Source organism: Rhodoferax sp. BAB1, from assembly GCF_013334205.1.
Classification (GTDB): domain Bacteria; phylum Pseudomonadota; class Gammaproteobacteria; order Burkholderiales; family Burkholderiaceae_C; genus Hylemonella.
This window is the reverse complement of sequence record NZ_CP054424.1, coordinates 1,646,479-1,704,149: the sequence shown is the minus strand read 5'-3', so window position 1 is coordinate 1,704,149 and position 57,671 is coordinate 1,646,479. Positions and strand designations below refer to the sequence as shown.

At 64.5% G+C, this 57,671-nt stretch carries 44 protein-coding genes, 1 pseudogene and 1 riboswitch (1 of these 46 running past the window's edge); of the genes and pseudogenes, 27 read left to right on the top strand and 18 right to left on the bottom strand.

Annotated features, from left to right (window positions below; all coding sequences use genetic code 11):
- Positions 1-11 precede the first annotated feature (11 nt).
- The 5 genes from HTY51_RS08120 to thiO form a co-directional block, all read right to left on the bottom strand.
- Positions 12-1,703 (bottom strand): COG3014 family protein, encoded by a 1,692-nt coding sequence (locus tag HTY51_RS08120; protein ID WP_174252271.1) that lies wholly within the window; start codon positions 1,701-1,703, stop codon positions 12-14.
- Between the two features lie 430 nt (positions 1,704-2,133).
- Entirely contained in the window at positions 2,134-3,021 is an 888-nt protein-coding gene (gene thiE, locus HTY51_RS08115; RefSeq protein WP_174252270.1) for a thiamine phosphate synthase, read from the bottom strand.
- Positions 3,022-3,024: 3 nt separating this feature from the next.
- Positions 3,025-3,822 (bottom strand): thiazole synthase, encoded by a 798-nt coding sequence (locus HTY51_RS08110; protein ID WP_174252269.1) that lies wholly within the window; start codon positions 3,820-3,822, stop codon positions 3,025-3,027.
- 3 nt (positions 3,823-3,825) lie between these two features.
- Positions 3,826-4,023 carry a sulfur carrier protein ThiS gene (gene thiS / locus HTY51_RS08105; protein ID WP_174252268.1) on the bottom strand — a complete coding sequence of 66 codons (198 nt, stop codon included), beginning with the start codon at positions 4,021-4,023 and terminating at the stop codon, positions 3,826-3,828.
- Positions 4,020-5,120 (bottom strand): glycine oxidase ThiO, encoded by a 1,101-nt coding sequence (thiO, locus tag HTY51_RS08100; protein WP_174252267.1) that lies wholly within the window; start codon positions 5,118-5,120, stop codon positions 4,020-4,022. The genes thiS and thiO overlap by 4 nt, the downstream gene beginning before the upstream one ends.
- Before the next feature lie 24 nt (positions 5,121-5,144).
- On the opposite strand from thiO, the gene thiD reads away from it, so the two are divergent.
- Entirely contained in the window at positions 5,145-5,996 is an 852-nt protein-coding gene (gene thiD, locus HTY51_RS08095) for a bifunctional hydroxymethylpyrimidine kinase/phosphomethylpyrimidine kinase (protein WP_174252266.1), read from the top strand.
- A gap of 61 nt (positions 5,997-6,057) precedes the next feature.
- A riboswitch (TPP riboswitch) is annotated at positions 6,058-6,162 on the bottom strand.
- 96 nt (positions 6,163-6,258) lie between these two features.
- Here the strand turns inward: thiD and HTY51_RS08090 are convergent.
- The 12 genes and pseudogenes from HTY51_RS08090 to HTY51_RS08035 all read right to left on the bottom strand — a co-directional run bounded on the left by HTY51_RS08090 (position 6,259) and on the right by HTY51_RS08035 (position 18,036).
- A complete protein-coding gene (locus HTY51_RS08090) occupies positions 6,259-7,359 on the bottom strand; it encodes an NAD(P)/FAD-dependent oxidoreductase (protein WP_174252265.1) in 1,101 nt (366 codons plus the stop codon).
- 14 nt (positions 7,360-7,373) lie between these two features.
- Positions 7,374-7,703, bottom strand: a complete 330-nt coding sequence (gene fdxA / locus HTY51_RS08085) for a ferredoxin FdxA (RefSeq protein WP_174252264.1) — start codon at positions 7,701-7,703, stop codon at positions 7,374-7,376.
- Between the two features lie 113 nt (positions 7,704-7,816).
- Positions 7,817-9,070, bottom strand: a complete 1,254-nt coding sequence (locus tag HTY51_RS08080; RefSeq protein WP_174252263.1) for a sulfate adenylyltransferase subunit 1 — start codon at positions 9,068-9,070, stop codon at positions 7,817-7,819.
- The gene (gene cysD / locus HTY51_RS08075) at positions 9,070-10,035 is read right to left on the bottom strand and encodes a sulfate adenylyltransferase subunit CysD (protein ID WP_174252262.1); all 966 of its coding nucleotides are present in this window, start codon (positions 10,033-10,035) and stop codon (positions 9,070-9,072) included. Before cysD ends, HTY51_RS08080 begins: the two co-directional genes overlap by 1 nt.
- Positions 10,036-10,220: 185 nt before the next feature.
- Positions 10,221-10,949, bottom strand: a pseudogene (locus tag HTY51_RS08070) (phosphoadenylyl-sulfate reductase); the annotation flags it as partial.
- A gap of 15 nt (positions 10,950-10,964) precedes the next feature.
- The gene (locus HTY51_RS08065) at positions 10,965-11,345 is read right to left on the bottom strand and encodes a DUF934 domain-containing protein (RefSeq protein ID WP_174252260.1); all 381 of its coding nucleotides are present in this window, start codon (positions 11,343-11,345) and stop codon (positions 10,965-10,967) included.
- 13 nt (positions 11,346-11,358) lie between these two features.
- Entirely contained in the window at positions 11,359-13,179 is a 1,821-nt protein-coding gene (locus HTY51_RS08060; RefSeq protein ID WP_174252259.1) for a nitrite/sulfite reductase, read from the bottom strand.
- Positions 13,180-13,181: 2 nt separating this feature from the next.
- On the bottom strand, positions 13,182-13,973 hold the full coding sequence (locus HTY51_RS08055; protein ID WP_174252258.1) for a sulfite exporter TauE/SafE family protein: 792 nt from the start codon (positions 13,971-13,973) through the stop codon (positions 13,182-13,184).
- A gap of 104 nt (positions 13,974-14,077) precedes the next feature.
- Positions 14,078-15,067 carry a nucleoside hydrolase gene (locus tag HTY51_RS08050; protein WP_174252257.1) on the bottom strand — a complete coding sequence of 330 codons (990 nt, stop codon included), beginning with the start codon at positions 15,065-15,067 and terminating at the stop codon, positions 14,078-14,080.
- Positions 15,064-15,996 (bottom strand): ribokinase, encoded by a 933-nt coding sequence (locus HTY51_RS08045; RefSeq protein ID WP_174252256.1) that lies wholly within the window; start codon positions 15,994-15,996, stop codon positions 15,064-15,066. The genes HTY51_RS08050 and HTY51_RS08045 overlap by 4 nt, the downstream gene beginning before the upstream one ends.
- A 15-nt stretch (positions 15,997-16,011) precedes the next feature.
- Positions 16,012-17,745, bottom strand: a complete 1,734-nt coding sequence (mnmC, locus tag HTY51_RS08040; protein WP_174252255.1) for an FAD-dependent 5-carboxymethylaminomethyl-2-thiouridine(34) oxidoreductase MnmC — start codon at positions 17,743-17,745, stop codon at positions 16,012-16,014.
- An 18-nt stretch (positions 17,746-17,763) separates the two neighbouring features.
- A complete protein-coding gene (locus tag HTY51_RS08035; protein ID WP_057676056.1) occupies positions 17,764-18,036 on the bottom strand; it encodes an oxidative damage protection protein in 273 nt (90 codons plus the stop codon).
- Positions 18,037-18,147: 111 nt separating this feature from the next.
- On the opposite strand from HTY51_RS08035, the gene HTY51_RS08030 reads away from it, so the two are divergent.
- The 7 genes from HTY51_RS08030 to HTY51_RS08000 all read left to right on the top strand — a co-directional run bounded on the left by HTY51_RS08030 (position 18,148) and on the right by HTY51_RS08000 (position 28,731).
- A complete protein-coding gene (locus tag HTY51_RS08030) occupies positions 18,148-18,642 on the top strand; it encodes a disulfide bond formation protein B (protein WP_174252254.1) in 495 nt (164 codons plus the stop codon).
- Positions 18,643-18,760: 118 nt separating this feature from the next.
- Positions 18,761-20,881, top strand: coding sequence for a methyl-accepting chemotaxis protein (locus HTY51_RS08025; RefSeq protein ID WP_174252253.1), 2,121 nt, complete (start codon positions 18,761-18,763; stop codon positions 20,879-20,881).
- A 106-nt stretch (positions 20,882-20,987) separates the two neighbouring features.
- A complete protein-coding gene (locus HTY51_RS08020) occupies positions 20,988-21,926 on the top strand; it encodes a dihydrodipicolinate synthase family protein (protein ID WP_254607022.1) in 939 nt (312 codons plus the stop codon).
- 12 nt (positions 21,927-21,938) lie between these two features.
- A complete protein-coding gene (locus HTY51_RS08015) occupies positions 21,939-22,442 on the top strand; it encodes a GNAT family N-acetyltransferase (RefSeq protein ID WP_174252251.1) in 504 nt (167 codons plus the stop codon).
- A 182-nt stretch (positions 22,443-22,624) separates the two neighbouring features.
- On the top strand, positions 22,625-24,862 hold the full coding sequence (locus tag HTY51_RS08010; protein ID WP_174252250.1) for an EAL domain-containing protein: 2,238 nt from the start codon (positions 22,625-22,627) through the stop codon (positions 24,860-24,862).
- Between the two features lie 2 nt (positions 24,863-24,864).
- On the top strand, positions 24,865-25,974 hold the full coding sequence (locus HTY51_RS08005; RefSeq protein WP_174252249.1) for an ABC transporter substrate-binding protein: 1,110 nt from the start codon (positions 24,865-24,867) through the stop codon (positions 25,972-25,974).
- 9 nt (positions 25,975-25,983) lie between these two features.
- Positions 25,984-28,731, top strand: coding sequence for a PAS domain S-box protein (locus HTY51_RS08000; RefSeq protein WP_174252248.1), 2,748 nt, complete (start codon positions 25,984-25,986; stop codon positions 28,729-28,731).
- Here HTY51_RS08000 and HTY51_RS18740 read toward each other — a convergent pair.
- Complete coding sequence (locus tag HTY51_RS18740; protein ID WP_256407379.1) at positions 28,728-28,862, bottom strand: hypothetical protein; 135 nt, start codon at positions 28,860-28,862, stop codon at positions 28,728-28,730. The genes HTY51_RS08000 and HTY51_RS18740 overlap by 4 nt on opposite strands.
- A gap of 417 nt (positions 28,863-29,279) precedes the next feature.
- Between HTY51_RS18740 and HTY51_RS07995 the strand changes: the two genes are divergently transcribed.
- From HTY51_RS07995 to HTY51_RS07905, 19 genes are all read left to right on the top strand, one after another.
- Entirely contained in the window at positions 29,280-31,667 is a 2,388-nt protein-coding gene (locus HTY51_RS07995) for a phage tail sheath subtilisin-like domain-containing protein (RefSeq protein ID WP_254607021.1), read from the top strand.
- A gap of 19 nt (positions 31,668-31,686) precedes the next feature.
- Positions 31,687-32,208 carry a phage tail protein gene (locus HTY51_RS07990; RefSeq protein WP_174252247.1) on the top strand — a complete coding sequence of 174 codons (522 nt, stop codon included), beginning with the start codon at positions 31,687-31,689 and terminating at the stop codon, positions 32,206-32,208.
- 16 nt (positions 32,209-32,224) lie between these two features.
- Positions 32,225-33,055 carry a hypothetical protein gene (locus HTY51_RS07985; protein WP_174252246.1) on the top strand — a complete coding sequence of 277 codons (831 nt, stop codon included), beginning with the start codon at positions 32,225-32,227 and terminating at the stop codon, positions 33,053-33,055.
- A 429-nt stretch (positions 33,056-33,484) separates the two neighbouring features.
- Positions 33,485-34,015, top strand: coding sequence for a hypothetical protein (locus HTY51_RS07980; RefSeq protein WP_174252245.1), 531 nt, complete (start codon positions 33,485-33,487; stop codon positions 34,013-34,015).
- A gap of 6 nt (positions 34,016-34,021) precedes the next feature.
- Positions 34,022-35,245, top strand: coding sequence for a DUF4255 domain-containing protein (locus HTY51_RS07975; RefSeq protein WP_174252244.1), 1,224 nt, complete (start codon positions 34,022-34,024; stop codon positions 35,243-35,245).
- Positions 35,242-37,401, top strand: a complete 2,160-nt coding sequence (locus HTY51_RS07970; RefSeq protein ID WP_174252243.1) for an ATP-binding protein — start codon at positions 35,242-35,244, stop codon at positions 37,399-37,401. Before HTY51_RS07975 ends, HTY51_RS07970 begins: the two co-directional genes overlap by 4 nt.
- Before the next feature lie 6 nt (positions 37,402-37,407).
- Positions 37,408-37,668 (top strand): hypothetical protein, encoded by a 261-nt coding sequence (locus tag HTY51_RS07965; protein ID WP_174252242.1) that lies wholly within the window; start codon positions 37,408-37,410, stop codon positions 37,666-37,668.
- An 18-nt stretch (positions 37,669-37,686) separates the two neighbouring features.
- On the top strand, positions 37,687-38,349 hold the full coding sequence (locus HTY51_RS07960) for a hypothetical protein (protein ID WP_174252241.1): 663 nt from the start codon (positions 37,687-37,689) through the stop codon (positions 38,347-38,349).
- 13 nt (positions 38,350-38,362) lie between these two features.
- Positions 38,363-38,668 (top strand): hypothetical protein, encoded by a 306-nt coding sequence (locus HTY51_RS07955; protein ID WP_174252240.1) that lies wholly within the window; start codon positions 38,363-38,365, stop codon positions 38,666-38,668.
- Between the two features lie 3 nt (positions 38,669-38,671).
- Positions 38,672-39,835, top strand: a complete 1,164-nt coding sequence (locus tag HTY51_RS07950) for a hypothetical protein (RefSeq protein WP_174252239.1) — start codon at positions 38,672-38,674, stop codon at positions 39,833-39,835.
- The gene (locus HTY51_RS07945; RefSeq protein WP_174252238.1) at positions 39,835-40,479 is read left to right on the top strand and encodes a phage baseplate assembly protein V; all 645 of its coding nucleotides are present in this window, start codon (positions 39,835-39,837) and stop codon (positions 40,477-40,479) included. The genes HTY51_RS07950 and HTY51_RS07945 overlap by 1 nt, the downstream gene beginning before the upstream one ends.
- 76 nt (positions 40,480-40,555) lie before the next feature.
- Positions 40,556-40,819 carry a hypothetical protein gene (locus HTY51_RS07940; RefSeq protein ID WP_217448256.1) on the top strand — a complete coding sequence of 88 codons (264 nt, stop codon included), beginning with the start codon at positions 40,556-40,558 and terminating at the stop codon, positions 40,817-40,819.
- A 4-nt stretch (positions 40,820-40,823) separates the two neighbouring features.
- Positions 40,824-41,204 carry a GPW/gp25 family protein gene (locus HTY51_RS07935; protein ID WP_174252236.1) on the top strand — a complete coding sequence of 127 codons (381 nt, stop codon included), beginning with the start codon at positions 40,824-40,826 and terminating at the stop codon, positions 41,202-41,204.
- Between the two features lie 14 nt (positions 41,205-41,218).
- Entirely contained in the window at positions 41,219-43,927 is a 2,709-nt protein-coding gene (locus HTY51_RS07930; protein WP_217448255.1) for a baseplate J/gp47 family protein, read from the top strand.
- Entirely contained in the window at positions 43,924-47,925 is a 4,002-nt protein-coding gene (locus tag HTY51_RS07925) for a hypothetical protein (protein ID WP_174252235.1), read from the top strand. The genes HTY51_RS07930 and HTY51_RS07925 overlap by 4 nt, the downstream gene beginning before the upstream one ends.
- A 1-nt stretch (position 47,926) precedes the next feature.
- Positions 47,927-50,563, top strand: coding sequence for a hypothetical protein (locus tag HTY51_RS07920; protein WP_174252234.1), 2,637 nt, complete (start codon positions 47,927-47,929; stop codon positions 50,561-50,563).
- Between the two features lie 12 nt (positions 50,564-50,575).
- Positions 50,576-53,908: a DUF6519 domain-containing protein gene (locus HTY51_RS07915; protein ID WP_174252233.1), complete on the top strand. Its 3,333-nt coding sequence runs from the start codon at positions 50,576-50,578 to the stop codon at positions 53,906-53,908.
- 96 nt (positions 53,909-54,004) lie between these two features.
- A complete protein-coding gene (locus HTY51_RS07910; protein ID WP_174252232.1) occupies positions 54,005-54,901 on the top strand; it encodes a hypothetical protein in 897 nt (298 codons plus the stop codon).
- Positions 54,902-55,292: 391 nt separating this feature from the next.
- Positions 55,293-57,671, top strand: the 5' portion of a protein-coding gene (locus HTY51_RS07905; RefSeq protein ID WP_217448254.1) for a DUF4157 domain-containing protein. 627 nt of this gene lie beyond the right edge of the window; the window shows 2,379 of its 3,006 coding nt (coding positions 1-2,379); its start codon is at positions 55,293-55,295; its stop codon lies off the right edge, out of view.

Here is a 57,671-nt window from a genome sequence, read left to right as displayed (position 1 = left end):
CTTCAAAGGCTTTACTTTAAGGCTTCCAGGCCGGTACGGGCCACGGCCGTCACCCCGCTCTGGCCGATCCCCGCCCCGCTGGACGTCACGGTGGTGGCAGGGCTCAGGGCATAGAGCTGATTGCCGGTCACCCGCATGGAGGTTACAGCATACTTGCCCGCGACCGTGAACTCATACTGCCGGGTGATGCCGCCCAGGTTGACGGACATCGTGTGCTTGCCGGGGGGCAGCATGGCACGGGCAATGTAGTAGGAATCCGGCAGGGTGCGCCAGGTGCGCTCATCGGCCACTTCCGTGGCCGCCACGGCCACCTTGGTCGCGATGGAGATCAGGCTGCCGAAGGGCCCCAGGGCGGCGCCGGCACGGCTGGTGCTTTCATCGACCGCCTGTTGCGCCACGACCTTGGTGATGGCACGGATGGACGTCCGGGCCACGATGGCCGGCATTTCGTCGTAGATGGCGCGACGCGACATGGCGTTGATGCTGGTCATGAAGGTCAGGGGCACATCCTGGGCATTGATCTTGACGCTGGTGGGATAGGCCGGCGTGACCGGGCGCACCACGGGCCAGGACAGGGCGATCATCTGCGGGCACAGGCCGTTGCGGCAGGGAATCGGCAGCAAGAGGGCGATCTTCTGGGTTTCCACCGCCGGTGCCAGTCCCATCTCGGCAATGATCAGGGTGTCCACCAGCAGCGAGTTGTTGTCGACGGGCGCGGCGGGCGCGCTCACCTCGACCGCAGGAGCGACGGGCGCGGGCGGCTGCTGGACCTGGTTGCGCCTGGCGCGGTCGTTGCGCAGGGGCGGACGTTTGCCCGCCTGGGCCTTGGGCGGCGTCACGACAGGGGCCTGGGGGGCCACACGGGGCGCCGTGCGGCGGTCCAGGTCACGCAGGGCGGCCTCGATCAGCGGGACATTGGGCATCATCTCTGCGGCTTTGCGGTAGCCCGCAGCCGCCAGCGAAGTGTCGCCCAGGCTCTCGTACACATAACCGGCCAGATAGTGGCCGAAGGAGGACTCGTAGGAGTTCGCGAGTTTCTGCACCTCCGGGTCTTCCAGCGTCTCGATGGGATAACCGCCCAGCTCCTTGAAGGAAGTGACCTTGAGTTTCTTGCCTTCGGCATCTTCCTTGGCTTTTTCGATCACCTTGGCCTGGTAGTCGGCAATCAGGGCCTGACGCTCGTGCATCTTGCGGATTTCGACGCGGGCCTTGTCCCAGTCGTTCTGCGCAATATGGTTGAGTGCCAATCCGACGTTGAGCATGACCTTCTCATAGTCACGCCCCTCGTAGGTTCGCATGGTGTCGTTCAGTGTCAGGGAGGCAATATCACCCAGCAGCTTGCTGGGGTCGCGCTTCAGGTCGTCTTCCCAGGTCTTGATGAAACCGTCGGCCAGCAGCCAGGAGTCCGTACTGCCAGCCGTGTTGCCAGCCAGACGCTTGAGCTGGCCTGCCTCCATATGGAAGAGCAGGTCCTTGCGGGAGTCGGCCTTGGGCTTGTCGGTGTTTTTTTCTTCCTTGTCGGAGGGGGCCGCCACCTTGTCCGGGCCCCCCGCGCTCTCTTCCAGCATATCGAGGCTGGCCTTGACATTGCCGGTCAGAATCCCGGTCGAGATATTGGTCAGCTTGCTGTTGTAGTTCATGTTCGCGCAGCCGGAAACGGCCAGCCCGATCACTGCGAGCACGAGCACCTTGAGGTTGTTCATTGATTCTCCGTTATTGATCTTGTGGTTAGGGATTCAGGAAGACAGGCGTAGCGCCATGGGGGCTTGGGATGCGGGTACAGATGTGGTCTTGTGGCCGAAACCACGCCAGAGCACAGGCGCTTCGGTGCTGTCACGACCCGGGGGGACGTCATCGCTGAACCGGCTGGTGCGGCGCACTAGCCACCGTGGCAAGCCCATGCTGCCCGGTTCAGGACCAAGCCTGAAATGAATGCTGGTTTTTTTCATGGCCTCCCTGTCTCACACCCGTCTCTGAAATACTTGTGTAGATGTCACCAGAATCTAACCGCAAAAAGCGGCTGATCTGTGTGACCGAATTCACGAAATCGGAAATTTCACCCGTTTCGCTTCCAGACCACGGACAGGGCTTGGGCGACGACCGTGGCGACGTTGAAGAAGGCGAGCAGCGAGCTCAGGCCCATTGTTTCATCAGGCTGTCAGCCGCCCGGGCCAGATCCGGCGCGTGGGTGATGGCACGGACCACGGCCACCGAGCCGACCCCGCTGGCCTTGACCTCCGCCAGCCGGCTTGCGTCGATGCCGCCGATGGCCACACCCGGGACATCACGCATCAGCCGTACATATGCAGCGAGCCGGCCCGGCCCCTGCGGCGCGGTGGCCATGCGCTTGAGCGTGGTGGGGTAGACCGCGCCCATGGCGATGTAGCTGGGGCTCAAGCGGTCGGCGCGCACCATCTCGGCATAACCGTGGCTGGACAGGCCCAGTCGCAGGCCGGCGTTACGGATGGCCGCGAAGTCGGCGATCTCCATGTCTTCCTGGCCCAGATGCACGCCGTAGGCGCCGGCCGCGATGGCCTGGCGCCAGTGGTCGTTGATGAAGAGCAGAGCCTGCGTGCCGCGCACGGCCTCCACCGCCGCCTCGACTTCGCGCTGCACGGCCGTGGCATCGTCGGACTTGAAACGCAGCTGCACCGTGGGCACGCCGGCGCGCGCCACGCGGCCCACCCACTGGGCGTCGGGCAGCACGGCATACAGGCCCAAAGCTTTGGGGCAGGAAGGGAAGGCATCGGTGCGTGGCCAGGGGCGCAGGCCGAAGTCGGCCGGCGCATCGGGCCAGGCGCTGGCATCAAAGCGGCCGGTGCGCTGTGTCATGGCCAGCCAGGCCTGCGCCAGGCACTCGGCGTCGATCTCGATGAAACCCAGGGCCAGGCAGGCCTGTTTGGCGTGGCGGTAGACCGCGTCTTCGCGGCTGTAGTTCAGGGCAGGCTCGCCGACGAGGGGCAGGGCCAGGTTCTGGTGCGCGGCGACGATGGCCTGCGCTTCGGGAGTCAAAGGCGTCATAGATCAGGCGTGGTGCCAAAAGGGTGTGCCCAGCACGGGCGTGGAGGGCTGGGCGGCATCCTGCTCGCTCATGGCGCCCGAGCGCCAGGCGTCACGCCCGGCCTGGGTGGCGGCGGCAAAGGCACCGGCCATGGCCACCGGATCCTGCGCCAGGGCGACGGCGGTGTTCAGCAGCACACCGTCGTAACCCCATTCCATCACGGTGCAGGCGTGGGATGGCTTGCCCAGGCCTGCATCGACGATCATGGGCACGTTGAGGCGCTCGCGCAGCATGCGCATGGCGTAGGGGTTCACCGGGCCCTTGCCCGTGCCTATGGGCGCGGCCCAGGGCATGACGGCCTGGCAGCCCACGTCCACCAGGCGCTGGCACAGCACCAGGTCTTCGGTGGTGTAGGGCAGCACCTTGAAGCCGTCCTTGATGAGCCGGTCGGCCGCGTCCACCAGGTTCAGGGTGTCGGGCTGCAGGGTGTAGTCGTCACCGATCAGCTCCAGCTTGATCCAGGGCGTCTCGAAGACCTCGCGTGCCATCTGCGCGGTGGTGATGACTTCCTGCACGCTGTGGCAGCCGGCGGTGTTGGGCAGCACCGGCACCTGGAGTGCCTTGAGCAGCTCCCAGAATTGGTTGCCGCTCTCGTGCGGCACGGCGCCCTGGCGGCGCAGCGAGGCCGTCAGCATGGCAGGCTTGGCGAGCTTGACGGCAGCTTCGAGCACGGCCGGCGAGGGGTAACGCGAGGTGCCCAGCAGCAGGCGGCTGTGGAAAGTCTCGCCGTAGAGGATCAGGGGATCAGAGGTATTGGACATGGCTTATCCGCCGGTGACGGGAGAGATGATTTCGACGCGGTCGCCGTCTTGCAGCGGCTGTTGCGAGTACTGGGTCTTGGGCACGAACTGGGTGTTGACGGCGGCCGCAAAGGGCGGTTTCGCCTCGATGGCCGTGATGGCGTCGAGCAGCGTGGCGCCAGCCGGCAGCTCGTGTTCGTGCTTGTTGATGATGACTTTCATGGGGCTGCTTCTTCGACGCGCAGGTTCAGCGAAGCGGCGAGTGTAGTGGTCTGCGCCTGCACGTACTCCAGCACCACGTCCAGCAGGGCCGGCGAGATCATGAAACCGTGGCGGTACAGGCCGTTGATCTGCAGGCAACGGGGGCCGAGCTGGCGGATGGCCGGCAGGTTGTCGGGCAGGGTGGGGCGGCACTGGGTGGCGATCTCCAGGATGCGCGCCTCGGCAAAGCCCGGGTGCACGGCGTAGGCGGCGCTCAGCAGCTCCAGCGTGGAGCGCACGCTGGGCGGCGAGAGGTCGTTGCTCTCGATCTCGGTGGCGCCGATCACGAAAAGGTGGTCTTGTTTGGGCGCGATGTAGATCGGGTAACGCGGGTGGATCAGGCGCGTGGGGCGGCTCAGGGACACCTCAGGGGCATGGATGCGCGCCACCTCACCGCGCACGCCGCGCAGCTGGCCCCACTGCGCGTTGGCGCCCAGGCCGCGGCAGTCGAACAGCCAGTCGGCTTGGCCGCTCGTGCCGGGCTGGAAGTCCTGCGGTGCGCGCGGGCTGTTCCAGTGCAGCTCCACCTGCAAGGCCTGCAGCTCGTGCAGCAGCGCGGCCAGCAGCTGGCGGTTGTCCAACTGGCCTTCGCCCGGCAGGTAGAGGCCCTGGGCGAAACGATTTTCCAGGCTGGGTTCGAGTTGTTTGACGCCGGTCGCGTCCAGCGCCTGGACCTTGGGCAGGGCCGGAACTTTCTCGTTCGTGACCTGCAGCTGGCCGGCAAAACGGCGCGCCTCGGCCGCGTCCTGACGGTGCCAGAGGATCAGCGTGCCCTCCTGCTGGAAGAACACCGGCTGCGACAGCTGAGCCAGCAATTGCGGCCAGCGCGTCAGCGCATGGCGGCCCATCTCGACCACGCTGGGCTCGGTGATGGCCGATTCGGCCAGCGGGGCCAGCATGGCGGCGGCGATGCGTGCGGGCGAGGTCTGCGCGTCGGCGCCGCCCGCCTCGTAGACCGTGACGCGATGCCCGGCACGCGCCAGCTGCCAGGCCAGCAGCCGGCCCATGAGGCCGGCGCCCAGCACGACAGAAACAGGTCCTGATGTCTTGGTGTTCATTCAAAAGGCCTGATAATTTTCGACATGACGAATCTCACGACGAACGAAAAACATTACCCGCGCGTGCTCTCCATCGCGGGCTCCGACAGTGGCGGCGGCGCTGGCATCCAGGCCGACCTCAAGACCTTCAGTGCCCTGGGCTGCTATGGCATGACGGCCATCACCGCCCTGACGGCGCAGAACACGCAGGGCGTGCGCGGCATCCATGGCGTGCCGCCCGAGTTCCTGGCCGCGCAGATCGATGCGGTGATCGAGGATATCGGCGCCGACGCCGTGAAGATCGGCATGTTGCACGCGCCCGGGATCGTGCGCGTGGTGGCCCAGGCCATCCGAAAGCACAAGCTCAAGCACGTGGTGCTGGACCCGGTGATGGTGGCCACCAGCGGTGACCGCCTGATCGCCGAGGAGACCGTGGCCGTGCTGGTGCAGGAACTCTTTCCCCTGGCCACCGTGATCACGCCCAATCTCGATGAGGCCGAATTGCTGCTGGGGCACAAGATCGCCGGCATCGCGGGCCTCGAACCTGCCGCAAAAGAACTGCTGGCCCTGGGCGCGCCCAATGTGCTGCTCAAGGGCGGGCACCTGCAGGGCGACGAGGTGGTGGACCTGCTCCTGCAACCGGGGCGCGAGCCCGTGCGTCTGAGTTCGCCGCGTATCGCCAGCCAGAACGTGCACGGCACGGGCTGCACCCTGTCCTCGGCCATCGCCGCGCAGCTGGCCCTGGGCCATCCGCTGGAAGAGGCCGTGCGCCTGGCGCGCGCCTACATCCTGGGCGCTATCGCCGCAGGGGCGGACGTGCGCACCGGGCAGGGCCATGGCCCGCTCAACCACGGCCATGCGCCGGTGGCGATGCGGGTCCTGGCGGGGACACGCTGAGATTTTCACGCGTTTCATATCAAAGCAGCAGGGGGAGGGGCCGGTGCCGGTGGTCGTGGACCTGGTCTCTGGCCTGCTTCCCTGCGTGAGCATTACCTCAATCAGGTTCAAAGGGACTTTCTCAGTCGACGCGGTAAGCACCGCGGCAACACCCCTAGCGGATGTGCTCGAAGGAACACAGGCCCTATTTTAGTCCCGGGCGGGCAAAGAAAAAGCCCGCCGGGTGGCGGGCCTGATCTCTTTTCCGGTTTCTTGACGCGGGTCAGTCGAAAACCGGGGTCTCCACGCCCAGCACCTTGTGCAGCTTGGGACTGGTGGTGGTGTACTGCAGGTGCACTTTCTTCTCGGGGAAGATGATGGGCATGGCACCGAAGGCGGCCAGTGCGCATTCATGGAAGCCCGAGAGGATGAGCTTCTTCTTGCCGGGGTAGGTGTTGATGTCGCCGACGGCAAAGATGCCGGGCACGCTGGTGGAGAACTTCTCGGTGTCCACCACGAGCTGCTTGCGTTCGATCTGCAGGCCCCATTCGGCGATCGGGCCGAGCTTGGGCGAGAGGCCGAAGAAGACCAGCAACACGTCCAGCGGCACCACACGGGTCACACCGTCGCCGCCCGTCACCTTGATGGCGCTGAGCTTGCCGTCCTTCTCGTCGAAGCCGGTGACCTGGCCGACGATGAACTGCATCTCGTAGGCCTCGCACAGCTCGCGCATCTTGGCCACGCTGGCCGGAGCGGCCTTGAAGCCGTCGCGACGGTGCAGCAGGATCACACTCTCGGCCTTGTTCAGGCCTTCATTGGTGAAGTTCAGCGTCCAGTCCAGGGCGGAGTCGCCGCCGCCCACGATGACCAGGTTCTTGCCGGCGAAATCGGCCGGGTTCTTCACGCGGTAGTGCAGCTGCGTGCCTTCGAACTTGTCCAGGCCGTCCACCTTGAGTGTGCGCGGCTGGAAGGCCCCCACGCCGGCGGCGATGAAGATGGTCTTGGTCAGGAACTGCGTGCCCTTGCTGGTCTGGACGAAGAAACGGCCGTCGTCCTGCTTTTGCACGACGGTCACTTCCTGACCCAGGTGGAAGGTCGCGCCGAAGGGCTCGATCTGCTTGAGCAGGGAGTCCGTCAGTTCCTTGCCCGTGCACACGGGAACGGCCGGGATGTCGTAGATCGGCTTGTCGGGGTAGAGCTCCATGGGCTGGCCGCCGGGGTAGGCGAGCGAGTCGATCACATGGGCCTTGATTTCAAGCAGGCCAAGTTCGAAAACCTGGAACAGGCCGACTGGGCCGGCACCGACGATCAGGGCATCTGTTTCGATCGGGCCGTCATGGGCCTGGGCGGTCTGGATCACGGCGGAGCTGAGTTTGAAGTCCATTCTTTGCGGGCAGTTTAGCGCGCAAGCTCCTTGAGCTTGCCGGTTTTGTCTTTCCACTCGTCTGCGTCAGGCAGGGCGGGCTTGCGTTTGGTGATGCTCTTCCAGGTCGGCAGCTTGGCCAGATCGGCGTTGAGCTTGGTCATGTGCTGCTGGTCGGCCGGCACGTCCTCTTCGGCGTAGATGGCATTGACCGGGCACTCGGGGATGCAGACGGCACAGTCGATGCATTCGTCCGGATCGATGGTCAGAAAGTTCGGACCTTCGCGGAAGCAGTCGACGGGGCAGACGTCAACACAGTCGGTGTATTTGCAGCGGATGCAGGATTCGGTGACGACGTGGGTCATGTTGTAGTTCTGGCCAAGACTAAAAGTCCTTGATTTTATTGGCTTTTGAAGATCAATGGGATTCTCGCCCTTGTCGGACAGAGGGTTGTTGAGATGGATCAATCCCCGGGAGGTCAATTCACCAGCACCGCCCCCGAGGTCTTGTGGCTGGCCGTGTCCACCAGGATCAGCGAACCCAGGCTGCGGGAGCGGCCAAAAGACAGGGCCGGAATCGCCTCCTGCAGGGCCAGTTCCACGTGGCCGATGGCATTGGGCTCCAGCTGGGTGGCGTCCTCCTCGGCCAGGGTGTTGATGTCCAGGCGGTGCACGATGCGCTTGATGCGGGCCTTGACCCAGCGGTGCCCGTGCAGGGCCCAGTAGACCCGGCCGGCCACCAGGGGCTCGTCGTCCATCCAGGCCACGGTGGCCAGCAGCTCGCGCGAGGTCTGGTCCTGGCCGGCGGCCAGCAGCCAGTCGCCGCGGGAAACGTCCACTTCGCGGTCCAGCACGATGCCGGCGCTGTGCCCGGCACTCACGCTGCCGCCCTGGCGTACGTGGTTCAGCACCTGGGCCACGGTGGCGCTCTGCCCGCTGGGGAAGATGCGCACGGTGTCGCCCGCCTTCACGCCGCCGGCAGCCACCCGGCCCCAGAAGACACGGCGGCCCTGGCTGGTGTCGCTGGAGGAAGAGAATTTTTCCACCCACTGCACCGGAAAGGCCAGGGGCAGGGCCGTGTCGGCGGCCGTCACCGGCAACTGCTCCAGGATGTCCAGCAGGGTCGGCCCGTGGTAGCCGCACCAGCCGTCCTGCTCAGGCGCATCGACCACGTTCCAGCCCTGCAGGGCCGAGACCGGCACGGTGGCACGCACGGCCAGGCCGGCGCTGAGCGCGAAGGCCTGCAGGGCGTCATGGATGTGGCGGAAGGCCAGCGCGGCGTCGTCCACCGCGTCGAGCTTGTTGACGGCGAAGACGATGGAGGGTACACGCAGCAGCTGTAGCAGCAGGCTGTGGCGGCGCGTCTGCGGCAGCAGGGCCAGGGCCGGCTTGCGCCAGTCCAGCTTGGTGGCGTCGACCAGCACCACGGCGGCGTCAGCACTCGATGCTGCCGTGACCATGTTGCGGGTGTACTGCTCGTGGCCCGGCGCGTCGCCGATGATGAACTTGCGCGTCTCGGTGCTGAAGTAGCGATAGGCCACGTCGATGGTGATGCCCTGCTCGCGCTCGGCCGAGAGGCCGTCGGTCAGCAGGGCCAGGTCGGTCTGGCCCTGGCGCTGCACGCCGGCCAGGTGGTCCTGCAGCACGGCGCGGGTGTCGACCAACAGGCGGCCGATCAGCGTGCTCTTGCCGTCGTCCACCGAGCCGCAGGTGATGAATTTGAGTGCGTTCATCAGAAATAACCGTCTTTCTTGCGTTTTTCCATCGAGGCGTCCGAAGTCTGGTCGTCCATGCGCGTGGCGCCGCGTTCGCTGACCTCGGCCGCCAGGGTTTCGATCACGATGTCAGCGGCCGTGGCGGCCGTGCTGGCCACGGGGCAGGTGCAGGTGATATCGCCCACGGTGCGAAAGCGCACGTCGCGCACCACGACCTGCTCGCCCTCGCGCGGTGGGGTCAGCGGCGTGACCGGCACCAGCATGCCGCGGCGGTCCACGACCTCGCGCTGGTGCGTGTAATAGATCGAGGGCAGCTCGATCTGTTCGCGCTCGATGTACTGCCAGACGTCCAGCTCGGTCCAGTTGGAGATCGGGAAGACGCGGAAATGCTCACCCGGGACCAGGCGGGTGTTGAACAGGGTCCAGAGTTCGGGGCGCTGGGCCTTCGGAGCCCACTGGCCGAAGCTGTCGCGGTGGGAGAAGATGCGCTCCTTGGCGCGGGCCTTTTCCTCGTCGCGGCGGGCGCCACCGATCAGCGCGTCGAAGCGGAGTTCCTCGATGGCCTCCAGCAGCGTGACCGACTGGTGCACGTTGCGGCTTTCGCCCGGGTGGGCCAGGCGCACGGTGCCGCGTTGCATGGAGTCTTCCACCTTGCGCACGATGAGTTCGGCGCCCAGCTCTGTCGCGCGCTGGTCGCGGAAGGCCGTCACCTCGGGGAAGTTGTGGCCGGTGTCGATCATCAGCAGCGGGTAGGGCAGGCGGCCGCTACCGCAGGGGCCTGCCTTGCCCCCGAAAGCCTTCTCGGCGCACTTGAGCAGCACCAGCGAGTCCTTGCCGCCCGAGAACAGCAGGGTCGGGCGCTCGAAAGTGGCGGCCACCTCGCGCAGGATGAAGATGGTTTCTTCCTCGAGCGCGTCGAGGTGGGCGTTGCTCAGCTGGTGCACGGTGGCGTTCAGTAATTCGTGTTCGGTGCGGGCGTTCATGCTTGCGCTCCTTGTTTCAGGGGTTCCTGCTGGACGTGCAAGCCGCACTCCTTGGCGGCCTCGTTTTGGCTACGGCCGGGCTCTGGCGAGCTCTTGACTTCAGCTGCGCTGAAGTCAGCCTGCGCCGAAACGAAAGCGCCATGCGTGTCGCTTTGCGACACGGCCACTTCGTGGCTGGAATGCGGTTTGACGTGCAAACCGCATTCCTTGGCGCTTTCGTTTTCCCACCACCAGCGCCCTGCGCGGAAGTCCTCGCCCAGCGAAATCGCGCGGGTGCAGGGCTCGCAGCCGATGCTGGGGTAGAACTGGTCGTGCAAGGGGTTGTAGGCCACCTTGTTCTGCTGGATGTAGAACCAGACGTCGCCCCAGGTCCACTCGGCCAGGGGGTTGAACTTGAGGCGGTGGGCATTGCTGTCGTCGACGAAGGGCACTTCGGCGCGCGCGCCGGACTGCTCGCGGCGCATGCCGGTGACCCAGGCGCGTTTGTCGGCCAGGGCGCGTTCCAGCGGCTCCATCTTGCGGATATGGCAGCAGGCCTTGCGCAACTCGATGCTGCGGTACATGGCGTCCTTGCCCTCGCGCTGCACGAAAACCACCACGGCCTCGGTCTGCGGCTGGAAGATTTCCACCGGTGCGCGGGACGTGGCCTTGAGCTGGTGCATCAGCTCCAGGGTCTGCGTGTGCAGGCGGCCGGTGTCGAGCACGAAGATGCCGATGTTCAACTGCAAGGTGTTGATCAGGTGGGCCAGCACCATGTCCTCGGCGCCCAGGCTGCAGGCCAGGCTGACCAGGGAGGGGCCGCCGGGCATCACGGGGGCGTATTCGCGCGCGGCCTGCTGCAGCAGTGCCTGCGTGCGGGCCAGCTTGGCGGTGTAGTCGCTGCTGGCGCGGGCGTTGAGTTCGGTGGCTTTCATGTGATGGCTTTCGGCTCAGGCGGCCTGCACGAAGCGTGGACGTGGTACGACGGCGTCGCCCTGGTAATGGCTCTTGAAGCGCGCCAGCTGGCGCTCGGCCACGGCCGGGTCCTGGTCGGCGCGCAGCACGGCAGCATCGAAGCCGTTGCGTGCCAGCAGGGGCAGCTGGTCGACCAGCACGTCGCCGGTGGCGCGGATCTCGCCCTGGTAGCCCAGGCGGCGGCGCAAGAGGTGCGCCTGGCTGTGCGCACGCCCGTCGGTGAAACTGGGAAAGTGCAGGTCGATGCGGGTCACGCCGTCCAGTGACAGGGCGCGCGGGTCGGCGTCGTTGGCCACAACCAGCACCCGCAGGTCCTGGGGCTCGGTCGTCGCGGTGTCAGCGTGCATCAGTTTCATCTTGGGTCTTTCTTCAGGCCGTGGCGGCGGCTTCATGGCCGGTTTCGTGGCGGGCCTGCTGGCCGGCCTGCTTGAACGGTTCGCTGCCGACACGGCGCAGCGTGTCGATGAAGGCCTCGCCGTCCTGGCGCTGCTCGCGGTAGGTGTCCAGCAGGGCCTCGATCACGTCCGGCACCTCATGGGCGGAGAAGGAGGGGCCGATGACCTTGCCCGGCACCGGCTCGCCCGACAGCAGCTTGCCGTCGGAGCCGCCCACGGTGACCTGGTACCACTCCTTGCCGTCCTTGTCCACGCCCAGGATGCCGATGTGGCCGCTGTGGTGGTGGCCGCAGGAGTTGATGCAGCCGCTGATGTGCAGGTCGATCTCGCCCAGGTCGTGCAGTTCGTCCAGGTCCTGGTAGCGTGCCGTGATGGCCTCGGCCAGGGGCAGCGAGCGGGCGTTGGCCAGGTCGCAGAAGTCGCCGCCGGGGCAGGCGATCATGTCGCTCAGCAGGCCGATGTTCGGCTTGGCCAGGCCCAGGTGGCGGGCCTCGCGCCAGAGCTCGGCGAGCTGGTCGCAGCGCACCCAGGGCAGCAGCAGGTTCTGTTCGTGGGTCACCCGCACCTCACCACCGCTGTAGCGCTCGGCCAGGTCGGCCACGGCGTCGAGCTGGGTCGCGGTGGCGTCGCCCGGGGCCTGGCCCAGGCGCTTGAAGGACAGGGTGACGGCGCGCAGGTCGGGGTTCTTGTGTGCGCTGACGTTGCGCTGCAGCCAGCGGCCGAACTCGATGTCGTCCTCGGCGGCCGCGCGCAGGATCTGGGCGATCTTGGCGTCGGCGCTCTTGCGGTCGCAGGTCAATGTGGGCGGCACGAAGGAGGTACCGACGCGCTCGAACTCGGCGGCGGTGATGGTGTGCGGGGCGCCATCGACGTTGACGATCTGGCGGTATTCCTCTTCCACCTCGTCGATGTAACGCTGGCCCTCGGCCTTCACCAGGATCTTGATGCGTGCCTTGTACTTGTTGTCGCGGCGGCCCCAGCGGTTGTAGACGCGGACCACGGCTTCCAGGTAGTTGAGGACCTGGTCGCAGGGCAGGAAGTCGCGGATGGTGGTGGCGATCACCGGGGTGCGGCCCATGCCGCCGCCCACCAGCACCTTGAAGCCCAGGGTGCCGGCCTCGTTGCGCAACAGCTGCAGGCCCACGTCGTGCCAGGCTGTTGCCGCGCGGTCTTCGCGCGCACCGGTGATGGCGACCTTGAACTTGCGGGGGAGAAACGCGAACTCGGGGTGCAGCGTGCTCCACTGGCGCAGGATCTCGGCAAAGGGGCGCGGATCGGCCACCTCGTCCACGGCAATGCCCGCCAGCGCGTCGCTGGTGATGTTCCGGATGCAGTTGCCGCTGGTCTGGATGCCGTGCATGCCCACCGAGGCCAGCAGGTCCATGACGTCGGCGCTTTTGTCCAGCGGGATCCAGTTGTACTGCACGTTCTGCCGGGTCGTGAAGTGGGCATAGCCGGTCGAGAGCCGGCTGCCGATGGCCTTGCCGTCGCGCAGCTGGATGTCGCCCAGCTTGTTCTGTGCCGCCACGGCGCCCTGGAAGATCTCGTTGCCGGGCTGGTCGAATTCGCGGGCGATGCGGGCCAGCACGCGGACCTGGGCGCTGGAGAGTTCGCCATAGGGCACGGCCACGCGCAGCATGGGTGCATGGCGCTGCACGTACCAGCCGTTCTGCAGGCGCAGGGGGCGGAACTCCTCGGCGCCGAGCTGGCCCGAGAGGTGGCGTTCCAGCTGGTCGCGGTACTGTTCGGCGCGCAGGCGCACGAACTGGCGGTCGAAGTCGGTGTATTGGTACATGGTCAGATCGCAATCAATTTGAGGCCGGCCCAGGCCAGCAGCACGGACAGGGCGGAGCGCACCACGCGCTCGTTGATGCGGTGCATCAGGTGGGTGCCCAGCCAGATGCCCGGCAGGGAACCGGCCAGCAGCAGGGTCAGCAGGCTCCAGTCCACCGACCCCAGCGAGGCGTGGCCCAGGCCGGCCACCAGGGTCAGGGGCACGGCGTAGGCGATATCGGCGGCCACGATGCGCGGCAGCGGCAGCAGGGGGTAGACGATCAGCAGCACGCTGACGCCGATGGCGCCGGCGCCCACCGAGGTCAGCGTCACCAGCGTGCCCACCAGGGCGCCCAGCAGCAGGGGCAGGCTCCAGTGGCGCGGCGTGGCGGCGGCGGCTTCCTGGCCGGCGGCGAGGCTGGCCGGCAGGGCCTTGCCGCGCACGGCCTTGTAGAGCGTGGCGGCGGCGGTCAGCAGCAGGGCTGCGCCCAGGGTGCTGGTCATCAGGCCCTGCACGGTCGGGTTGGCCGGGCCGACCCGGTGCAGGACGTAGAGGGTGATCAGGGCGGCCGGGATGCTGCCCGCCGACAGGCTGCCCACGATGCGCCAGTCGATCACACGCTGGCGGGCCAGACGCACGGTGCCGCCCAGCTTGGTGAAGGCGGCGAACAGCAGGTCCGTGCCGATGGCCAGGTGCGGTTTGACACCAAAGAAGAAGATCAGGATGGGCGTCATGAGCGAACCGCCGCCCACGCCCGTCAGGCCGACGATCAGCCCGACCAGGAACCCCGCAAAAATGAACGCCACGTCATGCATGGACGCGACTGTAGAAGCGGGGCTTCAGATTCCAAACTACATTTTTCTTGGATTCCTATAACCAGCAGTAATAAAGGATGACTCGGACCGGGCTGAAGGTCCGGTCAGCGTGAGAGCCAGTTGCTCGCCAGCGTGCTTTCGGCCAGGGCCAGGCAGGCCGGCGCATCGACCTGCAGGCAGGCCTGGATGCGGGGGATCTGCTCTTCCCAGCCCGGCTGGGGGTAGGGGATGTGCTCGCGCCGGTCCATGATGGTCTGGCCCTCGGCCAAGCCTTCGGTGACCACGCGCACCCGGCCAGCCTGGGTGCTGAACAGTTCCGGTTGCACCAGGTACATCATGGCCAGCAGGTCGTGGCCGTAGCAGCCCGGCAGCGCCGCCAGTTCCGGCTCGATGCGGCCGTAGAAACCGGCATAAAAACGCACGGCGTGCAGCAGGGCGTCGGTGGCGGGGTGCTGGTGCCGGGCTGCCAGGCGCTCAAACAGGGCCAGCGGCATGCGTACGCGGTGTGTCACGTCCAGCCCGACCAGGGTGAGTGGGAAGCCGGCCGTGAGGACGATGTCGGCCGCATGCGGGTCGTGCCAGATATTGGACTCGGCCACCGGCGACACATTGCCGGGTTCGCTGATGCTGCCACCCATCACGATGACCTGCTTGAGCAAGGCGGGCAAGTGCGGCTCCAGCCGCAGGGCCTGCGCCAGGTTGCCCAGCGGGCCGACGGCCACCACGCTGACTTCGCCGGGGTGGGCCCGGGCCTGCTCGACGATGTAGCGGGCGGCCGAGCGCTCATCCGGCCCGCGGGGCAGGGCGGCACGCAGCGGCAGGTTGCCCAGGCCGTCGGCGCCGTGGATCTCCGCGTCGGGCTGCAGGGGCGCCTTGCGCAGGGGCGTGGCCACGCCGGAGCAGACCGGCAGCTCGCGGCCGGCCAGGGCGCACAGGTACAGCGCGTTGTGCGTGGCCTGCGCCACGGTGACGTTGCCGAAGGTCGTGGTGATGCCCAGCAGCTCGACGTCCGGGTGCGCCAGCGCGAAATACAGCGCCATGGCGTCGTCGACGCCGGGGTCGCAGTCGAGGATGAGCGGGTGGCGGGCGTTCATGCGATGCCGCAATAAGCGCGCAGGGCGGCGTCTGCTTCGGACGCCGTGTGCGGCTGGCGCGCCAGGAACAGTTCCACCTCCACCGCCGTGGGAATGCCGCTTTGCGCGCCCGGCTTCAGGCACTTCAGGGCGCCGGCCGCACTGGCATGGCGCAGCGCATCGCCCATGGCATGGCCCTGGGCCAGACGCGCCACCAGGACGCCGCAGAAGGTGTCGCCTGCGCCCGTGCTGTCCACCGGTGTGATGGGGAAGGCCGCCTGCGTGCTCAGCGCCCCGTTGACCTTGGCGCAGCAACCGCGGGAGCCCAGCGTGACGACCACGCAAGGCACGGCCAGGCGCTGCAATTGTTGGGCAATGCTGCCCTGCGTGCCCGCCAATGTGGCCAGCTCGCCTTCGTTGACCAGCAGGATGTCCACCAGCTGCAGCAACTCGGGCGGGAGCGGGTGCGCTGGCGCCACATTGAGGACGACCTTGACACCATGGGCATGGGCGGCACGCGCATAGGCCAGCACCGTGTCCATGGGGATTTCCAGCTGCAGCATCAGGTGGCTGTAGCCGTCCAGCGCGGGCAGGTGTTCCGCTCGCAGATGGCTGTTGGCGCCGGGCGCGACCGTGATGGCGTTTTCGCCATGCTCGTCCACGCAGATGAAAGCGGTGCCGGTGGCCGCATCCGTCACCAGCACGCGGTGCAGGTGCACGCCGGCTTCGCTCAAGGAGTTTTCGATCGTCAGGGCCTGGGCGTCATGGCCCAGGGCCAGCAGCATGTGGGTGGTGTGGCCGCCGGCCTTGCGGCAGGCCGCGGCCTGGTTGGCGCCCTTGCCGCCGGGCCAGGTCCTGAAGTCATGGCCCAGCACCGTTTCACCGGGAGCGGGGATGTGCGGTGCACGCACCACGTAATCGAGATTGGCGGAGCCAGCGACAAGAATCATGGCCGCATTGTCGGGCTAAATTTCCTCGTGGTGTGAGGCTGCCCGTCGTGCGTGCAGGAAACGCGCCAAGCTGGTTTCCACGGGCCAGGGTTCGGCGCCCAGGCGGGCGGCCAGCAGTTCCGCGCAGAGCATGGCGAAGCTCAGGCCGCGTGAGCCCATGGCGGCGCTGATCCACAGCGTGGGCTGAGTGCCCTCTTGCAGCGGGCCGACCAGGGGCAGGCGGTCGGCGCTGACGCAGCGTGTGCCACCCCAGCCGCGAGCGGCTCCGGGAGCGAAGGACGGTGCCAGCCGTTGCGCGGCGGCGGGCAGCAGGGTGGACAGCTTGTCGAGATTGGTGCGGTGGTGTTCGCTGGCAAGGGCCGCTGGCTGTGCCGCGTCTTCGTAGGTGGCACCGGCATACCAGGCCAGCCCGTCCGCAGTGGGCACAGCCGGGATCAGGCTCCCCAGGCCGTTGACGGGGTAGGGAGGCAGGGCGCTCTCATCACCCGGCTGGCGCAGGCCGTTACTCATCACACCACGCATTTCCTGCAAGGCCGGTATTTGGGTGCTCAGGCCCAGCGGGGCCAGCAGGCGTGGCGCATCGGCCGCATTGGCCAGAACCACATGGCTGGCGCTGGTGAGCAGCTTGCCTTCGCGGTCCAGCAGCTGCCACTGTGTACCGGTGCGTTGCAGCCGCTCCACCTTCGTCTGGCCCCGGAAGGACACGCCGCTGTGCTTGAGCCAGGCCTGTACCAGGCGTGCCGGCTTGATCCACGCGGCTTGTGCGTGCCATAACGCAGGCACGGCCGCCATGCCCGCGCGCCAGGGTTCGGTGCCCGTGGAGGCCGGGCGGGTGATCTGCTGACCTTCGACAGGCCAATGGGCCGGCAGGCCAGGGTTGTCGTCCAGGCGCTGTTCCAGCACGCCGCTGTCTTCCCAGTCCTGCCCGGCCTGCAGCAGGCGCTGCGCTTCGCTGCGCATCAGGCGCAGGCCGGCGCGCGTGAGGCGCGAACGCGGGCTGTCATCGGTGGAGACATGGGGCACCAGCAGACCGGCCGGCAGGCCCGAGGCGCCGGCGGCCGGCTCGGGCGCGGCGTCCAGCACCTCTACCAACCAGCCGCGCCGGGTCAGGGTTGCGGCCACGCTGGCCCCGGCCAGGCCGGCGCCGATCACCACGCAAGTACCGGGTGTGGCTGCCTCGGTGCGTAGTGTTTCGCGGCTGGTCTTGAGGTCCCAGGGCGGGTCGTAGCGTGCGTGGTCGGCTTCCAGCACGAAGCCGCTTTCCGGCAGCAGCTTGTGCAGCTCCGGCGTCAGCGTGTCGAAGGCCAGCTGCGTGCCGCGCCGGCAGCAGCGTGCCAGGGCCTTGAGGCTCCAGCGGTCCCAGGGCAAGGTGCTGTCGAGAAAAACGGCATCGGCTTCGAACTGCTGTTCGCGCAGCAGGGTTTGCAGTTCGCCCACGCCCAGCGTCAGTTGCAGCCGGCCCTCGGCGAGGGAAAGGCGGTGCATGCCGGGCAGCAGGCCGGTCCACTGCACCAGCAACTCATCGGCCAGCGTCGCCTGTTCAGGGGGGGCGCTGGCCCGCAGCGTCTGGGTTGAAGGCGGCGAGGTGGTGAGGGCGACAATGTGCAGCACAAGGGGGCGCTGCGTTTCATCCCCCCAGGCTTGCCATAACGCGAACAGGCGTGTTGCATCCAAGCGCGTGTCGAGCACGCGCCACGCCGGCCGGCCGGCCGCTGGCGGCGGCAGCAAAGTGCGCGCCGCTTCGTTCACGGTGGGGAGGTGTATCTCTCAGGCGCTCGGCGGGACATAACCCGCCGCAGCATCGGCGCCGCTGCCGAAGAAATGGTTCTCCATCTGGCGGGCCAGGTACTGGCGGGCGCGCGCATCGGCCAGGTTCAGGCGGTTCTCGTTGACCAGCATGGTCTGGTGCTTGAGCCAGGCGGCCCAGGCTTCCTTGCTGACGCTTTCCCAGATGCGCTTGCCCAACTCGCCCGGGTAGGGCGGGAAGTCCAGGCCCTCGGCTTCCTTGCCGAGCTTGATGCAGTTGACCATGCGTGCCATGTCGAGATTCCTTGGTTCGAAAAGAACAATAATGCGAAATTGTCGTCGGTTTTTGGAAACCTTATCGATGCCTCGTGATCCATATGGGTCATCGATTCCGTTGGAGCCATCATGTTTGATCGTTTGGGGACGCGCCGGATCATGGGCGTCATCCTGTTGAGTTGTCTCGCCCTCCTGGGCTTCGGCCTCTATCTGCAGCACGTGGTGGGACTGGAACCCTGCCCCATGTGCATCGTGCAGCGCTACACCATGGTGCTGATCGCCGTGGTGGCCGCCATCGGTGCCGCCGTTTCGGGTCGCCGTACCCAGGTGGCACTTGCCGGGCTGCTGGCCGTGCTGGCCATTTTTGGCGCCTTCGTCGCCGCGCGCCAGAGCTGGCTGCAGTGGTACCCGCCCGAGATCGCCACCTGCGGGCGCGACTTCTACGGCATGATCGAAAACTTCCCCCTGCAGCGCGCCATTCCCATGATCTTCAAGGGATCGGGCGACTGCACGGCCATCGACTGGACCTTCCTGGGCGGCTCCATCGCCAACTGGTCCTTCCTGTGGTTCGCGGCCTTTGCCCTGGTCGGCCTGGCCCTGCTGTGGCGCCGTCCGGTTCGCTGAACCCGGTTTTTTCTCGCCTTTTCTCGCTTTTTCCTCCGCTGCCGCCACGCCATAATGGTCTGGCCATGGATGGCCGTGCCCGGTTTGGGCTTGGGCTTGGTACAGAGGATCTAGCGACATGAACAACCTGAAAATTTCCACCCGCCTGCTGGTGCTGCTGGCCGTCCTGTCGGGCTTGCTGATCGTCATCGGCGCGATCGGCCTCTTTGGCATCAACAGGGCCAACGCTGCTCTCCACACGGTCTATGAAGACCGCACGGTACCGGCCGCCCAGTTGGCGCAGATCGACTCCATGATGCAGCAGAACCGCATGCTGGCGTTGATCACGCTGATGGCCCCGGGGGCCGAGGCGGTCAAGCTCAATAGCGCCAAGATCGAGGGCAATATCGCGGCCATCACCAAGCTCTGGGAGACCTATATGGCCACAGCCCAGACGGAGGAGGAAGCCAGGCTGGCCAAGGAATTTGCAGCAGCGCGCGGCCGTTATGTCGCCGAAGGCCTGCGTCCTTCCATCGTGGCCATGCGCACCGACGACATCCCCCAGCTGGCCTCCCTGGTGCAGGACGCCTTGCCGGTGCTCTACGAGAAGGCCAACGCCGCATCCCAGACGCTGATCAAGCTGCAGCTGGACGTGGCCAAGCAGGAATACGACGCAGCCGAGGCGCGTTACCAGACGATCTTCGCGGTCTCCATTGCTGCCATCGCGATCGGTGTGGTGTTTGCCTGGGTGCTGGGCCTGGCCCTGATCCGCGGCATCTCGCGTTCCCTGGGGGATGCCGTCAACCTGTCCGAGGCCGTGGCCCAGGGGGATTTGAGCCTGCAGGTGCAGGCCACGGGCAAGGACGAAGTGGCCCGTGTGCTGCAGTCGCTCACGGCCATGCAGAGCAACCTGGCGCAGATCGTGAGCCGGGTGCGCCAGGGGAGTGAATCCGTCTCCACCGCCAGCGCCGAGATCGCCCAGGGCAACCAGGACCTGAGCGCTCGCACCGAAAGCCAGGCCAGCGCGCTGGAAGAAACCGCGGCCTCGATGGAAGAGCTCTCTTCCACCGTGAAGCAGAACGCCGACAACGCCCGCCAGGCCAACCAGCTGGCGCAGAGCGCGTCCACGGTGGCCGTGCAGGGTGGTGAGGTGGTGGCCCAGGTGGTGGACACCATGAAGGGCATCAACGACAGCTCCCGCAAGATCGCCGACATCATCAGCGTGATCGACGGCATTGCCTTCCAGACCAACATCCTGGCCTTGAACGCGGCCGTGGAAGCGGCCCGCGCCGGCGAGCAGGGCCGCGGTTTTGCCGTGGTGGCCAGCGAGGTGCGCAGCCTGGCCGGCCGCAGCGCCGAAGCCGCCAAGGAGATCAAGACCCTCATCACCGACAGCGTGGAGCGGGTCGGGCAGGGCACGGCCCTGGTGGACCAGGCCGGCAGTACCATGAACGAGGTGGTGGCCAGCATCCGGCGCGTGACCGACATCATGGGCGAGATCAGCGCGGCCAGCTCCGAGCAGAGCCAGGGTGTGGCGCAGATCGGCGAGGCCGTGACCAATATGGACCAGGCCACGCAGCAGAACGCGGCCCTGGTGGAGGAAATGGCGGCAGCGGCCTCCAGCCTCAGGAGCCAGGCGCAGGAGCTGGTGCAGACCGTGGCCGTCTTCAAGCTCGATGCGGCATCGGGTGGCAGTCTGGCACCGGTCGCTTCGAGCCTGCAGGTGCGCTCGACCCCGGCGCCGGCTTATGGCGGCACCGATCGCCCCACCTTGGGCCAGAGTGCGAACAGTGCAGGCATCGACCTGGACAGCGCCATCAAGGCCCATGCCGACTGGCGCAGCAAGCTGCGTGCGGCTGCCATGCACGGTGAGCAGGTCGATGCCGACACCATCTGCCGGGATGACCAGTGCCCGCTGGGCAAGTGGCTGCACGGCAGCGGCCAGGGCAAGTTCGGCAGCAAGCCCAGCTTCGTCGAACTGCTCGGGGCGCATCGCGAGTTCCACGACGAGGCCGGCAAGGTGGCCCGCAGCATCAACAACGGCGCCGGTACTGAGGCCGAGAAGATGCTGGAGAGCGACACAGCCTTCTCCCGCGCCTCGCAGAAAGTCACGCGCCTGATTGTGCAGTTCAAGAACGAGATCCAGGGCGGGGGTGCCAAGCCGGCGCGACCGGCGAAGGCACCGGGCAGCGAACTCCGCCGCCCCGCGGCATCGACCCCGGCGACAGCCGCGGCGGACGGGGACTGGGAGACCTTCTGAGTCGACCGAAGGCATGAACCGGACGGCACCTGCGGGTGCCGTTTTTCATGGTGTGGAGACGCCAGGCGCTATGCTCGGCCGCTGGCTACAAACGAGGAACCCCCACGTGAACTCCCAACTGGATCGCAACGCCAAGGGCGTCTACCTGATCGCCGTCACCCCCTTCAGCGACAGCGGTGCGCTGGACCTGGCCAGCACCGACCGCATGGTGGACTTCTGCCTGGAAAAAGGCGTAACCGGCCTGACCGTGCTGGGCATCATGGGCGAGGCGCCCAAGCTCACCATGGAAGAGTCGCGCACCTTCGTCAAACAGGTGCTGGCGCGGGTCCAGGGCCGGGTGCCGGTGGTGGTGGGTGCCTCGTCGCCGGGTTTTGCACCCATGCGCGAACTCACGCAAAGCGTGATGGCCCTGGGCGCGGCCGGTGTCATGGTGGCGCCGCCGTCCACCGTGCGTACCGACGACCAGATCACCGCCTATTTCGACATGGTCAACGAGACCCTGGGCCCCGACGTGCCCTGGGTGCTGCAGGACCATCCGGTGGCCACCGGCGTACAGATGTCCACCGCTGTCATCCTGAAGATCCTGAAGAACTCGCCCACCTGCGTGATGCTCAAGCACGAGGACAGCCCGGGCCTGGCCAAGCTCAGTGCCATCCGCGCGGCCAGCGACAAGGGTGAACTCCAGCGCGTTTCCATCCTCACCGGCAACGGCGGCGGCCTGTTCCTGCCGGAAGAGCTCACGCGCGGCGCCGACGGCGCCATGACCGGCTTTGCCTACCCCGAGATGATGGTGGACGTCTGTGCCGCCCATGCACGCGGCGATATCGAGCGTGCGCACGATCTGTTCGACGCCTACCTGCCGCTGGCGCGCTACGAGCAGCAGGCCAATATCGGCCTGGCCGTGCGCAAGCACATCCTGATGAAGCGCGGCATCATCGCCTCGGAGGCCGTGCGCAAGCCGGGCCCGAAGCTGTCGGCGCAGGACATCACCGACATCGCGCGCCTGACGGCACGGCAAGAAAAGCGGCTGGTCGCACTGGGTTGAGAGGGGCCTCCCTTGGAGATCAGCATCCACAAGGGTTATCTGTCAGGTTGCATCGGCCGGATCACCGCGCTGCATGCGGACTATTACGCCCAGCAGTCGGGTTTCGGTGTGTATTTCGAGAGCCGGGTCGCGCGTGAACTGGCAGCCTTCTGCGAGCGTTACGAGGAGGCGCGTGATGGACTCTGGCTGGCACTGGCCGACGGCCGGGTCGAAGGCGCCATCGCCATCGACGGCCTGCATGCCCCTACGGAAGGGGCTCATCTGCGCTGGTTCATCACTTCGGACCGCCTGCGCGGTTCGGGCATAGGCACACGCCTGCTGGGCAGCGCGCTGGCTTTTTGCGATGAGCGGGGTTATGCCAGGACCAGCCTCTGGACTTTCGCTGGCCTGCAGGCTGCGCGTCATCTCTACGAGAAACAGGGCTTTCGCCTGGTACACGAGCAGCCGGGCCGGCAGTGGGGCAATGAAGTGATGGAACAGCGCTTCGAACGCCTGGCGCCCCGGCTTGCGGAATGAGGCCCCCCCCCGGACTTTTTCGGGAGGCTGGCCTGCTAGGGATTACCCGCGTTTCATGAGTGTCAGACCACTGATGCTGCCTGCCACTGCGCAGTATTTGATGCTTTCTCGACTTCAGTGCCGGCCTGATATTTGCAGGGCCGGTCAATTGGCGTACGATGAAATCGCTGACAGACTGAAGCATGAATGCCATCAACGTCCAGGTCGTTTTTCGTGATGAGCCGGCGCCAGCCGAAACGCTGACCGAGCCCTGGCGCATCCTGGTGGTCGATGACGACCACGAGGTGCACCAGGCCACCCGCTTCGCCCTGGACAAGCTGCAGGTCTCGGACCGCCCACTGGAGCTGCTGCACGCGCATTCGAGCGCCGAGGCTCTGCGCATGCTGGCCGTGGAGCCGGACATTGCCGTGGTGTTGCTCGACGTGGTGATGGAGACACCCACCGCCGGCCTGGACATCATCGCCAGGATCCGGGGCGAACTCGGCCTGAACTGCACACGCATCATCCTGCGCACCGGCCAGCCCGGGTATGCGCCCGAGATCGAAACCATCCGCAAGTACGACATCAACGACTACAAGTCCAAGAGCGAGCTGACCCAGGCCAAGCTCTATGCCGCGCTGTCGGTCGCCTTGCGTACCTACGCGCAGTTGTGCCAGGAGGCGCGCGCGCGCGCGAACCTGGAAAAGATCATCGACAGCGGCCAGCGGCTCAAGGCCTATGCCGGTGCAGACACGCCCGGCGCGGCCGATCTGCTGCTGATGCTGGCGGCCTACTTCGGTGCCGCCCCCGACGGTTTCATCGCCGACCAGCAGAGTGGTCCCCGCAGCCTGACCCTGCTGGCGGTTGCGGGGCGATACCCGCAGGAGGCCGTCGGTTCCCCGCCCTCGGCACATGCCGGCCCGGACCTGCTGGCGCTGATCGAGCGTTGCCTGGAGGAACGGCGTTGCCTGGGCATGGAGGGCGGCACGGCCTTGCATCTGCGTTCCGGCGCCACGGGCGACCTGGTTGCCTGGCTGCACCTGACGCCGCAGCAGACGCAGACGGTGGACCTGCGCATGCTCGACGTCTTCTGTGCCCACATGGCCGTCGAATGGCAGAACCAGCAGCTTCTGGAGAAGCTGCGCCGGGCTGCCTATACCGATACCTTGACCGGCCTGCACAACCGCGCCGCCCTGGTGGAAAAACTCGAGGCCTGCCGCGGCGATGCCGACTGCATTGCGCGCACCTCGCTGGCCCTGATCGACATCGACCAGTTCTCCGGCATCAACGACATGTTCGGCCATGTCTATGGTGACCGCCTGCTGCAGCTGGCCGCGCAGCGCCTGCGCAAGGCCTTGCCGCCGCCCTGCGAACTGGCCCGGGTGAGCAACGACACCTTTGCGGTCTGGGCCCCTGAAGCCGTCGTGCAGCCGGACTTGCTGCGCCGGCATTTTTCCCAGCCCTTCGTCTTCGACGACATCGAGCACACGGTCAGCGTGTCCATCGGCGTGGTGCACCTGCAGGAAGCGCTGGGCATCACCGGGGCCGACCTGCTCAAGGAGGCCTGGATCGCCCTCAAGCGCGCCAAGATGAACGGCCACGGGCAGGACGCCTGGTACACCACCTCCTCGGCGCGCGAGACCCGCGAGCACACGCGCCTGCTGCACGCCCTGCGCACCGCTTTCCAGCGCGAGCGCCTGTTCCTGATGTTCCAGCCGCAGGTGGCGCTGGACAGCGGCCGCATCCTCGGGGTCGAGGCGCTGCTGCGCTGGAAGGCCGACGACGGCCGTTTCATCCCGCCGGACCGTTTCCTGCCCATCGCTGAAAGCTCCGGCCTGATCGTCGACCTCGGCGCCTGGGTGCTGCGCAGCGCGCTGCGCGCGCTGCAGAAGATAGAGGTGCAGGGGCACCCGGGCCTGCGCATGTCCGTCAACGTTTCGGCGCACCAGTTCTCGCACCCCCGCTTCCTGGCCGACCTGCAGGACGCCCTGGCGCAGGAGCGCGTGCCGGCCGGCCAGCTGGAACTGGAGATCACCGAGTCGGTGGCCATCGTGGGAACGGACAAGGTCGAAGACCTGCTCAAGCGCATCCGCCAGCTCGGCATCACGATCGCCATCGACGATTTCGGCACCGGCTACTCCTCGCTGGCCTATCTGGACCGCCTGCCGGTGGACCGCATCAAGATCGACCGCTCCTTCGTCCAGGTGCTCAACACCCAGACCCGTGGCGCCCGCATTGCCGAGCTGGTCATCCCCCTGGGGCAGCAGCTCGGCCTGACGGTGCTGGCCGAGGGCGTGGAAACCCGCGAGCAGGCCGAGTTCCTGCGCAGCCTGGGTTGCCATGAAGCACAGGGCTACTGGTATGCCAAGCCCATGCCGCTGGAGGAGCTGCTGCCCTGGCTGCAGGCGCATGGCGGCGGACCGGGCCCGGAAGGGGCCTGAGCATGCCGGCCCATCGCACTGCCTGGCTGGCCCTGGGCCTGAGTCTGGCCCTGGCCGGCTGCACACCACCCGAGCCCCTGAAGCTGGCCTACCTGGCCGGGCTGAGCGGCAGCGTGGCCGATCTCGGGGACGCCGGTTATGCGGGCGTGCAACTCGCGGTCTCGGAAATCAATGCGGCCGGCGGAATCGGCGGGCGCCCGCTCGAACTGCTGGTGCGCGATGACGGCCAGGACCCGGAGCAGGCGCGTGCCGCTGTGCGCGAGCTCGCGGCCCGGGGGGTCGTGGCCATCATCGGGCCCATGACCACGGCCATGGCGCATGCCATCCTGCCCGTCAGCGAGGAAACCGGCCTGGTCCTGGTCAGCCCCACCGCCACCGGCAGCAGCCTCTCGGGGCGTGACGATCTCCTGCTGATGGTCCTGTCCTCCACCCAGCACACGGCCCGCCAGAGCGCCGACTACAACTACGGCCTGGGTTATCTGCGCATTGCGGCCATCTACGACACCCGCAACCAGTCCTATGCCGAAGACTGGCTCCAGTCCTTTCGCTATGCCCTGCAGGCGCGCGGCGGGCGGCTGGTGACGGCCATTCCCTTCACCTCGGGCCAGGACGCCAGTTATGTCGATGCGGTCAACCAGCTCCAGGGCATGAGCCTGGATGCCATCATGTACGTGGCCAATGCCGTGGACACCGTGCGCCTGGTGCAGGCGGTCCGTGCCCAGGGGCGGCGCGACGCCTCGATCGGCGTCACCTGGTCGGCGACCGAACAGCTGCTGGAGATGGGCGGGCGCACCGTGGAGGAAATGTCCACGGTGCAGCTCTTCAACCGCGACGACAACTCCCCGCGCTACCAGGCCTTCCACGCCAGCTACCGCGAACGCTTCAAGTCCGACCCGGGGTTTGCCAGCATCGCCACCTACGACGGGGCCCAGGCGTTGGCCCAGGCCATGCGGCAGCAGGCCAGGGGCCAGACCCTGAAGCAGGCGCTGCTGGCCAGCGGCCCCTACCCGGGCCTGCAGGGCGAATGGAGCTTCGACAGGAACGGGGATGTGGTGGGCAAGTCCTCTATCGCCGTCGTGCGCCGCGGGCGTTTCGTGGTGGCCGGCGAGTAACGGGGACGCATGCGATCCATCAGCCTGCGTACGTCACTGGTCCTGCTGCTGGCAGCCGCCACGGTGCTCACCTTCCTGGTGGTCGGTACCTCCATCCTGCTGGTGCGCCTGCCCCAGGTGGAGCAGCGCAGCCGCACGCAGGCCCAGCTGGCCGCAGAGAACGTGCAACGCCTGCTGGACCGTTTCATGGAAGGCGTGGAGGGCCAGCTGCAGCCGCTGGCCAGGCTGGCCGGCCAGGGCAGCGCCGCCTCCTTGCAGGCGCACCTGGACGCGCTGGTGGCCGAGGGTTCGGTTTTCGATGCCGTTTCCCTGCTGGACGAAGAGGGCAAGGTGCTGGCCACGGGGCACGACGACAGCAGCGACAAGCGTTTCATGAAAAACCTGGAGGGCATGGACTTTGCCGGCAACAGCCTGTTCCAGGCCTTGCAGGCGCAGCGGCGCGCCAGCCCGCAGTCCCGGCAGACGGTCTGGAGCGACCGTTACCTCTCGGTGCTGTCGGGCCAGATCAATGTGGGGGTCGCGCTGCCCGCCGGCCGGCGCACCGTGGTGGGAGAGATGCCGCCCGAGCGCCTGCTGCGGCTCATCTCGGGCGTGCAGCTCAGCGACGAGGGCGCGGTGGTGGTCATCGACCGGCGGGGCCGCGGGCTGGCCACGACCCAGCCCATCCCCCAGCTGCCTTTTCATGACTACAGCGATTCCTCCACCTTCAAGGCCATCCTCCAAGGCGGGGCGCTGCCTGTCTACGAGGTCATCAACGGCCAGAGCCTCCTGGTCGGCGGGACCCGGACCGAGAAACTGGGCTGGGTGATCGCCGCGGGGGTGCCCGCCGGCCTGTCCAACTACAGCTACCGGGTCACCCTGTTGCTGGTGCTGGGGGGCTTCGCAGGCGCCATGCTCATCAGCCTGGCGCTCGCGCCCCTGTGGGCGGCGCGCATGTCGCAGCCGTTCCGCCTGTTGGCGGAGCGGGCCCACCGGATCGCGCGCGGCGATTTTTCGCGCACGGATGCGCGCATCGGATCGATCAGGGAGTTCGGCCTGCTCAGCGAGGACCTGGACGGCATGGCCGACGCCATCCTCCAGCGCGAAGCCGCCATGCAACGCGGTGAACAGCGCATGAAGGCCACGCTGGAGTCGACCCCGGCGGTGGCCATCCAGTGGTTCGACATCGAGGGTCGGGTGCTCTACTGGAACCAGGCCTCGACCGAACTCTACGGCTTCGATGCGCAGGAGGCCATGCACACCCGCCTGGACGATCATCCCCTGATGTTCGGCAACGCGGCCGGCGTGGCCGGCTTCCTGGCGGCGCTGCGCGACATCGGGCGCACGGGCCTGGCCGTGGGCCCGGTCGAGTACGAGCTCACGCACAAGGACGGGCACTCCGTGCACGTCCTGGCCTCGACCTTCTGCATCCCGGGCGAGACGGAGCAGCCGGTCTTCGTCTGCATGGACATCGACATCACCCAGCGCAAGCAGGCCGAGGCGGCCTTGCGCAACAACGAGCTCAAGCTGGAGACCATCTTCAACGCCTCGCCGGCGCCCATGTCGGTTTCCGACGTGCGTCGCGCCTACCGCATCGTGACCGTCAACCACTCGTGGGAGACGCTGTTCGGGCGCAGCCGGGAGGCGGTCGTGGGCTTGTCCGGTGCGGAGATCAACCACTGGCTCGACGATTCGGACCGGGTGCGTTTCCTGGCACTCGTGCAGGGCCAGGGGCAGGTCCAGGATTTCGAGGCCTGGTGCCGCAGTTCCGACGGCCGCGCCATCCTGTGCAGCATTTCCGCGCTGGTGACCGAGATCGGAGAGGAGCGCCTGCTGCTGATGATGACGGTGGACATCACCGACCGGCGGCGCATCGAACTCGAGATCCACCAGCTGAACGTGGCGCTGGAGCAGCGCGTCGAGCAGCGCACCGAAGAGTTGCGCCTGGCCAACCTGAAACTCACCGAGACGGTCGACACCCTGACCTTCGCCCAGGCTCAGCTGGTGGAGGCGGAGAAGCTGGCCGCGCTGGGCAATCTGGTGGCTGGCGTGGCCCACGAACTCAACACGCCCATCGGCAACGGCCTGATGGCCATCTCCACCCTGGACGAACGCCTCAAGGAGTTCCGCCGCATCGCCAAGGAGGGCATGACCTATTCCGACCTGCAGCGCTTCACCGAGGCGGTGGAGATGGCCTGCTCCATCAGCATGCGCAACCTGCAGCGCGCGGCCACGCTCGTGTCCAGCTTCAAGCAGGTGGCGGTGGACCAGACCAGTTCACAGCGCCGCCGCTTCGAGCTGCTGGAGGTGGTCGACGAAGTCCTGCTGACCTTGCAGCCCACGCTGAGGAAGACGCCCTGGCGTGTCGAAGTCCGCGTGCCGCAGGGCCTGGCCCTGGACAGCTACCCCGGGGCGCTGGGCCAGGTGCTGACCAACCTGATCGCCAACGCCGTGGCGCATGCCTTCGACGACCGTGCCTCGGGCACGATCACCATCACCGGTGCGGCCGTGTCGGATACGGAAATCCTGTTCAGCATCGGGGACGACGGCCAGGGCATCCCCGAAGCACTGCAGAAGAAAATCTTCGAACCCTTCTTCACGACCAAGATGGGGCAGGGCGGGACCGGCCTAGGCCTGCACATCGTCTTCAACGCCGTGACCCGTGTGCTGGGCGGGCAGATCAACCTGCGCAGCACGCTGCGGCAAGGCTCGGTGTTCGAAGTGCGGATGCCGCGCGTGGCGCCCGGCTCCGAGGCAGCCCGGGCCCAGGAGCCCTAGAGCTTCTTGACCAGCAACTGGGACTTGCGGTCCCAGTTGTACTTGCGCTTGCGCGCCTCGGGCAGCCAATCCGGGTCCACGGTCTGGAAACCGCGCTTAATGCAGCAACGCACTGCGCTCGCTGTCGGCATGGAGATGCTTTCCAGGTGACGGAAAAGTGATTCAGCATGCACCGAGATAGCCAGCATCTTGCTGTCTCCGTACATTCTTAATTCCTCATAAAGAAATCAGTGAAGGAGGGGACAAAGAGCCAATCCCTACCACGGGACGGAGGCAGTGTTTCTCGTCACAGCATGTGGTTGCTAACAGGTATTACATGTGTTTTTACACATCCCGTAAATTGGGGATGACAGTAAGGCACGACCTACCTGATACTGCAAGCGGAATCCATCGGCTCTTTGAAAAGCCCACATCCGTCGGCGATTCCCAGCGTTCGAACCAGAAGGGGCGGCATCGCGGGATTCGGGTCGAAAAGTCATCTACAGGGTATACACGAATGAGCTCGGATCGATTGTCACCAAGAAAACCAGCCATCAGGAGAACTTGTCATGCCGATCCAGCCGACCTATCCCGGCGTCTATGTCCAGGAAGTTTCAAGCGGCGTCAGGCCCATCACGGGTGTGGCCACATCGATCGCCGCCTTTTTCGGTCGAACCCTGAAGGGGCCGATCAACAAGGCGGTTCGCTGTCTCAGTCATTCCGATTTCTTGCGCGAGTTCGCCGGCGGGCACGCCGCAAGTGAAATCGGAGCCAGCGTCAAACAGTACTTCGACAACGGCGGAACGGATTGTTACGTCGTTCGGCTTGCTCACAATGCCCGCAAGGCCGACATCACCTTGAAGAATCTTGCGGGAGCCAGTGTCTTACGGGTAATTGCAAAAGATGCCGGAGCCTGGGGCAACAACGTCAGGCTGACCGTCGACTACAACACGATCAATCCGGACGAAAGTTTCAATCTTCACGTGTCCCAGGAAGAGGGTGGGGTGATCGTCCGGAATGAGACGTTCCTGAATCTTTCGCTGAATCCGGCATCGTCGCGTTATGCGCCAACCTTCATTTCCCAGAGTTCGAAGATGGTTGATGCGCAACTTGTATCTGGCTTCAATATCGAATCGTCCACCATCGTGGGTTACAGCGAATGCCGCCGCGTTATTGCCGTTGCGAATCTCACTGAAATCAAGGACAAATTGAATGAACTGGTTTACCCGACAGTTCCGGCGAACGCAGCCAGTAAATTCGATATCAGTGTGAATGACAGTCCCTTCATATCCATCGATATGAGGCAGATCAACCCCGCCTCCTTTACCGCAACCACCAAGCCGGCGCTTGAGACGGAAATTGCCGGTCGGATCAACCCCAAGCTGGCGGCCAGCGGGCTCGCGATAACGGTTTCCCTGGAAGAGATAGATGCAGGTTCGAATCTCTGGGGCTTGAGAATAAGTTCGAACACGGCGAACAAGCTCAGTGTCAAGGTGCGCCGCGCCACCGCCAACGACCTTGCCGGGCCGTTGATGATGGGGCTGGACCAAGGTGGTATTGAAGTCGCCAGATATTCAGATCTTCGACCTGTCGCCACGGCAACGTATTTCTCGGGCAGCCCCAACGCTCTGGCCAAGCTGCTTCAGAGCGATGTTGCCACGCTTGTTTTTGGCGGCGCGCCGACGCCGAATGTCATCGACCTGAATTCTCCGGTTCCTAACCTGTTGAGAACCACGGCGGCGGCAGACCGCTGGTTCAAGGATGCTCTTGCCACGGCATTGACCAATCATTCGGATGGTGTCAGGGAAAAACTCCAACTGATCGCCCGAAATATCAATGACAAACCCGACGCTCCCGTGACCGCCGAGGTATGGGGGGGGTATCGCATTGCGTTCAAACCCAAAACCGGAATGCTGAACACCTCATACCCGCTCACGAGTACGACGACCGACATCAGTGCCGCGTTCACCTCCAATGTCAGGCAATACGCATTGGGCAATATCGGCACTGGGTCGCATCAGAACGGGGCTGGGGCCATCGGCCGTGATGACGACGGAACCCCGCTGACGGTTGCAGATTACACGGGGAGTGCCCTGGACCATACGGGGTTCAATGCGCTCGATCGCGTGGATCTTTTTACCTTGATGGTCATTCCGCAGGACGGGGATATCGATGAAGGTGAGTATCAGCAGCTGTTCGGGCCGGCAACCACCTATTGCGAAAAGAGGCGGGCGTTTCTTCTGCTTGACGCCCCCGGCAGCTGGACAAACGGCGAGAGGATGGAGGCGGATGCGGCGAAAGTAAATTCACTTCGCGCCGGTATCGTCAAGTCACATTCGGCGATCTTTTATCCAAGGGTCAAGTACAGCGATGCCGGGATCGTCAAGTCGATCGGGCCGTCGGGAATGATCGCCGGTTTGATGGCCCGGACGGACTCTCAGCGCGGCGTATGGAAGGCGCCCGCTGGCACCGAGGCCGATTTGCGCGGCGTTCTGGACGTCGAATTGAATCTGACCGACGCCGAGAACGGCGTGCTCAACAAGCTCGGCGTGAACTGCATCCGCAAGTTTCCCAACGGCATCGTGAACTGGGGCGCCCGCACCCTGGATGGCAGCGACGACTTTGGCTCCGAGTGGAAATACATCCCGATCCGGCGTCTGGCTCTGTTTCTCGAAGAGTCGCTCTTTCGTGGGACCAAATGGGTTGTTTTCGAGCCCAACGACGAACCCTTGTGGGCCAAGATCCGGATGAATCTCAACGCCTTCATGATGAGCCTCTTCCGGCAGGGCGCCTTCCAGGGAGCCACGCCGGACAAGGCGTTTTTCGTCAAATGCGACGGGGAGACGACAACCGCAAGCGATCGAAACCTTGGCATCGTCAATATCCAGGTCGGGTTTGCTCCCCTCAAGCCTGCTGAGTTTGTGATCATCAGCATCCAGCAGATCCCGGATGCATAAGCATTAGAAGGAGAAACACATGGGCAAAGGATTTGAGAAGAACGCCAAGCGATTCGACCCTTACAAGAATTTCAAATTCAGAATTCTGTGGGACAACAAGCCGGTTCTCGGGGTGAGCAAGGTGAGTGCGTTGAAGCGTACGACGGAGGTGGTGAAGCATCGTGATGGCGGTGACAACAGTACCGACCACAAGTCGCCAGGCAGGACAACCTACGACGCCATCACCCTGGAGCGCGGCCTGACCCATGATCCCGAATTCGAGAAATGGGCCAACAAGGTGCATCCGTATTCGGGCGATACATCCATGGATCTCGCCGATTACAAGAAGAACCTGACGCTTGAGATGATGAATGAGAAGGGGCACGTTGTTTACAGATACTTTCTGTATTACTGCTGGGTCAGCGAATACACGGCCATGCCCGAGCTCAACGCCAACGCCAATGCCGTGGCCATCGAGTCGCTCAAGATCGAACTCGAAGGCTGGGACAGGGACCTCGATACCAAGGAGCCCAAGGAGAGCGACGACGTACCTCTGGGTTGACAACTGAGCCAGGCACATGAATTCAGCTTCCAGATCGCCCGCGGGTGAGTTGCTGCCGGATTTTTCGCATTCTTTCTCGAGGATGTTCCCGTCGGCCGGCGTGGGTATGCGCCGGTTCGGGATATCTGAGAATGATCTGGCAATCGACTTTTCCGAAGGCAATACTCCGGCGCTGGTCACACGCATACTGGAGCAGTGCGCGGTAGACCCCGGCGGTCGCCTGCCCGCCGGGTTCTTCCGGGATCTCACGGCCGGCCGCCGCCTGGAGTGTCTGCTTGCGGTCGCGGCCGGGGCGGACGGATCGCCTTTCCGTTTTCCCTTGCATTGCATCGGTTGCGGTCAGGAAATCGAGCTCGAACTCACGCTCGACGATATCGCGCATCAGCAACGAGAGTCTGACGGGATCGAAAGCATCGAGGTGCAAATCAGGGGAGGGCCGGTCCTGTTTCGGAAACCCATAGGGCGCGATCAGGAGAGGTGGGCGGAGATGGACTTCGAGGATACGGGGGAGGCCTTGACAACGATGATCGGGACGCTTGCCGCATCCGCTCATGTGCAGGAGCTGCTGGACCCGGATGCCATCGATCGAATCGACGCGGCGATGAATGAGGCGGATCCGCTGGTCAACTTCCATTGCAGCGTGCGCTGTGCCGAATGCGGCTCTCTCAACGATTCCTTCATAGACCTTTGCGACGTGGCCCTTGCTGCGTTGAGTCGTATGCAGAAGCAGCTGATCGTCATGGTCCATAAGCTGGCCTCGCGGTATCACTGGAGCGAGCGGGAAATTTTCTCTGTTCCCCATTGGCGGCGTGAAACGTATCTCAATCTGATCAACGCGGGGCGATAGATCGTGAAAGGCTATTTCTTGCGCATGGCCAAACAGAGCGGACTGCGATACGCCGGTCAACCCGGTCGATCGTCGGCGATCGGGAATGAAATCCGGGGCGATGGAGTTCTCCCGATCGAACGGGACGAGACGATCCTGGTTCCGCCGCCCGCACCAGGTGCGGCAATGGGCGTCAGAGGCGAAACAGGCCCGACCGGCAGGCTCCAGCCCGTTCGGTTGCAAGTGGAGAGACTCGACACCGAGCCGGGGCCATCCCCGTCCCGTCTGCAAGACACGGTACCCAGGCGACCGGAGAAACGCGAAACGGGCATCGCACCGGTTGACCCCCGTTCTTTTATCAAGCCCCCCTCGTATCCTGAGGTCAGGCAGTTCGTGGCCGGGGACGGGCGAGCCAGTGCGCCGGCCGAACTCCACGGTCGAGATCACAGCTTGGGCAAGGAAACGACGGATTCAGATGCGGCAGAGCCGCATGCGCAGCATCACGGGCGGGATGCTGCCGCCAAACCCGTTGAATTCAAGCGGCCCGACCGTCCCGCCGGCGTTGATAACGAAGAGCCGCCATTCTTCGCCAGAACAGCTGCGGGTCTTGAAAACGGAGGCAAGGCGGCAGAGATACGGAGCATTTTGTTCCAGGAAGTTCAGGAATGGGTCGCCGCCTCGCCGGAGCGTGCCTGGAGCGAGGACGTGGATCCGGACTGGGCGGCTGGCGCCGCGACGACAACGCCGACACCACGAAGAGGAGCGATCGGCACGATCACGCGAGATGGTTCGCCTGGTAGCGAACATGCGCGCGTCGGGCCCCTCGAGCAGAACTTCGAGCTCTCGATTGGCGCGGTCAACGTCATCATTGAGGAGGCAATCCAACCCGCGCTTCCGGTGCCGGTGCGGCAGAAGAGCGACAGGATGGCTGCTCAAGTTGCCCGGCCTCGGTCCACACGACTGAGCCGGAACTACATCTGATCCCCCATGTCCCTCGCCGCCACATCCAAAGCTATCGGAGCCGTTACGGAGGCGCTCAAGGTGCGTCTGGATGCGCGAACGGGGACGACAGTCAGTGTCGGTCGGCTGGATCAATCGTCAGGCTCCAATGCACACCTGAATCTTTTTCTCTACGAGATCGCATTCGATCCCCACTTGAAGAATACGCCGCTGAATGAAGGAGAGAAGCCCCCCGTCTGGCTGGTCCTGAAATACCTGCTGACAGCGTTTGAAAGTACAAGTGTCAGCGATTCAGCCAAGGCGCACGAGATCCTGGGCGCGGCGATCAGGGCTTTGCACCAGGACGATCTTCTGAAGCTTTCGGGTTTGGCGGCAAGCCAATCCATCCCTCTCGCAAGCAATCCCAGTGCGCTTCACGTGACATTCGACGAATCTCCCGCGGAACTCGTCGCAAAGTTGAGTCACGGTTCGGACGAAACGCCCAGGCTATCGATCGCATTCCATGTGCGTCCCGTAATGATCGCCTCGGGCGAGCCCGGTAATTATTCGCTGCTGGTCGGCGTGGATTACACCCAGTCTCCCGTCGCCTTGTCATCTGCTCCAGTCGGACTGGATGTCATCCCCTCGATGGGGGTCCACATCACTGAACTGTTGCCAACCGGGTTTGAACTCGACGAGGTGGTTTCCATCCGGGGAACCGACCTCCATCTGGAGAGTCTTTCAGTTGAGCTCGGAGGTGTGGAACTTCCGGTCGTGTTGCAGCGTCCCGATGAACTTCAATTCAAGGTGGATGCGGCAATTCTGGGCGCCAGCGGAATTTCGGCTGGTAGTCATCCGATCTCGGTGGTGCAGTTCCACCCCGGAACGGGCAAGAAGCGGAAGAGCAATCTCGCCATCGGCCATCTCGTCCCGACATTGACGTCGGCGGTGATTCCGGCGCTCGGTCTGACGATCATCCCAGCGGCTTCACCAAGCGCTCCTGAAAAGGCATACGCCACCATCAATCTTGGCGGCAAGCTGCTGGGCAACAAGACGGATGACGTGACCGTCGCGCTATACCGGGACGCGAGAGTGCACAAGATGTTCGATGTCTTCACCATCCTGTCCTCGCCTCAGCCGCCCTTGCAGCCGGCACAGCAGCTGGTGATGTCGGCAAACGATGCGGTGCCAGCGGGTGACTACAAGGTCATCCTGCGGGTCAATGGCCAGCAGGCGCCCCAGAGTCCCACCATTTCATTGCGCATCCCATGAAGTTCACGGCAATGAACCTGGACGACGTCGTTTTCTCGCCCAATCTGCGAGCTGATGATGATCTGGCGAACTACTGGATGCGGCAGGCGACGCTTCGCGCGCGCCGGGAAATCGCCTGGTTGTGGCACGAGCGCGGCCTTGGCGGCCAGGCCCGATCGGGTGCCTTGCCACCGGTGATCGACAAAGTTTCCGATTCGCTCGATCTTTCCCGTCACTGGGGGGAGAAGCGGCGATTCCTTGCTGAGGACGTGACTGCGGGCTATTTGACGGAGAAGTTGCAGTCTCCCAAACCCGGAGGGCATCGCGTGCGACGCGGCTCCTTCAGCTGGGTTGTGCAGGAACTCGCACTCGACGACGTTTCCTCGTTCGCTCTCGGACTGGGACTGGCCGTTGCCTTCGACGCGAGTTTTGGCGCAATCATCGCTGCCTGTCTCAACGACCCCTCGCGCATTCACCCCAACCTGATGCTGATCCAGCGGCTTTGGGATGCTCCGGAGGACGCGCTGACGCTTTCCGATCCCATGCACCCTATCTTCCGTTTTGGGCTCCTACGCCGGAGCGCGGCTTCGCAAAGGGCGCTTGCCGAGACGTTCTGGGAGCAGCCTCTTGCCGTTCCATCCATGGTGGCGTGCGAGCTGCTGTCCGCGGAGCCGGTGATGCCATCGGGACTTGAATTGCTCGATCCGGCGAGGTCGAAGGAGACGGCGCTGGAGAAAGCATGCGAGCTCCTTGCCTATCGCCTCAAGACGGAGGAGGCCCGCCATCTGCGTGTGGTTCCACTGCTGGGCAATCAGCGCTCGGCCTATCGCCGTACCGCGCTCGATCTTTCCTGCGTTTCAAAGCGATGCTTGTGGGATTTCCAGGGCGACCCCTCGCTGCTTGCGAACGAGGACTACTTCAACATGCTGGCGACCCTGTGCTGGTTGCAGGGCAGGGCACTTCTGGTGCATCACGAGCTTTACGAATCAACCGAAAAAGCGCGTGAGCGCAATGAAGGACTGCCTTCGACCTGCGTTCCGGTGACGCTGTTCCTGGCCATTTCGGATCTCAGGCAGATCAAGCACATTGACGCCGAACTGGTCGCGCCGGTTCTCCGGGTTCCCGCATTGACATACGAGAAGCGGCTTGCCGTCTGGAATCAGGAATTTGAAGCCCGACAGGGGCCGATGGCCATCGTGTTGGCAGAAATCTCCAGGCGGTTCCGCTATGAAGAGGAAACCATCCGCCAGATTGCCGCCGAGCTCAAGGCGTTGCCAGCCCCGCCGACTGAAGAGGACTTCATCGCCGCCTGTCGGTCCGAGCTTGCCCTTGACGTGGGGGGGCTTGCCGCCTATGTGGAGCCGCGGTTCATCGACGAGCGGCTGATTCTGCCCAAAAAGCAGGAGCTCCAGTTCGAGGAACAGCTTGCCGCCATGGCCTCTCTGACCAAGGTTCACTACACCTGGGGCACCGCCCGGGCCTGGAATGAAGGCGGGATCACCGTGCTTTTCTCGGGGCCGCCGGGAACGGGGAAAACCATGGCGGCGGAAATCATGGCGCAGCAGCTGAAATTGCCCATGTACCGGGTCGATCTCTCGCAAGTGGTCAACAAATACATCGGCGAAACCGAGAAGAATCTGAAACGCATTTTCGATGCGGCCGAAGTTTCCGACATGGTCCTCTTCTTCGATGAGGCCGACTCCCTGTTTGGCAAGCGCACGGATGTCAATGATTCGCGTGATCGCTACGCCAATCTCGAAGTCAGCTACCTGCTCGAGCGCATGGAGCGCTTCAAAGGCCTGGGAATCCTGGCGACCAACCGCAAGCGCGATCTCGACGAGGCCTTCATGCGCCGTATACGCTACATCATCGATTTCCCCGTTCCGGATGAACTGCAGCGCATTGCCATCTGGAAACAGGTCATCCCGCGGCATGTCGCTGAAAACTCCGAGATCGACATTCCGTTCCTGGCACGCCAGTTCCCGCTTGCCGGGGGCAATATCCGCTCCATCGTTTTCAATGCGTGCCTGCAATCCGCGCATGGTCAAGACGGAAGGAATGAGCTGTACATGAAAGATGTGCTGATTGCGGTCAAACGTGAATACGACAAGATGAATCGTTCCATGAGCCTGGATCAGCTGGGGCCCTATGCGCACCATATCGAAGCGTTGGACTAGCAAGTGATGAACAAGCGACGCATCCATGTCGAGACCATGAACATCCGCATCCGCGGCGGATCGGCCGCGCAGGGGCGGGCGCTGAGCCAGGGCCTGGCCCAGGAAATCATGCGCGGGCTGGCCGATTCAACGGCGAACGCGGTGGGGGCAAAAGGAATCGGCGAGTTATCGGCCGTAAAGATCGTGGCCGACGGCAGTCAGCGCGTTGCCGGCATGAAGAGGCAGATTGCGGGTCGTGTGGTGGATGAGCTCCGGAAAAAGATCTGACTGAAAGGAAGAAGACAAATGTCTGGTTTTCTGATGCGGGGAGCGCTGATCGAATATGGCTCCGACTTCATGGGGCCGATACCCAACGTCGTGATTTTTCAGTTCAATCCCGAAACGATGACACGAACGGTGGAGATCCCGCCACGTCCGGCATCGGCGATTGCGCGTGAAACGACGCAGGCCGGCGAATCGTCAACAGAGCGAATCACGCTCAAGGCGAATTTCAGCGCCGCCGACGAGTTCGGAAAGAACAAGGTCCTGGCACGCCTCTTCGGCGTGGGGGCCCGTCTGGCGGCGCTGGAGAAGATGGTCTATCCGGCGAATGAGCTCGCCTCGGCGATAGGCTCCGCCTTGGGCCTGGGTGGTGACGACGGGGCCGGTGACCCCCGCCAAGCCATTCCGCGCCAGAAGATGCCCCGGATCCTCTTCATCTGGGGGCCTTACAAGGTCCTGCCGGTCGTCATCGAGTCCATGAGCATTACGGAGCAGCAATATGACTTCTTGCTCAACCCGATCCAGGCCGAAGTCTCGATCACGATGGCTGTCAATGCCGCCGACGCATGCTCCGACGACGAAATTGGCAAGGGCGCCTTGAGTTATTCGAATATGGCCAAGGACGCACAGGCGATGGCCAACCTGGCGAATACCGCCGAGCAGGCCGTCGAACTGATTCCCTTTTGATTGAGGTTTATCCATGTTTGATCCAAATTCCCGGTATTTCAAGAGCCAGATCGTGGAGGTCGAGACCGGCAGGGGCAAAGGCAAGACCAGCGCCGTGGCCCTAAGGCGGCTGCCGTATACCGAAGGAGAGCTGACCCAGGTGAGCGGTTCAGACCGGCTCGACATCACGGCGCACCGTCGCTACAAGGATGGCACCAGGTATTGGCACATCGCCGATGCCAATACCGAGCTCGAGGCGAATACCCTCGTCAGGCCAAGGCAGCCGGGGAACCCGTTGTCGAAGCAGGACACGTCCTTCGTCCTGATTCCGAAAAGCTGATCCATGAACAAGGAATTCAGGGTCTATTTCGGGGGCGTCCTGGCGTCGCGGGAGCAGCTGGATGCGATCGAGGAGATCGTCGTCGAGCAGGAGATCGGCCGTGCCTGGGAGGCGAGGATCAAGATTCCCGTCTGCATCGCCGAGGATGGCTCCTGGGACGGGGAAAACGACCCGAACCATGCGGAGTTTGCCCGCGTCCGCATCGAAGCGCGCATAGGCGAGGGAGATTTTGTTCCCCTGATCGACGGCAGCATCCAATCCCAGGAGCCTGACTACAACGCCTCACCGGGGCTCAGCACCGTCACGCTTGTCGTTCACGACGATACGATCAGGCTGCATCGTCACGCCGAGTCCGTTTCCTATGCCGGACAGAGCGATGGTGAAATCGTGAGTGCGATATTCGATCGGGCGGCGCTCGGGGAGGAGCCTGATATCGATACGCTTCCCGATCGCCCCGATGCGTCGGTTGTCCCCAACCAGCACGGCACGATGATGCAGATGCTGCGTTCCATCGCGGCCAGGTACACGAACTTCCACGCCTACGTGCTGCCCGGCGGCTCCGTAGGCACCAGCAAGGGCTGCTTCAAGTGTCTCCCCGACGAGCCGGATGACGGCTTGCCGGCGATGTTCCTGGGGGGGCCGAGGCGCAATATCTCCAGCTTCCGCATCCAGCGCAATTCGGACCGTGCGTCCAGAGTCGAAGGCGCGCATCTCAGCATGAGCGATTTGAGCGTCACGACGGCGAGTGCCGGCCCCGACGACAGCCTGACCTCGGGACGCACCGGTGCGACGACCGGCGACGACGCCGATCTGCGCCTGCGCCGTCTTCCGCCCGGGACGGGGGACCTGACCGATCTGTCGGAAGCGGCCCTCGGCATGGCCGGGGAATCGGGCTTCACGCTCAGGGCGGAGGGGAGCGTCATCCCCGCGCTTTACGAAGCGATCCTTAGCCCCTACAGGATGGTCTCTGTCAGGGTGTCGGCCAGCCGATACAGCACGGACTACGTGATTCAAAAGGTCGTGCATACGCTGGGCGTATCTGAGTACACGCAAAGCTTCACGATGCTTGGCAATGTGGTTTCCGCGTCGGACGCGTCCGATAGCTCCGCGCCCCGGGCGGCGGCCTCGTTGGCGGCTGTTTTCAACGTCCAGATGGATATATTCTGATGAGCAACTCTGAATACGAGTCTCTTCTGATCGAGCTCGCCGAGTGGAGAAATCATTCGCGTTTCGGGAAATACCGGGGAACGGTCGATTCCGTCGAAACGGGTGATGAACTCGGAATCATCTCGGTCAAGGTGCCGGATGTCTTCGGGCCCGATTTCGTGCTGGAGAGAGTCCGCCCCTGCTCCCCCTTTGCAGGGAGCAAGCATGGATTTGTGGCCATCCCGGAATCCGGCGACGGTGTCTGGATCGAATTCGAAGCCGGAAACCCGTCGCTTCCGATCTGGACGGGTTTCTGGTGGGCGGACGGTGCGATGCCCGAACCCAAGGGCCCCCTGGTCCGCAGCTTCATCACGTCCAAGGGCCACAAGCTCCTGTTGAATGACGATGCCGACAATGTCCAGCTGCTTCATGCCGCGGGAGCCGAAGTCACCATGACCGACAGCGATGTCACGATCAGGATCGGTGATTCCACCATCAAGCTGACCAAGACGGATATCACCCTGCAGGCCGGCGCGGTGTCGCCCCAGCCGCAGATCAAGATCGAGGCCGGCCAGATCACCCTCCAGACGAGTTCGGTCGGGTCCGTCAAGCTGACATCGGGCGGCGTGGATATCGGGAGCGGCGCCATGAAGATAGGAGCCTGATGTCATGCCTGGATACCTGCTGACAACAGCAAGCCAGATCCGGTGCACTCATGGCGGTACGGCGACGTTGACCACCATGAACGCGAAAGTGAAGGTCGAGAGCGCACTCGCCCTGCTCGAGTCCGACGTGCATGTGGTCGCGGGCTGCCCGTTCACGCTGCCAGGGCCGAAGCCCTCGCCCTGCGTGCGAATCGAATGGACGGCGGGCGCGACCATGTGCAAGGTCGACAACATCAGCGTACTCGTTCAGACGAGCGTGGGCAGATGCATCAGCGCAGAAGGTTCGACGCAGGGCATGGCCATCGTCTCTCCGATGCAAACCAGGGCGCAGGCGACGTAGACATATGAAACTCCAGAACGGAAAACATCTCGCGTTCCCATTCCGTGTCGGCGACGACGGTCGGATGCGGACGGTGCGAACGCTCGACGAGCACATTCGAGACGAGATCGTCCAGCTGATCCTTACCAATCAGGGGGAGCGTCCGTTCCTTGTCGATTTTGGCGGAGGCGTGCGTCGGCTGGTCTTCGAGGCGGCGGACGAGGCAACCGGTGCCGTCGCCAAAGCGACGATCACTCAGGCCATCAATCGCTGGCTGGGACATCGAGTGGTGCTGGATTTCATCAAGGTCGATATCGAGAACGCGACGATCACGGTCGATATCCGGTATCGCCTGGCGGGCACCGAAGAGTCCCACCTGCTGCGCTTCCAGCGGGAAGGCACCTGACACTCGTCCAGCATATGTACAACGACCTCGAAAAACCCCTGCGAGAGCTCGCTCTGGGTGAGCCCCTGGCGGAGCGTGCGCGATTGATGACGGACGCGCCGGCGGCCAACGCGCCCAACGGCATCAAGTTCGTTCGCGTCATCGCGGTGGACAACCCTGGCGACGAAGCGCGTCTTGAGGTCCATTTCTTCAATCTGAATTTCCTGGCGGACATCGTTGCCAGGTACACGGCCGAGAGGTCGCTGGCGAAATCGATTTTCACGGTATCGGGCGGGTCGCGCATACGCGCAGGAGGCGCGCTGGGGCAGGTCCAGGTGAATGTCGCACCCTTGCCGGCGCCGGCGTCGATCACGATGCCGATCCCGGGGAAACCCGTGCTGGTTCTTCGTGTGAAACCCATCGGCGACTACTCGACCTACCTCCTCGGGGTGGGTGCCGTGTCGGGTTCCGGGTGGGTCTTCGATCCCTTGTTCTCCGAGATCAGTTTCAAATTCCGGCCCGGCTGTTTCAACACGAATTGCGCCCCCGAATGGGAGACAGCGCTGCCGCCGTTGCCCGAGCCCGCCATCGACTATCTCGCGAAGGACTATGGCTCGTTTCGCCAGACGATGATCGCGGCCATGATGGCTCGCGTTCCGGAATGGGAGCCGACGAGCGAGGCCGACCTCGATATGGTTCTGGCCGAACTCTTCAGCGTCGCCGCGGACGAGCTGAGCGATTATCAGGATCGGGTCATGAACGAGGCCTTCATCGCGTCCGCCCGCAAGCGCGTATCGATAGCCCGCCACGCCCGTCTGATGGACTATCACATCCATCAGGGCAATCAGGCGTCGTCATGGCTGGCGATCGAGATCGAGCACGATGCCGGATCGCCCAAGGTGTTCCAGCTCAAGGACGGACTCAAGGTCTGGGCGGGCGAGAGCACGGTCGATGTGCCCAAAAAGGAGGCGGACCAGTCGATTGTCTTCATGTCGCGGCACCGGGATGAGGCCGGGCAAGACACGGGGACCTCCACACGGACCCTGCACCAGTATCTGAACAATATCGGCCTGTACACCTGGAGCGACAGCATCACCACGTTGAAGGCCGGCAGTGTGCGTGCCGATCTCAAGCTCTATCGGAAGTTTTACCTGGACGATGCCGCGACGCCCATCGCGGAGACGACGGAGGCGCCGGCGAAAGAAGTCCAGGATCTGATCCGCAACGGGAAAACCAGGTATCTGGTGATCGAAGAGCATTTGAACCCCGAGACCGGCCTGAGCGCAGGGCGAGATCCATCGAAGCGGCAATTGCTGCGCCTGCTTGCCGGGAGCGATCCCGCAACCGCCGCGCTCGCGCTCAAAGATCCGGTGACGGGCGAGTGGTTTGTCCGGGTCCGCTGGGAAAAGGAAGATGCACTGCGCCGTGACTATTGTTTCCGGGTCAGCTGTCCTGCCGGCCAGCCCGGCATGGCCACGGGCGCCGTCAACAACATTTCCCTCTTTCACGGAAACCTGGTCCAGGTGTTCCACGGCAGGGAGAAGACCTCGATCTTCAAAGAGCGCGGTGAAACACTGGGGACCCATCCCGCGCTGGCGCTTGAGTTCCATTACGAACGGACCCGGTGGGGCGCCATCTGCCGACTGCCAGACGCCTTTCTTGCCTATCGCAATACCGAGCCGGGGGGTGAGGTGGCACCCCTTTCCACGCTGAAGATCAGCGTCCAGGCTTCGGCCGGTGCGGCCTCCGACCCCTGGAACGAAGTCCCGAATCTCATCCACAGCACGGATACATCGGAGGGCGGGGACCATTTCATGGTCGAAACGGATGAAAACAGGCGCAGCCTGATCCGCTTTGGCAACGGGAGGAACGGCATGGAGCTGCCGGATGGCGCTGTCGTCACCGCCACCTATCAGTATGGGGAGCCGCTGGATGGGAATGTCGGGGCGGACACGATTGTCAATTTTGATGTGTCGACCGTGCTTGTTGATCCGGCGGCTCCCGCGCTCAGGCTGCGTTCCTGCTGGAATCCTTTTGACGTGACCAACGGCAGGGACCGCGAGCCCGTCGCCGAAATCATCCGACGCGTCCCGGAGGCCTACCGGCAGCGGCAGCTTCGGGCCGTGACGATCACCGACTACGTAGCCCGCGCCGAGGAGATCGACGGTGTTTCGCGTGCCGCCGCCCGGTATGCCTGGACTGGCAGTTGGCGCACTGTGCATGTCGCCATCGACCCAATCGGCACCAACGAGCTGTCGGATGCTCTGCGCACGAGGATCGAAGCCCATCTGAATGCCGTGCGCCTGATCGGCGAGGATCTGGAGGTGCGCTCGCCGGTATTCGTCCCGCTCGAAATCAAGGTGGTTCTCTGCGCCAAACCCGATGTCTGGGCTGAAGACATCAGGTTCGAGCTGGAGCAGGAATTTTCAGACGGCTGGACTCCAGATGGCCGCATGGGGTTCTTCCATCCCGACCTCTGGACTTTCGGCCAGACGCTCCACGCGAGCCAGATCATCGGTCGCGCGTTCATGGTGAGCGGTGTTGCGCATGCCGTCGCCCAGAGAGCCCATCCGGGAAGCGCGGAGCCGCCCGCCAGCGTCTCGATCAAGCGCTGGAATTCACCTTTTGCGCCTGTCGAATCGCTGACCCAGATCGCATACAACGAAATCATTTCTGTTCAGAACGATCCCGATCATATGGAGCGTGGCTTCATCACATTTGAAATCAAGGGTGGCCGGCGATGAGCGACGACACATGCGACAACGGCTGCGTCCAGCCTCTGCGCTTTCCGCGCAGACCGGGTGAAAATCCGCCCGCCGTTCACGGCGAGGGGTGCCCCTGCTGCGAACCCGAAGCCCGCACCAGCTCCGACAACCGGCCGGCGCTGTCGCATTTCAATTACCGCATCGGCACCTACGGGACGATGCGTGAGTGGCTGTTCCATCGGGTCAATCAGGCTCCGGCACTCAGGAACTGGACGCATCGCACTTCCGATGACCCGGCCATCGCCTTGCTCGAGGGCGCCTCGATCCTCGGCGACATCCTGACCTTCTACCAGGAGACCTACGCCAACGAAGCCTTCTTGAGGACAGCCAAATGGCGCTCCAGCATTTCCGACCTGGTCCGTCTGCTCGGCTACCGCCTGTCGCCGGCGGTCGGTGGCAAGGCCGTCTTCGCGTTCGAGATCAAGAAGAACGAACCGGTGCTCATCCCCGCCGGATTCCCGCTCAAGGCGACGCTTGAAGAGACCGGGAAGCCCGCCGATTTTGAAACCAGGCAAGAGATCACGGCATATCCCTGGCTCAGCCGGTTCCATTTGTACAGGCCGTTGATTCAACATGAGATTGAGCCCTCCACGACGGAATTCCACATCTCCTATCCCGAGCAGCTGCTGGCGCCTGTCGAGCTCAAGGTCGGCGACCGTCTCCTCATGGGGGAGCAGGTCCTTGCGGCCGGCCCGGCCGCCGGACAGCCAACCGACGCGCAGATTCAGGCCGGACAAGCGGCAGGCACAAGCATTCTTCTGGCCACGCAAGAGGCGCTCGCCGATGCGCAGGCGGCGCTGGGCGCGGCCCAGTCGGCCGATACGGCCCATGCAAGCCTGATCGAGATGGCGACCAAGGCCGCGGAGATTGCAGCCAGTGATGCCGAGATGCCTGCGGTCAATGAAGCTGTCCGTAGAATTCTTGTCGAAGCGGAACGGGCCCGTGAGGATATCGGTGATTGCCGGGACGCCACCTACGAGGCCCATACCTCGGCCACGGGGATGTCCAGCTTGGTGCTCGGCATCGCCGGCGACCGGGCCCTTGCGCCCGGGGTAGCCGATGCTGATTTTCAGGCCATCCTCGCCATGGTCCGGCCGGAAACGGAAGAGGTCGATCGGCAGGCTCAGCGTGCGCTGGATCAGGCGAATGCAGGGCGTTTGGCAAGTGATCCCGGTTTGAAGTATTCGGAAGACCGCATGGATCTCTATGCGAGAAACGCCACGGCAAGCGCCCTAGCCAGTCAACAGGCCGACCAGGCCGCGAAGGAGGCGGCCGAGAACGCCGTCAGGCTGGCGGCGATCGCTCAATCGAGCGCTGCGGCAGGTGCATCTGACCGGGTCGCGGCGACCGCTCTCGCGAATGAGGCGGACAGGCTGGGGGGGATTGCCGAGACCGAGGCGGGGCAGGTCAAGCCGGCCATTGACCTGGCAACCGTTGCGGCCGGTGCGGCATTTGCATCAGCAGCAGCATCTCCAATACCGTTTGATCCGATCTCAGATGGCTTGGCCGTCGCTGCAGGGGTGGCTGTAGCGGCAGCAGTGACGGAAGCAAACCAAAGTGCAACGGCAGTGACCGATGCCAAGAACAAGACAAGAGAAGTATTTAACGCGCTTTCTGCTTCCACCACTGCTGCCGCAGCTCAAAGCGTCACCGATCGCGCCAATGCCGTCGCAGCCCTTGGGGAGGCCAGCAGGCTGGCAAATGACGCGGTGATCGCAGCCACGAACATGGCGCGTGATCGCGCAAATCTGGTCTATTCCATCGGCGTCGTCATCCGGCGAGCCGGCGTCGTCAACGATGCCGCCCGTGCCTGTGTCGTCGAGCTCGAAAAACTGATCCGGTCGATACGGACGGTGGATATCGAAACCGTGCGCGAATCCGTGATCCAGTCCCGTGAGGTCGTTGACGGCGATGGTAATCCGGCGCGCCTAAAAAATGCCGAGATCGTCATCGTCGATTCGGTGCGGGAGTTGCATGGTCGGAAGATCTTCAGGATCAAGGGGCGGCTCAAGCGTACGGGTCCCGTCGGGCATCTTTCCGCTTTCAAACTCGGCCGCTCGTTCCATCATTTCGGATACAACGGGCCGCCGACGACAACGAAAGTTGTCGAACCCATGGTGTCGAAATCGACCACCCAGACCGTGGCCGGAAGAACCACCACGACGGTCACCAGCCCCCCCATACCGGAAAGAAACATTGCGTTCTCAAGGTTGCTGGGGGGCACGACGGAAAGCGTCGATCGTGCCATCCACCTCCCCGGGAATGCGCAGGCGACCCGTATCGCGGAGCCCCCGCTTGGGACGCTGGATTTCCCGCTCGAACTGGAGGCCGACAACCTCGCGGCCGGGATGACATTTGTCGTGCAGGCCACCTTGTTCGGTTCGCCCAATACCGCGAGATCTTCGGAGTTCGCTTTCACCAGAAAGGTTGCGCAGGTAAGACCGCTGACGCAAACCTGGGGGCTCATGACGGGTGCAGCGAGCATGGTCACTTTTGAGCAGCCGCTCGGCGCCTTTTCGGAGGGCGTCCGGTACCGCATCGCCGATATCCGTGATTTCATGCTCCATGAAGCCGTCAGCCCCATGCTCACCATCAGGAGCGCCCGAAAGGAAACCACTGCCCATGGCGGCACCACATTGAGTTTCCTTGGCACGGCCGACCAGGTGAGAAGTCTCAAAGGCCGGCGGATCATGCTTGACAAGGCGAATTCGGAGCCGGCGATCCTGACGGTCGAGCAGGTGCCCGCATTCTTGCCCCTCGATACCGCGGATTTTCCGATCCTGCGGACCATCGCCTTGTCCGCCGAGGTCGATTACGCTGATTTTCCCAATGAGAAGCCGGTGACCATCGCTTACGGAAATCTGGTCGACGCGGACCAGGGCAAGACCCTGCCCGAGGTGGCGCTGGGCAATGGCGATGCCTCCAAGGTTTTCCAGAATTTCAAGCTACCGAAGGCGCCGCTGACCTACCACATCGTTCCTGAGAACACTCCGGCCGAAACGCCGGAGGCGGAGATCTACGTGGACGGGCGCTTGTGGAAGCAGGTGGACAGCTTTTTCGGCCGGGGTCCCCAGGAGCGCATCTACATCATTCGGGAAGATGCGGCCGGCAACAGCTGGGTGCAGTTCGGCGACGGCAAGGCAGGGGCGCAGCTCAGCACCGGAACCGGCAATGTCAGGGCGGTCTATCGCATCGGGGCACAGGCGCACGGCCCGCTTTTGGCCGATACCAAGGTCCAGGCCGCCGCAACGCTCAAGAACCTCGACAAGATACGGATGCCCATGGCCGCCACCGGTGGGGCGCCGCCCGAGGACGGAGAGAATGCCCGCAACGCCGCGCCGGGCAAGGTGCAGAGCCTGGGGCGCATCGTGAGCCTCAAGGACTTCGAGGCTGAAGCGGCGGCCATTCCCGGGGTGGCCCGCTGCGCGGCGGCCTGGCAACTGGTTGAAAATGTCCCGGCAGTTGTCGTCAGCGTGCTGATGGAAACCGGTCGCCGCGCGGAAATCCAGGCGGTCCGCGATACGCTGAATTCCTACAACACCGCGCGCGGGGCGGGGCGCACGGCGATCGTCGTGGACGAAGGCCGGCGCATGTATGTCGCCGTGGCGCTCCACTACGCACTCCAGCCGGGGTTCCGGGCAGACCTGGTGGAGCCCGAAATCCGCCGCGCCCTGGGGGCCAGTTCCGGTTTGCCAGCGGGTCAGGAAGACCAGACGGGTCTCTTCAGCCTCAGGCAGAGGCGTTTTGGCGGGCCGGAGTACTCGTCCTCTATCGAAGGGGTGGCCCAGAACGTCGACGGCGTGCTGTGGGCCAGGACGATTTCATTCATGAGACTTGCTGACGCCGACCGGCCGGAGTCCATCCCCCTGCCTTCGGTCGGCCCCCTGGACACCATCGTCTCGTGTGACGCCGGGCACATCCTATGCCTCTACGACAGGCACCTGTCCTTGACGGCGATAAAGGCACAGGGAAGCTGATATGCGGAACAACAAACGCGTCGAACTCTACCGCCGGCTTCCGGAGATCTACAGGATCAAGGACCAGGACCTGCCGGAGAAATATCTGCACGAGGGCGAGCGTGTCGAGGCCCATCAGCTGCGCAGCTATCTGGAACCGGTGGAGGACATGTTCTCCGCCATCCACGAAAACATCGAATCGCTGTATCACGATTTTTTCATTGAGACCAGTGACGATTGGGTGATCCCGTACATCGGGGATCTGCTGGGAACCAGCCATATTTCCGGCGACGCATGGACCTTGCGTGCCGATGTTGCCGACACCATTGCGCTGCGTCGTCGCAAGGGCACCCTGGGAGCGATCGAGCTGCTGGCCTATATCCTGACGAAATGGGGGGCGCATTCCGTCGAGTTGATGGAAAACATGGTGTGGAACCAGAACCTCAACCATCAGCAGCCGGACGCGGGAGGCATGCCCCCCTACGGCCGTCCCGGCGTGGGCCGTGGCGCTCCGATCCGCGGCGGCACGATGACGCTGCGCGATCCGTCGGTTCTGGCGCAGTTGAACACGCCCTTCGATACCTTTGCCCACCTTGCCGATGTCCAGCCGCACGAGACGGGCCAGCCGCGTTTCAACCTGCCCAACCTGGCCATCTATTTCTGGCGGCTGAAAGATCATCGTCTCAAGGTGACCAAGCCGCTGATGCACAAGGTGACGCCTGCGGCCGGCGCTACACGCGTCGTCCGGGTCAACGTCAGTCCGATCCCGGTCAACAATCTCTCCGCACCCTACGTCGGGCCTGCCAACCTGCCCGCAGGGCAGCCGGTCACGCTGTTCAACACGAACCGGCTCGACCTCAGCCACCAGGGCCGCTCCATGCGAGACAGGCTCAATCCGGCCACCATGGCGCCCCGCATCTCTTCGGCGGACCAAGTCCCCGGACCGATCCCCGTGGAGCGCGTGTCCGACAGCGACATCGCCGCCCGGTACGATGCCTCGCTGGCCTCGCCTACGCCGCAGCCGCTGGAGGCCTTCGCCGCGGCCTCGTTCACGGCGCCGCAGGAATATGTGTCCGTGGGCACCTATGACGAGACACAGCCGGATCTGCGCACGCTGGCGATTCCCGATGTGGGGCTGCAGCTCCACCTGCCCGACTCCGTGTTTCCGGACCAGGGCTGGCCCCATACCGCCTTGCCGCGAAACTGGACCATCCGCGGAGAGAATCTCTGCGCCTGGGAAAAGGGCCTACAGCCGGAACTGAAAGAGCGCGAGATTGCCATTGATCCGATCCGGGGGCGCATCTGCATAGGCGTCTCCAGCGACGCCAGGGCGGATGCGCTGCTCAGCCATCTGCTGCTCACATGGACCTATGGATCGGTCGGGGATGTCGGCGCACATCCCATTTCCTATCCGCCGCTGCCCAAAGAGTTTGATCACAACGAGACGCCTACCGTGATCCACAAGGCCGTCCATCTGCGCCAGGGGCCGGGTCTGCAGCAGGCCCTGCAGGACGCGCTGACCGACGCGCGGCAGAAGGTTCTGGCCAACCCGGCGGCGCTTGGGCAGGTCCCGATCGTCATTGAAATAGGCGACAGCCGCACGCACACCCTAGATATCGGCGCGCTTGCCGCGGCCGACCGCACGACCGAAGGCGGCGGGCAAAGCATCAAGCTGCATGCACCGCTCATCATCCGGGCGGCGGACGGCGAGCGCCCCGTCATCGAGCTGGTTCGCCCGCTCGCGTTCCGGCCGGCAAGGATCGTCGGTGCCAGTCCGGCACAGCAACTGCAGTTCGATGCCGTCACGGACGCCCTGTTCGTGCGGCTGGAGGGACTGTATGTTGCCCGGGGTCTGGATTTCGCGGCCGGCCAGCCGCTGGTTGCGCGCGCCGCGCTGAACCGCCTGGAGATACTCAACTGCACGCTGGACCCGGGCGGTTTCCGTCGCTACGACCAGACCCGCGCGCCCTTGCTGCCGGGCATCAGGCTCCAGGAGCCTTTCGGCTTCGCAGACGTGGCGGAGGAGCGCGAGTTCAAGCAGTCCCCGGAGATCCTCATCCAGCGCTCCATCTGCGGGGCGGTCTTTACCGACGCAGGGTACCGCCTTTGCATCGCGGATTCGATCATCGAATCGATTCCCGTCGCGATTCCTCTGGGCGAAGGCGGAACACGGATCGACCCGCTCGCGCTCTCCGGCGCCAGTGATCCCGTGAACGGATATGGCGGACAAACCGTCATCAAGAATACAACCCTCAAGGGAAGGGTTCGCGCAGCCAGTATCGACGGCAATGGTGTCATCTTCTGTGGTGTGCTGGAGGTGTTCGATCAGCAGTCGGGCTGCCTCAAATTCAGCTATTTCTCCGACGACTCGGTGACTGCCGCGCTGCCGGATCCGCTCAGGAACCGCCTGCCACAGAACTTCGCCTGCGTCAGCGGCGGGGATGCGCGGCTCATCTTCACCAGTGAGTTCTTCGGCGACGCGGCCTACTGCCAGCTTTCGCTCGAATGCGATCCGCGCATCCTGGAGCAGGGCGTCGGCGCCGATCAGATGGGGGCTTTCAACTTCCTGAAGGAAGCCCACAAGTGGCGCAATCTGCGCATCAGATTTCGTGAGTTCATGCCTGTCGGAATCAGGCCGCTTTTGATTCCCGTAACCTAGAAGAGGCCAGCTATGAGAGGCGATTTTTCCGCATGGAACAAGGACAGAGCCCGGAACTTCAGGGGGACTCTTCACCAGCAGGGCAGGGTCCTGCTCGACCGCGACTGGAACGCGCAGACCGAGATACTCAATGAATGGCAGGAGACCGCCGGGCGCGATGCCTTCGGCGCCGGCGTTGCCGCGGTCCCGGCGGAAGTTCCGCAGAGTTTCAGGATCGTCGAGGCAAAAATCGATGCCGGCACGGTCAGGCTGTCCGCCGGCAAGGGCCGCGTATGGGCCGACGGCCTGCTGGTGGAAGCGGCAAGAGATATCAGCAACCGTGTGGCCACATATCTCAATCTCCCTTCGGGGACTGTGCCGGTTCCCGCGGATACGCCGCGCGATACCGTGATTCTGGAAACGTGGCTTGAGGAGTTGAGCCCGTTTCAGAATCCCGGCCTGCTGATCGAACCCGCCCTGGGCGGCGTCGACACGACCGAGCGCGTCCAGACCGCCTACCGTTTCAGACTCTTTCGCATGGGGGAGGGGGAGACGTGCGGTTCGATCATTCCCGGGCTGAAGGACGATTCTTCAGCCAAGGGCAAGCTCAGGGTCAGGCTCAACCCGAATGCCATGAGTGATGGCGATTGCCCGGTCGTCGAAAGCGGCGGTTATACGGGTTTTGAGCACCGCCTCTACCGCATTGAAATTGCCGAGACGGCAAAGACGGGGAGCTGGTTCAAGTGGTCGCAGTTCAACGGCGGCCTGGTGGGCACCGGTGATTTCGACGCCGTCAGCCGCAAGGTTTCACTGCACGGCAACAAGAACGCCATCGTCCACTCGGGCCTTGGCGAGTTCTATCTTGAGGCCCTGGAACTGGACGAGAAGTTCGGGTACTGGCGCGTCATCTACGGCGCCAAGGCGACGCTGGGGCCGGACCACACCCTCTCGCTTCCTCCGTCGGGCGATCCCGGGGAGTTCCTGGGCGCGCTGCCGCCGGCGCCGGTCAGCGGGAAGAGATTTTTCCGGCTATGGAACGGCATCGAGCCGATCGGCAGTTTCGTGGCCGCCGAGAGGGATCTTCCCGATCTGGTCGGCATCAAGCTGCAGTTCGACACCGGAGCCGCGGAAAAGTACACGCCTGCCGATTTCTGGACCTTCGAGGTCCGGGCCGGCGGAGTCGGGAATCCGATGTTGCTGGTCGGCGACCCGGCCAGCTCCGCCGGCGCGCCGCCGCAGGGCATCTTCTATCACCGTGTTCCGCTGGCGGAGATCACCTGGGTGGGCACTGTCGTCAGCGGCGGCGATATCGAAGACTGCCGACGGGTCTTTCAGCCCCTGACGAAAATCAAGACCTGCTGCACCTACCGGGTTGGCGACGGCATCCACTCCCATGGTGATTTCACCAAGATCCAGGACGCCGTCAACGCGCTCCCCAGGGAGGGCGGAGAGATCTGCGTGCTGCCGGGGTCTTACAGCGAGAACGTCCACATCCATGAGCGGACGAACATCGTCATCCACGGTTGCGGGACGCATACGCGGGTGGGCGCCGTTGCCGCCGACGCCGGCGCGGCGCGGCCGGCGTTTTTGCTGACCCATTCCGCCGCCATCGAGATCCGGGACATGGCCATCGAGGCGGGGCCGCGCAGCGCGATGCATATCGAAAATTCATGCCACGTGACGGTGCGGCGTTGCCTGGTTCAGATGCGCGACGTCTACTCGTTGTGGCAGGCGGTCTATAGCCGCGGTGACGACATCCTGCTCGAGGAAAACACCATTGAAATCCTCCCCGCCGACGGGCGACCACCCGAGGCGACCGTACCGCCAAGGCCAGGCGACGCCCTGGCGCCCGCCGGCGTCAACACCCCACCGCACCCCGTGGTGCTTGCCGGGGCGGCCAGGGGCGGCATACAGCTGGCCGGTGGCTCTGATCGGGTTCGCATCCTCAACAACCTGATCCAGGGCGGGACATGGAACGGCATCACCCTGGGGAGCCTCGAGAAAGAGGAGGCGGAGCCGGAGCGTGAAGATACGCCGGACATCCCCGAAACCGGCGATCATTGCGAGAAGTGCAAGCCGACAGACCTGACGGGCGACACCCGGTCCGCCGACGGCAAGCCGCGTTTCGTCTCCGCGGGAGACCTGTACGACATCGAGATAAGCGGCAATCGCATTGCCGACATGGGCATCAACGGCATTGGCGTCGTGCGCTTCTTCGACCTGATGAAGGACGGCGACATGATCGGGGTGCATGGCCTGCACATCTGCGACAACGTCATCACGCGCTGCATGCGGCTGGAAGCGGCGAAGATCGGCAAGGCCATGGAACGACTGCTGGGCTATGGCGGCATTTCATTGGCGAAAGTCCGCGACCTTCGCATCTTGCGCAACGAGATCTTCGGCAACGGCAACAGCCAGCCCGTTCCGATCTGCGGCGTCTACGCTTTGTTCGTGCAGGGACTGCAGATCGACGACAACCGCATCTTCGACAACGGGCACGGATCCGACGTTCCCGGAGATCTGGTGACAGGCGGCGTGCGAGGCGGCGTGCACGTGTGGATGGTGTTGCCGATGGTCGAGAAGTCGGCACACGGGAAATACGAGTCTTCGTTCATCCATCGAAAGTCTGTCCGCAACGGCCTGAGCAGTTGCGTCATGCGGGACAATTTCATCGTCGCCCCCCTGGGGCGCGCGGTAACCTTCTTCGCGCTGGGGCCGTCGGTTGTCGCGCGCAACCGCCTGGTGACGCAAGGAACGACGGGCAAAGGACTCGACCTGCTGGCGGCCACTGTTCTTGTCGCCAATTTGGGCATCAGCAACGAATGGACGCTCGGTCTTTTCCTGATGCTGGTCCTGTCGATCAAGCCCAAATTGACCACGGTGGACAGTTCCACCTACTGCACCTTGGCAAAGATGTACGGAACGATCAAGAGCGAAAAGCCGCCGGCCCTCTGGCCCCCGCTGATTCGCAACTGGTCGACAGGGAAGCTGCTTTTCACCGAGAACCAGGTCACGCTCGATGTGATCGACGAGCCCACGAAGGTTGCCTTGAGCTCCGTGATGGCCCTGTCGCTCGACGATGTCGGCATGGTCGACAACCAGTGCGAAGTCAGCTCCACCAATTTCTTTGTCGCAAGCAATGCTTTCGTCGGCGGTGGCAGCGTGCGTGTTGTCGACAACCGGTTCTCCGAGACCTGGATGCGGGCCTTCCGGTCCGCGGTCACGGTTGCGGGTATGAACACCACCACGGACAACCAGTCCACACACTGCATCAAGGCCAAGGCGTTGTTGCCGGGCATGTTGATCTTCAAGGACAACCTGGCCATGGTGGAAGCGTTCTGCCCCGGGCAGTGCAAACAAGGGTGATTATTTTGTCGTTCTGCCTGACGGCCAACAAGCTGGAGTTCCAACATGCCTAGCGGATCCCGAAACACAGGAGTGCTTTCATCCCTCGTCGAGGGCATGGATGCCGATATGCTCGACGAGCAGATGCTGAAGGCGCATTTTGATGCAGCCAGCCAACCCGCCATGGGTGAGGCACTCGAACTTTTCTCCTTCCTTGGCAAATTGCCGGATGCATTCGTCGCTTCGCAGCAGCGGGAGGCCAAGCGCCTGCAGAAACTGGGGCGCGACAAGGATCCAAGACTCGAAGCCTTGAAGGTATCGGTCGAGGAAGCCGAAAGACTGCGCTCCACCGCGCGCTGGGGACAGGCGCGCTTCGAGCGCGCGGTGGCGGCATTGACGGAGGAAGACGCCGTCTTTCACGGCTTCATCTCCGACGCCGATCTGCGATTTCAGAAGGGCTATACCGTGCGACTGGTCGACGACGGCGACGCGGACGGGAAATCTGAACTGTCCGCAACGACAGAGGCGGATGGATACTTCAGCATTACGCTGAAGGTGAAAACGGAAAAGAAGGCCGGTGGCTTTCCCTCCAGGGAAGATGCCAGTGCCGTTCTGGGAGCCGGCCTGTCGGAGCTTTTTGGCATCAGCGGGGCGGCGGCCGCGGCGCAACCTTCTTCTTCAGACAGGAAGTCCAGGGAGGTCTATGCGGAGCTCTTCGACCCCTCGGGACAGCGTTTCCACCAGGATCCGGTTCCGATCGATCTTGAGGGCGGCAGCGTGTACCGCGAGTATGTCGTCAACGGGGATGCTGCCGGCAGTAGCAGCCAGCGTTATGCCGGCAATCCGGAAACGAGAGAACTGCACGATACGCAGAAACTGACCAAGCGTTGCAATTTCAGCACCATCAACCCCGATACGCTGGTCCATTTCGACACCACGGCCGGTGCGCAAAAAGCCGGTTACGACCTTTGCGCCCATTGCTTCGGCAAGGCCAAATCCAAGCCGAAGCGGTGAGCGGGCATGTCGCCTGCGGCTTTGAGGTGAAAGACAGATGCGAGCTGTTGCTTCAACCCGTGCGGCAGAGGATGCCTCGCATCTGACGGCCCGCCGAAGGGCTCCAGACGACATGGGGCAATCCCCCGGCCATGCCGCCTCGACAGTTCCCCTCTTGCCGCGCACAGCTTGCGTCTGTGGTGGCGGCTGCCCTGCCTGCCGGGGTGGCTGGCCCATACAGAAAAAAGCGGCCATCAGCGAACCAGGGGATATCTACGAACAAGAGGCTGACCGTGTCGCAAGCCTCGTGATGCAGATGCCCGAGCCGCGACGGCAAGGGGACGCCGCCACGATGTCGGATATCACACCGCGGGCCAGGCCGCTATCTGCAGCGCGGGGGAGCGACGGACCGATGGCTGGCGAGATGCCGGGTGTCCAGCGTCAGGCCACAACCTCGGGGGAGGGCGGGACCGCGCCCAACGCCTTGCCGGGCGGCCTGGGGGCGGGGAGTCCGCTCGATGCGCAAACGCGGGGCTTTTTTGAATCGCGGTTCGGCAACGAATTCGGTGCCGTTCGGATCCATACGGACTCCCAGGCTGCCGCATCCGCCCGGGCCGTCCACGCCAAGGCCTACACCGCAGGACCGAACATCGTGTTTGGTGCCGGGCAATACGAGCCCCATACGACGCCGGGAAAACAGCTGCTCGCCCATGAGCTCACGCACGTTGTCCAGCAGACCTCCGCCGGCGCCAGTTCACTGGTGACGGCCAGGTCGCACGGGCCGCGTCTGGACCGCTCGGTCGATGACTGGCTGATCGGGTCAGTCGACATCCGGGCATGGACCTATACCCAGCTGGTGTCCGAACTGGATGAGCTGGTGCAGTATCTGGACCGGCAGACCACATCATCGGACGAGACGGCCCGGATCGAAGAAGCCGTCACCCAGTTGCGGGCTGAGGTGACCCGCCGTGAATCCGCAGCCGCCGGGCCGCGGACCCGCACGCGCTCACGCGGCCGTGCCCGCAGCCGGCCGGCCGGTGCGCCGGCCCCCGGTACCGAACCCCTGCCGGCAAGATACCCGCGCATCCTGACGGAAATGACCAGTGTCGCGTATGCCGATCCGGCCGAGATGCGCGCCGAGTACGACCTGATCATGGAGTGGCTCGCCCGTCCCGAGATCTCCGAGAACGAGCGCCGCATCATGACGGCCGAGCGCGACAACCTCGCGCCGCAGCTGACCGGCGATCGACATCGTGTGGCCGCCGAACGGCACGCCGAACGAGTCCGGATCGCGCTGACGCCAGGTGAAACGGGAAGCGCATCCGAACTGGAGGAGCTCACCCGGACGATTCTTGGCATCGCAGCCGATCCAGGCAGTCCCGACGTCGCGTACATCTACCACCAGGGCGAACGGGTGGCGATATCGGCCGCGCAGGCGCAGACCTTGCGGGACACCCTGCACGACCAGTTGCTCAGCACATCGCGGCGGATCGAGTCGCGGCTCGAGTACGCCTGGGGCCGCTACACGACACAAGTGGCCATCAACGACGATCATCCCGTCATCTCCACCATCGCAGGTTTTCTGGGCGATGTGGACGACCCGGGGGATGATCTCTACATCAGCTACCGGACGTGCATGACAAGGGTGCACAGGATGCGGCGCCTGATCTACGAAGAGTCCCTCATCGACGCGGTGCGGCTGATACCTCGTGCCGAGCGCATCGCCGCGGAAGTATCGGAGATGTCCGCCCGGTACTACGAGGGTTATATCGAAGGCGCCGGGAGAGCCGTCACCGGCCTGGAGTTCACCCGCGACGCGTCGTTTGCCATTGCCGGTAGCATTGCGGCGGTAGTGGCCGCGCCCGTGGTGGCCGGTGCTGTCGGTGTCGGCGGCCTGGGCCTGACGGGTGCCAGCGCCACGGTGGCCACGATAGGCGGCACGGGCGTGGTGGTCGGAACCGGCGTGGCCGGGGTGCGCGGCACTTCGGCCGCGGGCGGTGTCCTGCTGGCCGGGGGATCGCTGAGCGAAGCAGGCTCCGCCTTCACGGCCGAGGCATGGCGTGGTTTTCGCGAGGGTTTCCTCAGCGGCGCGGGCGGGGCGGCGGCGCGTTCGGTCGGCCTGGCGATCAACGCCGCGGGAGGTTCGCTCGCCAGCCAGGTGGCCACGCGGGTGGGCGCCGAGATGCTCATCAACGGCACCACCACCATGGTCGACGTGCTGGCGCGCGGAGGCTCCCTGGAAGAGGCGGTGCGCGCCGCCGGCATCTCGGCCGCGCAGGCGGTGCCCGGGGCCCTGCTGGGCGGCTCGAACAATCCTGTCGTGCGCAACCTGGTCGCCCCGTTCACAGCCGGCGGCAGTGCCTATCTCGCCGCGCGGGCCAACGGTGCTTCGCCCGCCGAGGCGCTGGCGCAGGCCGGCACGGCCGTGGCCACCAACGCGGCCATGTCCCGGGCCGTGCACACGCCTGGCGCGGATGCGGCCCTGGTGGAGCGGGGGCGCTCCATCGGTGCTGACATGCGGACGACGGTTACTTCCGCCGGGCGCCGCGTCGCCCCATATCTGGCGGCTCCCATGATCGCCATGTCGGACGCCATGCCTCCCTTGCGTTCGGGCTACGGCGGCGCGTCGGTAGTGGTCGACGCCGACGCAGTACCGCGTATGGGTTCATCCAGCGGATCCGTTGCACCTGTCGACACCACCACAGAAACGCGCCCGTCCACCACGGTCGCTCCGCATGTCGATGCCGAGACTCCAGCCGCCTCGGTGCCACATACCGAATCAGACGCAACT

Excerpts from the sequence above, each read along its gene's own strand:
- HTY51_RS08120 (WP_174252271.1), bottom strand. The coding sequence starts at position 1,703 with ATGAACAACCTCAAGGTGCTCGTGCTCGCAGTGATCGGGCTGGCCGTT.
- thiE (WP_174252270.1), bottom strand. The coding sequence starts at position 3,021 with ATGACGCCTTTGACTCCCGAAGCGCAGGCCATCGTCGCCGCGCACCAG.
- HTY51_RS08110 (WP_174252269.1), bottom strand. The coding sequence starts at position 3,822 with ATGTCCAATACCTCTGATCCCCTGATCCTCTACGGCGAGACTTTCCAC.
- thiS (WP_174252268.1), bottom strand. The coding sequence starts at position 4,023 with ATGAAAGTCATCATCAACAAGCACGAACACGAGCTGCCGGCTGGCGCC.
- thiO (WP_174252267.1), bottom strand. The coding sequence starts at position 5,120 with ATGAACACCAAGACATCAGGACCTGTTTCTGTCGTGCTGGGCGCCGGC.
- thiD (WP_174252266.1), top strand. The coding sequence starts at position 5,145 with ATGACGAATCTCACGACGAACGAAAAACATTACCCGCGCGTGCTCTCC.
- HTY51_RS08090 (WP_174252265.1), bottom strand. The coding sequence starts at position 7,359 with ATGGACTTCAAACTCAGCTCCGCCGTGATCCAGACCGCCCAGGCCCAT.
- fdxA (WP_174252264.1), bottom strand. The coding sequence starts at position 7,703 with ATGACCCACGTCGTCACCGAATCCTGCATCCGCTGCAAATACACCGAC.
- HTY51_RS08080 (WP_174252263.1), bottom strand. The coding sequence starts at position 9,070 with ATGAACGCACTCAAATTCATCACCTGCGGCTCGGTGGACGACGGCAAG.
- cysD (WP_174252262.1), bottom strand. The coding sequence starts at position 10,035 with ATGAACGCCCGCACCGAACACGAATTACTGAACGCCACCGTGCACCAG.
- HTY51_RS08065 (WP_174252260.1), bottom strand. The coding sequence starts at position 11,345 with ATGAAACTGATGCACGCTGACACCGCGACGACCGAGCCCCAGGACCTG.
- HTY51_RS08060 (WP_174252259.1), bottom strand. The coding sequence starts at position 13,179 with ATGTACCAATACACCGACTTCGACCGCCAGTTCGTGCGCCTGCGCGCC.
- HTY51_RS08055 (WP_174252258.1), bottom strand. The coding sequence starts at position 13,973 with ATGCATGACGTGGCGTTCATTTTTGCGGGGTTCCTGGTCGGGCTGATC.
- HTY51_RS08050 (WP_174252257.1), bottom strand. The coding sequence starts at position 15,067 with ATGAACGCCCGCCACCCGCTCATCCTCGACTGCGACCCCGGCGTCGAC.
- HTY51_RS08045 (WP_174252256.1), bottom strand. The coding sequence starts at position 15,996 with ATGATTCTTGTCGCTGGCTCCGCCAATCTCGATTACGTGGTGCGTGCA.
- HTY51_RS08035 (WP_057676056.1), bottom strand. The coding sequence starts at position 18,036 with ATGGCACGCATGGTCAACTGCATCAAGCTCGGCAAGGAAGCCGAGGGC.
- HTY51_RS08030 (WP_174252254.1), top strand. The coding sequence starts at position 18,148 with ATGTTTGATCGTTTGGGGACGCGCCGGATCATGGGCGTCATCCTGTTG.
- HTY51_RS08025 (WP_174252253.1), top strand. The coding sequence starts at position 18,761 with ATGAACAACCTGAAAATTTCCACCCGCCTGCTGGTGCTGCTGGCCGTC.
- HTY51_RS08010 (WP_174252250.1), top strand. The coding sequence starts at position 22,625 with ATGAATGCCATCAACGTCCAGGTCGTTTTTCGTGATGAGCCGGCGCCA.
- HTY51_RS08005 (WP_174252249.1), top strand. The coding sequence starts at position 24,865 with ATGCCGGCCCATCGCACTGCCTGGCTGGCCCTGGGCCTGAGTCTGGCC.
- HTY51_RS08000 (WP_174252248.1), top strand. The coding sequence starts at position 25,984 with ATGCGATCCATCAGCCTGCGTACGTCACTGGTCCTGCTGCTGGCAGCC.
- HTY51_RS18740 (WP_256407379.1), bottom strand. The coding sequence starts at position 28,862 with ATGCCGACAGCGAGCGCAGTGCGTTGCTGCATTAAGCGCGGTTTCCAG.
- HTY51_RS07995 (WP_254607021.1), top strand. The coding sequence starts at position 29,280 with ATGCCGATCCAGCCGACCTATCCCGGCGTCTATGTCCAGGAAGTTTCA.
- HTY51_RS07990 (WP_174252247.1), top strand. The coding sequence starts at position 31,687 with ATGGGCAAAGGATTTGAGAAGAACGCCAAGCGATTCGACCCTTACAAG.
- HTY51_RS07985 (WP_174252246.1), top strand. The coding sequence starts at position 32,225 with ATGAATTCAGCTTCCAGATCGCCCGCGGGTGAGTTGCTGCCGGATTTT.
- HTY51_RS07975 (WP_174252244.1), top strand. The coding sequence starts at position 34,022 with ATGTCCCTCGCCGCCACATCCAAAGCTATCGGAGCCGTTACGGAGGCG.
- HTY51_RS07970 (WP_174252243.1), top strand. The coding sequence starts at position 35,242 with ATGAAGTTCACGGCAATGAACCTGGACGACGTCGTTTTCTCGCCCAAT.
- HTY51_RS07965 (WP_174252242.1), top strand. The coding sequence starts at position 37,408 with ATGAACAAGCGACGCATCCATGTCGAGACCATGAACATCCGCATCCGC.
- HTY51_RS07960 (WP_174252241.1), top strand. The coding sequence starts at position 37,687 with ATGTCTGGTTTTCTGATGCGGGGAGCGCTGATCGAATATGGCTCCGAC.
- HTY51_RS07955 (WP_174252240.1), top strand. The coding sequence starts at position 38,363 with ATGTTTGATCCAAATTCCCGGTATTTCAAGAGCCAGATCGTGGAGGTC.
- HTY51_RS07950 (WP_174252239.1), top strand. The coding sequence starts at position 38,672 with ATGAACAAGGAATTCAGGGTCTATTTCGGGGGCGTCCTGGCGTCGCGG.
- HTY51_RS07945 (WP_174252238.1), top strand. The coding sequence starts at position 39,835 with ATGAGCAACTCTGAATACGAGTCTCTTCTGATCGAGCTCGCCGAGTGG.
- HTY51_RS07940 (WP_217448256.1), top strand. The coding sequence starts at position 40,556 with ATGAACGCGAAAGTGAAGGTCGAGAGCGCACTCGCCCTGCTCGAGTCC.
- HTY51_RS07935 (WP_174252236.1), top strand. The coding sequence starts at position 40,824 with ATGAAACTCCAGAACGGAAAACATCTCGCGTTCCCATTCCGTGTCGGC.
- HTY51_RS07930 (WP_217448255.1), top strand. The coding sequence starts at position 41,219 with ATGTACAACGACCTCGAAAAACCCCTGCGAGAGCTCGCTCTGGGTGAG.
- HTY51_RS07925 (WP_174252235.1), top strand. The coding sequence starts at position 43,924 with ATGAGCGACGACACATGCGACAACGGCTGCGTCCAGCCTCTGCGCTTT.
- HTY51_RS07920 (WP_174252234.1), top strand. The coding sequence starts at position 47,927 with ATGCGGAACAACAAACGCGTCGAACTCTACCGCCGGCTTCCGGAGATC.
- HTY51_RS07915 (WP_174252233.1), top strand. The coding sequence starts at position 50,576 with ATGAGAGGCGATTTTTCCGCATGGAACAAGGACAGAGCCCGGAACTTC.
- HTY51_RS07910 (WP_174252232.1), top strand. The coding sequence starts at position 54,005 with ATGGATGCCGATATGCTCGACGAGCAGATGCTGAAGGCGCATTTTGAT.